This window comes from Pseudomonadota bacterium (genome assembly GCA_039815145.1).
In the GTDB taxonomy this organism is placed as follows: Bacteria; Pseudomonadota; Gammaproteobacteria; order Steroidobacterales; family JBCBZW01; genus JBCBZW01.
The window spans coordinates 1-57,671 of record JBCBZW010000009.1 but is presented as its reverse complement, the minus strand read 5'-3'; the positions used below and the strand labels follow the sequence as shown (position 1 = coordinate 57,671).

At 66.2% G+C, this 57,671-nt stretch carries 47 protein-coding genes and 1 pseudogene (1 of these 48 running past the window's edge); 22 read left to right on the top strand and 26 right to left on the bottom strand.

From position 1 onward, the window contains the following. Positions 1-2,402 carry the 5' portion of a DUF5060 domain-containing protein gene (locus AAF184_04555; GenBank protein MEO0421580.1) on the bottom strand. 142 nt of this gene lie to the left of the window's left edge, so only the first 2,402 of its 2,544 coding nucleotides appear in the window; its start codon is at positions 2,400-2,402; its stop codon lies off the left edge, out of view. A gap of 320 nt (positions 2,403-2,722) precedes the next feature. Here AAF184_04555 and AAF184_04550 point away from each other — a divergent pair, with 320 nt between their 5' ends. From AAF184_04550 to AAF184_04535, 4 genes are all read left to right on the top strand, one after another. Then, a complete protein-coding gene (locus AAF184_04550; protein MEO0421579.1) occupies positions 2,723-4,249 on the top strand; it encodes a proton-conducting transporter membrane subunit in 1,527 nt (508 codons plus the stop codon). An 11-nt stretch (positions 4,250-4,260) separates the two neighbouring features. Next, entirely contained in the window at positions 4,261-6,702 is a 2,442-nt protein-coding gene (locus tag AAF184_04545) for a DUF2309 domain-containing protein (protein ID MEO0421578.1), read from the top strand. A gap of 317 nt (positions 6,703-7,019) precedes the next feature. Then, positions 7,020-7,649, top strand: a complete 630-nt coding sequence (locus AAF184_04540) for a hypothetical protein (GenBank protein ID MEO0421577.1) — start codon at positions 7,020-7,022, stop codon at positions 7,647-7,649. Positions 7,650-7,766: 117 nt separating this feature from the next. Then, positions 7,767-8,549, top strand: coding sequence for a hypothetical protein (locus tag AAF184_04535; protein ID MEO0421576.1), 783 nt, complete (start codon positions 7,767-7,769; stop codon positions 8,547-8,549). Here AAF184_04535 and AAF184_04530 read toward each other — a convergent pair. From AAF184_04530 to AAF184_04515, 4 genes and pseudogenes are all read right to left on the bottom strand, one after another. After that, positions 8,543-8,686: pseudogene (locus AAF184_04530) on the bottom strand (HepT-like ribonuclease domain-containing protein). The gene AAF184_04535 and the pseudogene AAF184_04530 sit on opposite strands and share 7 nt — an antisense overlap. 18 nt (positions 8,687-8,704) lie before the next feature. Next, positions 8,705-8,866 (bottom strand): hypothetical protein, encoded by a 162-nt coding sequence (locus AAF184_04525; protein ID MEO0421575.1) that lies wholly within the window; start codon positions 8,864-8,866, stop codon positions 8,705-8,707. Beyond that, positions 8,863-9,261: a nucleotidyltransferase domain-containing protein gene (locus AAF184_04520; GenBank protein MEO0421574.1), complete on the bottom strand. Its 399-nt coding sequence runs from the start codon at positions 9,259-9,261 to the stop codon at positions 8,863-8,865. Before AAF184_04520 ends, AAF184_04525 begins: the two co-directional genes overlap by 4 nt. A 134-nt stretch (positions 9,262-9,395) precedes the next feature. Next, complete coding sequence (locus AAF184_04515; GenBank protein MEO0421573.1) at positions 9,396-9,938, bottom strand: DUF4255 domain-containing protein; 543 nt, start codon at positions 9,936-9,938, stop codon at positions 9,396-9,398. A 379-nt stretch (positions 9,939-10,317) separates the two neighbouring features. Here AAF184_04515 and AAF184_04510 point away from each other — a divergent pair, with 379 nt between their 5' ends. Further along, entirely contained in the window at positions 10,318-12,243 is a 1,926-nt protein-coding gene (locus tag AAF184_04510) for an ATP-binding cassette domain-containing protein (protein ID MEO0421572.1), read from the top strand. An 83-nt stretch (positions 12,244-12,326) separates the two neighbouring features. On the opposite strand, the gene AAF184_04505 is transcribed toward AAF184_04510, so the two are convergent. Continuing rightward, complete coding sequence (locus AAF184_04505) at positions 12,327-13,406, bottom strand: hypothetical protein (GenBank protein ID MEO0421571.1); 1,080 nt, start codon at positions 13,404-13,406, stop codon at positions 12,327-12,329. 284 nt (positions 13,407-13,690) lie between these two features. Here AAF184_04505 and AAF184_04500 point away from each other — a divergent pair, with 284 nt between their 5' ends. The 4 genes from AAF184_04500 to AAF184_04485 all read left to right on the top strand — a co-directional run bounded on the left by AAF184_04500 (position 13,691) and on the right by AAF184_04485 (position 18,042). Then, positions 13,691-14,494, top strand: a complete 804-nt coding sequence (locus AAF184_04500; GenBank protein ID MEO0421570.1) for an AraC family transcriptional regulator — start codon at positions 13,691-13,693, stop codon at positions 14,492-14,494. 64 nt (positions 14,495-14,558) lie between these two features. Next, the gene (locus AAF184_04495) at positions 14,559-16,106 is read left to right on the top strand and encodes a serine hydrolase domain-containing protein (protein MEO0421569.1); all 1,548 of its coding nucleotides are present in this window, start codon (positions 14,559-14,561) and stop codon (positions 16,104-16,106) included. A gap of 65 nt (positions 16,107-16,171) precedes the next feature. Beyond that, positions 16,172-17,494 (top strand): hypothetical protein, encoded by a 1,323-nt coding sequence (locus AAF184_04490; GenBank protein MEO0421568.1) that lies wholly within the window; start codon positions 16,172-16,174, stop codon positions 17,492-17,494. A 5-nt stretch (positions 17,495-17,499) separates the two neighbouring features. Next, positions 17,500-18,042: a hypothetical protein gene (locus tag AAF184_04485; protein ID MEO0421567.1), complete on the top strand. Its 543-nt coding sequence runs from the start codon at positions 17,500-17,502 to the stop codon at positions 18,040-18,042. Between the two features lie 4 nt (positions 18,043-18,046). Here AAF184_04485 and AAF184_04480 read toward each other — a convergent pair whose 3' ends face one another. Further along, positions 18,047-18,730, bottom strand: coding sequence for a cupin domain-containing protein (locus AAF184_04480; GenBank protein MEO0421566.1), 684 nt, complete (start codon positions 18,728-18,730; stop codon positions 18,047-18,049). Between the two features lie 30 nt (positions 18,731-18,760). After that, positions 18,761-19,381 carry a glutathione S-transferase gene (locus AAF184_04475; protein MEO0421565.1) on the bottom strand — a complete coding sequence of 207 codons (621 nt, stop codon included), beginning with the start codon at positions 19,379-19,381 and terminating at the stop codon, positions 18,761-18,763. A 142-nt stretch (positions 19,382-19,523) separates the two neighbouring features. On the opposite strand from AAF184_04475, the gene AAF184_04470 reads away from it, so the two are divergent. Next, complete coding sequence (locus AAF184_04470; GenBank protein ID MEO0421564.1) at positions 19,524-20,096, top strand: TetR/AcrR family transcriptional regulator; 573 nt, start codon at positions 19,524-19,526, stop codon at positions 20,094-20,096. Between the two features lie 70 nt (positions 20,097-20,166). Here the strand turns inward: AAF184_04470 and AAF184_04465 are convergent, their stop codons facing one another. After that, on the bottom strand, positions 20,167-21,126 hold the full coding sequence (locus tag AAF184_04465) for a hypothetical protein (GenBank protein MEO0421563.1): 960 nt from the start codon (positions 21,124-21,126) through the stop codon (positions 20,167-20,169). Positions 21,127-21,433: 307 nt separating this feature from the next. Here AAF184_04465 and AAF184_04460 point away from each other — a divergent pair, with 307 nt between their 5' ends. Both AAF184_04460 and AAF184_04455 read left to right on the top strand, forming a co-directional pair. Continuing rightward, complete coding sequence (locus AAF184_04460; GenBank protein ID MEO0421562.1) at positions 21,434-23,788, top strand: CotH kinase family protein; 2,355 nt, start codon at positions 21,434-21,436, stop codon at positions 23,786-23,788. Positions 23,789-23,881: 93 nt separating this feature from the next. Beyond that, positions 23,882-25,264, top strand: coding sequence for an alpha-amylase family glycosyl hydrolase (locus tag AAF184_04455; GenBank protein MEO0421561.1), 1,383 nt, complete (start codon positions 23,882-23,884; stop codon positions 25,262-25,264). Here the strand turns inward: AAF184_04455 and AAF184_04450 are convergent. From AAF184_04450 to AAF184_04440, 3 genes are read right to left on the bottom strand one after another with little or no spacing between them, the layout of a single operon-like run. Continuing rightward, positions 25,261-26,781: a PepSY-associated TM helix domain-containing protein gene (locus AAF184_04450; protein ID MEO0421560.1), complete on the bottom strand. Its 1,521-nt coding sequence runs from the start codon at positions 26,779-26,781 to the stop codon at positions 25,261-25,263. The genes AAF184_04455 and AAF184_04450 overlap by 4 nt on opposite strands. 13 nt (positions 26,782-26,794) lie before the next feature. Beyond that, entirely contained in the window at positions 26,795-27,376 is a 582-nt protein-coding gene (locus AAF184_04445; GenBank protein MEO0421559.1) for a hypothetical protein, read from the bottom strand. Further along, positions 27,376-29,508, bottom strand: coding sequence for a TonB-dependent receptor (locus tag AAF184_04440; protein MEO0421558.1), 2,133 nt, complete (start codon positions 29,506-29,508; stop codon positions 27,376-27,378). Before AAF184_04440 ends, AAF184_04445 begins: the two co-directional genes overlap by 1 nt. Before the next feature lie 172 nt (positions 29,509-29,680). On the opposite strand from AAF184_04440, the gene AAF184_04435 reads away from it, so the two are divergent. From AAF184_04435 to AAF184_04420, 4 genes are all read left to right on the top strand, one after another. Next, positions 29,681-30,754, top strand: coding sequence for a lyase (locus AAF184_04435; protein ID MEO0421557.1), 1,074 nt, complete (start codon positions 29,681-29,683; stop codon positions 30,752-30,754). Between the two features lie 2 nt (positions 30,755-30,756). Next, positions 30,757-31,188 carry an MAPEG family protein gene (locus AAF184_04430; GenBank protein ID MEO0421556.1) on the top strand — a complete coding sequence of 144 codons (432 nt, stop codon included), beginning with the start codon at positions 30,757-30,759 and terminating at the stop codon, positions 31,186-31,188. A gap of 33 nt (positions 31,189-31,221) precedes the next feature. Further along, positions 31,222-31,842, top strand: a complete 621-nt coding sequence (locus AAF184_04425; GenBank protein ID MEO0421555.1) for a trimeric intracellular cation channel family protein — start codon at positions 31,222-31,224, stop codon at positions 31,840-31,842. Positions 31,843-32,349: 507 nt separating this feature from the next. Further along, a complete protein-coding gene (locus tag AAF184_04420) occupies positions 32,350-33,648 on the top strand; it encodes a diguanylate cyclase (GenBank protein MEO0421554.1) in 1,299 nt (432 codons plus the stop codon). A gap of 342 nt (positions 33,649-33,990) precedes the next feature. On the opposite strand, the gene AAF184_04415 is transcribed toward AAF184_04420, so the two are convergent. Together AAF184_04415 and AAF184_04410 are read right to left on the bottom strand one after the other, a co-directional pair. Beyond that, positions 33,991-34,764: a TetR/AcrR family transcriptional regulator gene (locus AAF184_04415; protein ID MEO0421553.1), complete on the bottom strand. Its 774-nt coding sequence runs from the start codon at positions 34,762-34,764 to the stop codon at positions 33,991-33,993. Then, positions 34,761-37,250, bottom strand: a complete 2,490-nt coding sequence (locus tag AAF184_04410; protein MEO0421552.1) for an acyl-CoA dehydrogenase — start codon at positions 37,248-37,250, stop codon at positions 34,761-34,763. Before AAF184_04410 ends, AAF184_04415 begins: the two co-directional genes overlap by 4 nt. A 373-nt stretch (positions 37,251-37,623) precedes the next feature. On the opposite strand from AAF184_04410, the gene AAF184_04405 reads away from it, so the two are divergent. From AAF184_04405 to AAF184_04395, 3 genes are all read left to right on the top strand, one after another. Beyond that, positions 37,624-38,391 carry a hypothetical protein gene (locus AAF184_04405; GenBank protein ID MEO0421551.1) on the top strand — a complete coding sequence of 256 codons (768 nt, stop codon included), beginning with the start codon at positions 37,624-37,626 and terminating at the stop codon, positions 38,389-38,391. Positions 38,392-38,508: 117 nt separating this feature from the next. Further along, the gene (locus tag AAF184_04400) at positions 38,509-38,934 is read left to right on the top strand and encodes a CBS domain-containing protein (protein MEO0421550.1); all 426 of its coding nucleotides are present in this window, start codon (positions 38,509-38,511) and stop codon (positions 38,932-38,934) included. 8 nt (positions 38,935-38,942) lie between these two features. Continuing rightward, the gene (locus AAF184_04395) at positions 38,943-39,602 is read left to right on the top strand and encodes a YceH family protein (GenBank protein MEO0421549.1); all 660 of its coding nucleotides are present in this window, start codon (positions 38,943-38,945) and stop codon (positions 39,600-39,602) included. A 159-nt stretch (positions 39,603-39,761) separates the two neighbouring features. On the opposite strand, the gene AAF184_04390 is transcribed toward AAF184_04395, so the two are convergent. After that, positions 39,762-40,814 carry an NAD(P)/FAD-dependent oxidoreductase gene (locus AAF184_04390; protein ID MEO0421548.1) on the bottom strand — a complete coding sequence of 351 codons (1,053 nt, stop codon included), beginning with the start codon at positions 40,812-40,814 and terminating at the stop codon, positions 39,762-39,764. A 95-nt stretch (positions 40,815-40,909) separates the two neighbouring features. After that, positions 40,910-41,266: a hypothetical protein gene (locus tag AAF184_04385; GenBank protein MEO0421547.1), complete on the bottom strand. Its 357-nt coding sequence runs from the start codon at positions 41,264-41,266 to the stop codon at positions 40,910-40,912. A 163-nt stretch (positions 41,267-41,429) separates the two neighbouring features. Here AAF184_04385 and AAF184_04380 point away from each other — a divergent pair, with 163 nt between their 5' ends. Continuing rightward, a complete protein-coding gene (locus tag AAF184_04380; protein ID MEO0421546.1) occupies positions 41,430-42,671 on the top strand; it encodes an APC family permease in 1,242 nt (413 codons plus the stop codon). A 10-nt stretch (positions 42,672-42,681) separates the two neighbouring features. Here the strand turns inward: AAF184_04380 and AAF184_04375 are convergent, their stop codons facing one another. Both AAF184_04375 and AAF184_04370 read right to left on the bottom strand, forming a co-directional pair. Continuing rightward, complete coding sequence (locus tag AAF184_04375; GenBank protein MEO0421545.1) at positions 42,682-45,819, bottom strand: multidrug efflux RND transporter permease subunit; 3,138 nt, start codon at positions 45,817-45,819, stop codon at positions 42,682-42,684. After that, positions 45,816-47,042, bottom strand: coding sequence for an efflux RND transporter periplasmic adaptor subunit (locus tag AAF184_04370; protein MEO0421544.1), 1,227 nt, complete (start codon positions 47,040-47,042; stop codon positions 45,816-45,818). The genes AAF184_04375 and AAF184_04370 overlap by 4 nt, the downstream gene beginning before the upstream one ends. A gap of 54 nt (positions 47,043-47,096) precedes the next feature. Here AAF184_04370 and AAF184_04365 point away from each other — a divergent pair, with 54 nt between their 5' ends. Beyond that, positions 47,097-47,993 carry an N-acetylmuramoyl-L-alanine amidase gene (locus AAF184_04365; GenBank protein ID MEO0421543.1) on the top strand — a complete coding sequence of 299 codons (897 nt, stop codon included), beginning with the start codon at positions 47,097-47,099 and terminating at the stop codon, positions 47,991-47,993. On the opposite strand, the gene AAF184_04360 is transcribed toward AAF184_04365, so the two are convergent. The 6 genes from AAF184_04360 to AAF184_04335 form a co-directional block, all read right to left on the bottom strand. Further along, positions 47,986-49,467, bottom strand: coding sequence for an MFS transporter (locus tag AAF184_04360; protein ID MEO0421542.1), 1,482 nt, complete (start codon positions 49,465-49,467; stop codon positions 47,986-47,988). The genes AAF184_04365 and AAF184_04360 overlap by 8 nt on opposite strands. 116 nt (positions 49,468-49,583) lie before the next feature. Continuing rightward, positions 49,584-51,002 carry a pyridoxal-dependent decarboxylase gene (locus tag AAF184_04355; protein MEO0421541.1) on the bottom strand — a complete coding sequence of 473 codons (1,419 nt, stop codon included), beginning with the start codon at positions 51,000-51,002 and terminating at the stop codon, positions 49,584-49,586. A 16-nt stretch (positions 51,003-51,018) separates the two neighbouring features. Further along, positions 51,019-52,149, bottom strand: a complete 1,131-nt coding sequence (locus AAF184_04350) for a M48 family metallopeptidase (protein MEO0421540.1) — start codon at positions 52,147-52,149, stop codon at positions 51,019-51,021. After that, a complete protein-coding gene (locus AAF184_04345) occupies positions 52,149-52,952 on the bottom strand; it encodes a TIGR00266 family protein (GenBank protein MEO0421539.1) in 804 nt (267 codons plus the stop codon). The genes AAF184_04350 and AAF184_04345 overlap by 1 nt, the downstream gene beginning before the upstream one ends. A 34-nt stretch (positions 52,953-52,986) precedes the next feature. After that, a complete protein-coding gene (locus AAF184_04340) occupies positions 52,987-53,901 on the bottom strand; it encodes an alpha/beta fold hydrolase (GenBank protein ID MEO0421538.1) in 915 nt (304 codons plus the stop codon). Continuing rightward, positions 53,898-54,971, bottom strand: a complete 1,074-nt coding sequence (locus AAF184_04335) for an aminotransferase class I/II-fold pyridoxal phosphate-dependent enzyme (protein MEO0421537.1) — start codon at positions 54,969-54,971, stop codon at positions 53,898-53,900. Before AAF184_04335 ends, AAF184_04340 begins: the two co-directional genes overlap by 4 nt. A gap of 428 nt (positions 54,972-55,399) precedes the next feature. On the opposite strand from AAF184_04335, the gene AAF184_04330 reads away from it, so the two are divergent. Next, the gene (locus AAF184_04330; GenBank protein MEO0421536.1) at positions 55,400-56,602 is read left to right on the top strand and encodes an MFS transporter; all 1,203 of its coding nucleotides are present in this window, start codon (positions 55,400-55,402) and stop codon (positions 56,600-56,602) included. Between the two features lie 32 nt (positions 56,603-56,634). On the opposite strand, the gene bfr is transcribed toward AAF184_04330, so the two are convergent. Then, complete coding sequence (bfr, locus tag AAF184_04325) at positions 56,635-57,111, bottom strand: bacterioferritin (GenBank protein ID MEO0421535.1); 477 nt, start codon at positions 57,109-57,111, stop codon at positions 56,635-56,637. A gap of 214 nt (positions 57,112-57,325) precedes the next feature. After that, positions 57,326-57,559, bottom strand: a complete 234-nt coding sequence (locus AAF184_04320) for a (2Fe-2S)-binding protein (GenBank protein ID MEO0421534.1) — start codon at positions 57,557-57,559, stop codon at positions 57,326-57,328. Positions 57,560-57,671: the final 112 nt, after the last annotated feature.

Sequence of the window (57,671 nt, the reverse complement as noted above, 5' to 3'; positions counted from 1 at the left end):
AGACGCCGCTCGGACGCCAGGGCGAGGGTGACCTCACAGTTGCCCACGGTGATCGGCGTGTCGCCTTCGTTGCCCGCGGCGAAGATCAGGCTGACGCCGCCGGGCGAGCCATTGAGGGTCTCCCACTCGTTCACCACGCCGGCCTCACCGGGGGCCGTGGGCGACAAGGTGAACACGGGTGGGGGCGGTGCCTCGTCCACCACGTCGAGGGTGATCATCACGCTGCCGCCCACCTCGCCGCCAGCGCCTTCCCCAGCGTAGGCCGTGGCCGTGATCGTGAGCTCGCCGAGGGGCGGGGTCCAGGCGTTGAAGTCGCCGTTGCTGTCGCCAGCGAGGGCGTAGGGCGCGACGTTCTCCGTGGAGAACACGGCACCGTCGAGGAGGAAGCGAACGCTGCCGATCTCACCGTCCGTGCGCGCCACCACGTTGAGGTTGCGGGTGGGGAGCGTCGCGAGGTTGAGGGTAGCGCCGTCGGCCAGGGGGTCCTGGTCGGGGATCGGCTGATCCAAGTCCGCGTCGATCAAGGCGAGCTCCACCACGGCGAAGTCCGGCGGGGGCGGCGGCGGGGCGTCGTCGTCGCGCAGGATCAAGGCCACCCAGTCTTCCGAGGGGCGTGAGGGCGATGTGCCCAAGGCGGCCGGCGCGCCGCCGAGCAGGGTGAGTGGCTCACCTGCGAACTCGCCGGTGACGGGGTCGTACCAGCGACGCACGAAGCTGCCCGCCACGCCGCCTAAATCCAGAGAGCCTGCCGGATCGGCGTCGGGCAAATAGATCGCGTAGGCCTCGCCCACCTTGGCGAGCACCTCGCCACCGCCGAAGGCGCCGGCCTCGCCGCTCAGGAGCGCGTCGTTCGGGGCCATCTCCCAGAACGGCACCTGCTCCTCGAGGAAGCGCCGGGCGTACCACATGTAGTCGTACATCTCCGCGCGGGTGCGGAAGTCCTCCGTGCGCATGTCGCCGCCCAAGGGCAGGTCGTGGTAGCCGAAGTACCACTCGATGGCACCGCCGGAGAAGTACACGTCGTAGAGCACGCGCTTGCGCAGGTCCTCGGCATTCTCATCGTTGAGGCCCGAGCCGGCGGGGTTGTTCTCGTCCATGTCGAGGATCCACGGGCGGCCCACGGCGGCGGAGTTCTGGCGCCAGGTCTCCACGTGATCGCCCGCCTGATCCGGGGCGTACTGGATCGAGGTGGCATCGAAGCGGTCTTCGCCGACGATCTCATCGTAGTCACGAAAGTTGTTCGGTTTCGTGTGCACGGCGATGTGCTTGCCGGACCAATCGAGGGCGCGCAGGTAGTCGGCGAACTCGCGCAGCGCCGAGACGTTGTAGTCGTTCTCTTCGGAGAGGTTCCACTTGCCGGTCAGCAGGTAGGCGAAGCGGGCGATGAGCTCGCGATAATAGAGCTTGCGCTCCACGCCCAGGGTTCCGTCGTCCAGCCATTGCTCGTTTGGCGATTCGGTCTCCGCCAGCACGAAGTGCGGTGAGATGCCCTGCTCCTGGGCGTGATTGAGCACCAGGTTCCATTCGTAGAGCTTTCGGATGTCGTAGTGGGTCTTGTCGAAGCGATCGTCGGCGGGCCCCACGAAGGGGTAGGTCTCCTGACCGTCCCCGCCGAGATTCATCGGCAGGAAGTAGATGGAGTTCACCTTGGCACTCGCGAGGTAGTTCAGGGCGCCGATGATGCCCTCGCTGTCGACGCCGCTCTGCTCGTTGAAAAACTCGGGATCGCCGGGAGAGAAGTCCTGGCGGTGGGGTGCGTACTCGTGGAGGAAGCCCGAGTTGATGCCGCCCTGGTCTTCCGTGTTGTGAAAGCCGGCGTAGCCGAGGAAGTTCTCAGGGCTATCGACGCCACCCTTCAGCCAGTAGGGTCCGTCGCGAAACTTCGGGTAGTGCTCACCGACGTACTCCAATCGGCCCCAGGGCAGAAAGCCACTGGCATCGGGGTCGATGGGCGCGATGTCGACGCTGCCAGTCTCACCGTCGGGCCCGGTGGCCTCGCCTGCCTGGGGGTCGAGGGAGATGGCCACTTCCTCACCGCTTCGAAAGCGCGCCGTGTACTGCCAGGTGCCGGGCGCCTCCGGCGCGAAACGTACGCGCCAGACATCTCCCGTCGCACCACCGCTGCCGTCACCGGCGAAGAACCCGGGCACGGAGATCAGCTGACCGTCGGGTCCGGTCCACTCCACGGTCAGTCGGTAGTCGAGGAAGGGGTTTGGGGCGTCATCCCGCTCATTGGCTTCAGGGCCGACGAAGTCGACCGTAAGGGGGTGCCAGGTGATCAGCGAGCCACTGATCTGTGCGGCATGCGCGAGGCCCGTACCCAAGCTAAGGAGCACGAGCGCGACCCCACCTGCACAACGCATTAGGTGCGCGATACAGGCGGCAGATGGGAGCTGATTCATGAACGTTTCCAGGATGAAAGACCGGTATTGAGCATAATCAACGCGCGTCAGAATTCCTGATGTCCCTGGTCGACGACGACGCCGGCAGGCGTCACCGGGTGAATTCGCCGTCGGTCGGGTGCTCCGCACGGTTATCGCGAAAGCCAAGCCAGTAATCCGATTTGCGGCATCTGTTTCGATTCTATTTATTGGAATTCAGATGGCACTAAATTGATCTGGATCAATTGATGCGATGCGCTTTAATCCTCCGCGTTCCCAATCGCCTCGGAGGAAGCCCACCGTGCCGACGTACATGATCCCCCATCGTGGCACCAGCGTTGATGCTGCTTGCCGCCGCCGTCTCCTTCGCCAACCCCGGTCGCCGCCCGACCAACCGCGGGCCCTTGGTGGCGGAGATCCTGGCTCTGTTCGCCATGGCCAGCAGCCTCGGCGCCGGGCTGGTGCTGATCACCCAGGGCCCCGGCACCAGCCCCGCCCTGCTGGGCTTGAGTTCGCGCCTCGATGTGGTGAGCGTACTGATGCTGCTGTTGGTGAGCTTCGTCGGCTGGGTGGTGCTGCGCTACTCGCGCAACTACCTCGACGGCGAGTCGCGCCAGGGCGCGTTCACGGGCTGGATGTGCCTCACGCTCGCCGCCGTACTCCTCCTCGTGCAGGCGGGCAACCTAACGCAACTGTTCGTGGCCTGGGTGAGCACGAGCCTGACGCTGCATCGTCTGCTTCTGTTCTACCCCGATCGCGTGCCCGCCCAGCGCGCCGCCGCCAAGAAGTTCGTCGTCGCCCGACTCAGTGACGGTGCGCTACTCGGCGCTGTCGTGCTTCTTGCCAACGCCTTCGGCACCGGCGACATCGCCACCATCCTGAGTGCCGCGAGCACCGGCGAGAGCAGTGCGTCGCTCACCCTGGCGGCAGGCCTGATCGCCATCGCGGCCCTGCTCAAGTCGGCCCAGTTCCCCACCCACGGCTGGCTGACGGAGGTGATGGAGACGCCGACGCCGGTGTCGGCCCTGCTCCACGCGGGCTTGATCAACGCCGGGGGCTTCCTCCTCTTACGCTTCGCCGACGTGATGCTGCTGGCGCCCGGCATGCTCGCCGTGCTGGTGATCATCGGTGGCTTCACCGCGCTGTACGGCAGCTGCGTGATGCTGACCCAGCCGACCGTGAAGACTTCCCTCGCCTGGTCGACCGTGGCTCAGATGGGCTTCATGACCCTCCAGTGCGGTCTCGGCCTGTTCGCCCTGGCCTTGCTGCACATCGTTGCCCACTCGCTCTACAAGGCGCACGCGTTCCTCGCCGCTGGCGGCGCGGTCGAGCGGGTCGCGTCGATCCAGCGCCCGGGGCCGGTGGCTATCCCGCGCGCGGGCGCGGTGGTCCTGTCATTCATCGCGGCACTCACGATCTACTGCGCCATCGGCCTCGCCTTCGGCCTCGATCACAAGTCGGCCCAGGCCATCGTGCTCGGCGCCATTCTCGTGCTGGGCGTGGCCTACCTGCTGGCGCAGGGCTTTGCCGATGCAGCGCCGCGCGAGCTCACCCGTCGCACGGCGCTCTACTCGGTGGTGACCTCCGTCGCCTACTTCACCCTGCACAACGCCGCCGAGTGGCTCACCGCCGGCACGCTGCCGGCGCCGCCGACGCCGGACTCCCTTGAGTGGGCGCTGATGGTGCTGTCGGTGCTGAGCTTCGCTCTGGTGGCGGTGGGCCAAGCCACCTTCCCCCTGTGGGCCTACCACCCCGCCGCCGCGGGCTTGCGCGTACACCTCTCGAACGGCCTGTACGTAAACGCCCTGTTCGATCGCCTCGTCGGCGGTTGGTCCATCACCCGTCGCCCATCGCGCACCGCTGCCTGAGGAGGAAGATCATGAGCAACGTACAAGAGACGACTGTGCAGACCGGCCTGCTGGCCGCCGCCGACGCGGCTGTGCGCGCCGTGCCCCCCGTGTGGCCCCTGGCCTCCTCCGTCGCCGTCAACCCCTACCTGGGGCAGACCGGCGACACCCTGGCGCGGACCGGTGCCCGCCTGGCCCGCGTGGCCGGGTGCCCGATCACCATGCCGCGCAGCTGGTACCTCGAGCGTATCGCCGCCGGCACCATCACCGATGATCACCTAGCCGATGCCTTAGCCAAAGCGCCGGACCACCTGCGTCCGCAGGACGTGGAGGCCCTGAAAGCGGCCGCGGCCACCCCGGCTCCGGCGCCGAAGGCGTTGCCCACGGTGGCGGAACTCGCCGCTCAGGAGAGCGGCACCGACTGGCCACGCCTGATCGCCGAACGTGTCGGTCACTGGGCCGCGGGCTATTTCGATGCGGGCCAAGCCCTCTGGAGCGCCCCGCGCGGGCGCAACGCCTGGACCGCCTGGCGGGCCACCGCCACCCACGACCTCACGCCCGAGATCCACGGCCTTGCGGGCTTTGCCCAGCGCGTCGCCGAGGCGCCGGATAGCGCCAGCGAAGCCATCGCCCGCGCCGTCGACGGCCTGGGTCTCGACGCCGAGGCCCTCGACACCTACTTCCACCAGCTGCTGATGACCGTGAACGGCTGGGCCCAGGTGGCGCGCTATCACCTGTGGCAGGCGGAGCTGGCCGGCACCAGCGACGAGACCGCGATCGACCTGTTGGCGATCCGACTCACCTACGAGCTGGCACTCTACGAGCAACACCGTGAGGCTCTCACGGAACAGTGGTTGGTCACGCGTGCAGAGCACTCAACGCCGTTGGAAGCGGATGCTGAGCTATGGCTGGACGCCATTCTCCAGGAAGCAGCCGAGCGCGCCGCGCAGTGCGACATCGCCGGCAAGCTGAACCTGGGGCCGGTCGCCGCCGACGATGGCGATCGCACCCGCCCGGCCCTGCAGGCCGCCTTCTGCATCGATGTGCGCTCGGAGGTCTTCCGACGCGCCCTGGAGGGTCTGGACGCACGCATCGAGACCCTTGGCTTCGCCGGCTTCTTCGGCATCGCCACCTCGCACAAGCGCTTCGCCTCGGACACCGCGGAGCACCGCCTGCCGGTGCTCTTGAACGCGGGCGTGCACTCGGTGTCCGGCACCTGCGATCACGAGCCCAAGGCATTCGCTAGCCGCATCAAGGCCCGCGCCACGCGCGCCTGGGGTCGTTTCAAGTTGGCGGCGGTGTCGTCCTTCGCGTTCGTCGAGGCCTCCGGCCCGCTGTACATCGTGAAGCTGATCCGCGACTCCCTCGGCGGCAGCGCCCACGATGCGGCGCCCACGGATCCCGCCCCGCGTCTCGATCCCGACCTCCACCTGGAGCAGCGCATCGCCGCTGCGCGTACCGTACTCAGCGCGATGTCCCTCACGGACAACTTCGCTCGCGTGGTGGTGCTCGCCGGCCACGGCGCCAACGTGGTCAACAACCCCCACGCCAGCGCCCTGCACTGCGGCGCCTGTGGCGGCTACTCGGGTGAGGTCAACGCGCGGCTACTCGCAGGCCTGCTCAACGATGGCGACGTGCGCCAGGGCCTGCGCGACGGCGGTCTCGAGATCCCCGAAGACACCTGGTTCGTCGGTGCCCTGCACGACACCACCACCGACGCCGTCACCCTCTACGCCGACGATTCGCCGTCCACGGAGCACGCCGAGGACCTCGCGCAGGTGCGGACCTGGCTTCGCAGCGCCGGTCAGGTGACACGCGGCGAGCGTGCCCTGAGCCTGCCCCGCGCCGAGAGCGGCGACGAGGTCTCCGCGCGCAGCGGCGACTGGGCCGAGACCCGGCCCGAGTGGGCCCTCGCCGGCTGCCGCGCCTTCATCGCCGCCCCGCGCGGTCGCACGGCCGGCCACGACCTTGGCGGTCGCGCCTTCCTGCACAACTACGACTGGCAGCAGGACGAGGGCTTCGGCGTGCTGGAGCTCATCCTCACCGCCCCCGTGGTGGTGGCGAGTTGGATCAGCCTGCAGTACTACGGCTCGAGCGTGAGCCCCGAGGTGTTCGGCGGCGGTAACAAGCTGCTGCACAACGTGGTCGGCGGCATCGGCGTGGTCGAGGGCAACGGCGGCCTGCTGCGCGCGGGTCTGCCCTGGCAGTCGGTGCACGACGGCGAGGGCTACCAGCACGAACCGCTGCGCCTGTCCGTGATCGCCGAGGCCCCGCGCGAGGCGATCAGTGAGATCCTCGGCCGCCACGACGGCGTACGCGACCTCTTCGATAACGGTTGGCTGCACTTGTTCAGCATCGACGGCGATCGCCTGTGGCGCTACACGGGGGATCTGCAGTGGGCTGAGGAGCTCGAGGGCAGCGCGACCGGCGGCGCCTTCGACACCTCGCCACCCCTGTCAGCTGCCGCGAGCTAGCCCGGCAAGACGGCGCCGGGCTCCAATCGGGGCCTGGCCCATCCCCTCGGGCAGCGTCACCACTTATGAGATCCGCTATGCGGGGCACGCCCTCGGCGCGCGAGCGACAGCGGACACTCAATTCCCGAGCAAAACGTGGGGTGATCAACGGCGTGCGACCGACGCTGCCGCTTAGCACGAATCGCCCCCCCAATACTCGCCACCTGTGCCATCGTTCTATCAGAAAAAGCCGGTATCCTTCGCCCCTCGCTTTTACGAGCGACGCCTTCGATCCGCGGCGCTCGCGGTGACCACAGCCAACGGAGCGATCCAACCCTGTGAGCAATCAAGCGACAGAGTCTCTCGCCTTGTACTCGGCCCTGCTAGGGCAGTCTCCCGACGGTGAGCACATGGGCGCCACCGGCGATCTGGGTACCATCGACCTTACGGTGTTGATCGGTAGCGCCGTGGCCACGGTGCTCCTCCTGGTGAAGGTGCTATCGCTTGGGCTCGGCGATCTCGTCCTGGCCACGATCGTTCTGCTGGTCGCCGGCTACGTGGCCGCCGCCGCCGTGTCGGCAGCGCGCGACCCGGCGGGATCAGCTGACTACGTGGACGCCTTGGGTGTTCAGATCAGCGGCGACGAGGCGGTCCTCGCACAGCTCCTCGATGCGGACGCGACCCAACGCGCCGCCGCGCGTATCCGCTTGAGCCAGGAGGCCGAACGGCTGCGCAGCACCTTCGGCCTGCTCGTCGGCCCACTGCACCTGGTGGGCGTGATACCGCTCCTGCTGGCCTTGTACGTACTGCTCGACAAGGGCGCCGGCTTAGGGTGGCCGGCCCTGCTGGGGCTCGGCCTGCTGCTGATGGTCTACGGTGCCGCCTTCGTGGGGCAGCGGGCACTCGTGCGCCTGCATCGCGCGACGCATCTGTTGGACATCGCAGAAGTGATGGCGCGCAAGCGCTGAGACCGCGAGGGGCAGGCAATCGCTTACCGTCCGCTCGCTTCGCTCGGGCGCAGTTCCTACCCTGGCATCGTGGCTACTCGTATCATGGGAACGCAGTCGCCACCCTGAGCGCACACATTGCATCCCATCGACAGCTCCCTGGCGCGACGCTCCAACGTCGCACGTAAGGCCATCGCCTACTCGCTCCAGGGCGCTCGCACCGCGCGCCGCTTGGTTGCCCGCCCGCAGGACTTCGCCCACGCGCCACCGATCGTCGCCAACTCGATCCCGAAGAGTGGTACACACCTACTGCTGCAGATCGCCCGCGCGCTTCCGCGTACGCGCTACTACGGCAGCTTCCTCGCCTGGGCCTCGTCGCTGGACTTGCGCAAACGCCCCGAACGTTCGATCGCCTTCCACTTAGATCGCGTGGTCCCGGGTGAGGCCGTCGGCGCGCACCTGCATTTCAGCGAGGCCACCTCGGCGAAGCTGGAGTCGATCAACGCCCTGCACCTGATGATCGTGCGCGACCACGAGGCGATCATCCGCTCCGAAGCGCACTACTTGAGGCACATGAATCGCTTCCATCGCATGGCCCGGGAGTTTCGGGGGCTGGATGAGCGCGCGGCGCTAGACCGGGTGCGCGACGGATCGCCGCATCACCCGGAGCTGTACCCGTCATTCGAAGAGCGGATCCGACCGTACAAGGGGTGGCGCCAGGACCCCCGCGTAGTAATCGTGCGCTACGAAGATTTTGAGGATCCCGCTGCGCGAGAGCAGACCGTCGCGCGGATCGTGCAGGCCTGGGCGGGTCGCGCGAAAGGCGCAGGCAGCCTCGACCTCGATGCGTGCACCCGGCACGCGCTGGCGTCGATCGCCCCGGAGCGATCGCACACCTACACGGGTGGTCGTGATCAGTGATCGCCTAGACGTTCGCTAATAGCCACCGCGAAGTCGAGAAGGTCACTTAGACGATTGGTGAGCACGTCTCTGACGATCTCGAGATCCACCTCCGCGTAGCCGTGGACGAGCACGTTGCGAAATCCAGCCATCAGCGAAAGCTGGGTGGCGAGGGCCTACTCCAACCAACCACCCTTCGCCAGCAGCAAGGTGTGTTCTACGAATCGGCGCTCCCGAACGCTCGTCTCCAAGTCCTGCGGTCGGGCCTCACGCTGAAGATCAGCGACACAGCTGCGGATGAAGGCGAGGCGCTTGGCGATCAGGTCCCGGTCAGTCATGCACCTACCTCCCGCCGGTAGCGCTGGAGCGTCGGCAACAGATCGAAATACTCGTTACGCGTACGTACTTCGAACGCTATTCGCGCGCTGGCATCCCCCTCGTAGACGAGCACACCGTCTCGTAGCACGCGATGTATCAAGTCGACGGGGGCGCGATGCAGATCGATCACTTGCACTTCGCGAGACAGCAGGGCCGCGAGTTCCGCCTCTAAGCGACCCGGCGGCGCGGCGAGCTTGCCTTCCGGGGCACTTGCGAACCGCACCGCTACATCGACATCGCTATCGGCGCGCATTTCGTCCCGGCCTACGCTACCGAAAACCCAAGCGGCCACGATCCGCGCGTCGAAGCGCCGACAGGCCTCGGCTACGGTCGCAATGATGTCCGATCGGTTCATACGACAAGCGTAGCGCAGGCCGCTGGCGGGTGGCGAGCGCGGTAGGTCTGAGCGGGCGATGCAGCTGCGCTACCTGCAGACGGCGAATGACATCGCTAGAGACAAGAGTTCTACGGGTCTACCCGAGCCTGCGTTCACGGGCAATGGCCGTTGGTGTCGTCCGCGGCCTGCAGCACGTAGCGCACCTTGTACAGAATCGATGGCCTGTAGTGGCCACCGAGGCTCCCCCACAGCGTCCCAAGCTCCTCCAGCGACTGATTCTTGATATCCAGTACCAAGCGCTCGATCGGTGCTGGCAGGTCGGGCGAGGCTTGCTGGTCGAAGACCGGATGACATTGGAAGAAACTCAGCGCCTCTGATAGGTAACGCAAGCCTTGCACGTAGCTCTCGGTGTGAAAGTTGGCTGCGACCATCATGTAGAGGTTCAGTTGCAGGGGCGGCGCTGAGCTGAGCGATAGGCCGCCACCGGCGACGCGTACGGCGGGTGCCGTGCGCGCCGCTGCCTCCTGCTCCAAGTTGACCAGGAACACGGCCAACTTGTTGGCGACGTCCGGCGCGGCGGAGCCGTCCTGCTCGCACAAGTTGGAGACCACCACGAGGTCCTCGTCCGTGGCGAAGGCACTCCGTAGCTGCAGGTTCAGCCGTGCGGCGAGGTGTTCGATAGCGGCGTCTATCATGGGCGTGTTCGCGCCGCGCCAAGCAGCCGAAAGCGGGGCGCCTTCAGGCCTGTCGCGCGCGCCTCCTGTTGTGCCCGACGTGTTCGAAAAGAGACGAAAGGCAGGTGGCTGGTCCCTACCGTGCGGCCGGGGCTCGGCCCTGCGGACAAACGCCTAGGGCATCGACCAGCGCGCAAGGCATCCCCCAACGCGCCGACTCACCCAGACTGCGCCCTTTGGGCGGCGGTCGCAACACCAGGCGCGAAGACGTAGGCGCACCATCAACCCGCGGAGCAAGGGACCGATTGGGCGCACCGGACCTGCCAACGACGACCCACCCCACCCCTCCCAGGCCACCACCAGCGCTATACTCCCCCTCCACCCCCACCCGAGCACGCCCATGACGCTCGTCAGCGTCACCGACGTCCACCTCGAATTCGGCGACACCACCCTCTTCCGCGGCGCGTCCTTCCAGATCGACGACGAAGAGCGCGTGTGTCTCATCGGTCGCAACGGCGCCGGCAAGTCCACGCTGATGAAGCTGGTGCGCGGCACGATGCAGCCGGACAGCGGCGACGTCACCCGCCACCCGGACTGTCGCATCGCGACGCTGGAACAGGACCTGCCGGCCGCACACAACCTGACTGTGCACGACTTTGTGCTCCAGGGACTGGAGGGCCACCGAGCCCTCATCGAGGAGTTCGAGCGACGCTCCGCCGCCGCCGCCGAAGACGCCGAGTCACTCGGGGCGTTGGAAGCGCTCCAGCGCAACATCGAGGCCCACGGCGGCTGGCAGCCCGAGCAGCGCGTGGAGACCATCGCGTCCGAATTGGACCTCCCGATCGACCAGAACATGAACGCCCTGAGCGGCGGCTGGCGCCGCCGGGTCTCCCTGGCCAGGGCCCTGGTCGGCAACCCGGACCTGCTGCTCTTAGACGAGCCCACCAACCACCTCGACCTCTCCACCATCGAGTGGCTGGAAGACCGCATTCGCGGCTTCCGCGGCAGCGTCCTGTTCATCACCCACGACCGCGCCTTCCTGGAGCGCCTTGCCACCCGCATCGTCGAGATCGATCGCGGCTTGCTCAACTCATGGCCTGGCGGCTACCGCAACTTCCTGCGCCAGAAGGAGTCCGCCCTCGAAGCAGAGGCGAAAGAGAGCGAGCTGTTCGAGAAGCGCTTGGGCCAGGAAGAAGCCTGGATCCGCCAGGGCATCAAGGCCAGGCGCACACGCAACGAGGGGCGCGTGCGTGCGCTCAAGGCCATGCGCGAGGAGTACTCCCAGCGCCAGGCCTTCAAGCCGAAGGACAAGGTGCGCATCTCCGTGGAGCAGGCGGACCAGAGCGGGCGCAAGGTGATCACCGCCCGCAACGTGCACTACGCCTACGATGACCATCAGGTGATCGAAGGGCTCAACCTGCAGATCATGCGCGGCGACCGCATCGGCCTCGTCGGCAACAACGGCGTAGGCAAGAGCACCTTGCTCAAGCTCATGCTCGGCGAGATGCAGCCTCAGATGGGCACGGTAAAGCTCGGCACCAACCTCGAGGTGGGCTACTTCGATCAGCTGCGCCGCGACCTCGATGGCGAACGCACGGTGGCGGACATCGTGGGCGATGGCCGCGACTACATCCCCATCAACGGTAAGCAGCGCCACGTGATTGGCTACCTGCGCGGCTTCCTGTTCAGTGCCAAGCGCGCCCAGGAGAAGGTGAAGGTGCTGTCGGGCGGTGAGTGCAACCGCCTGATCCTCGCCCAGCTGTTCACCCGTCCTAGCAACCTGCTGGTGCTCGACGAGCCCACCAACGACCTCGACGTGGAGACCCTCGAGGTGCTCGAGGATCGCCTGGTCGAGTACACGGGCACACTCATCGTGGTGAGCCACGACCGCGAGTTCCTCGACAACGTGGTCACCAGCATCCTGGTCTTCGAGGAGGGCGGCGAGGTCGAGCGCTACGTGGGTGGCTACTCCGATTGGCTCAAGCACGGCCGCCGGCTCGCCGTACGCGATGATGTGAACGCGGACAAGCGTCGCGAACAGGTGGAGGCACAGCGGGCGCGGCCGCGACCCAATCAGAAGCTCAGCTACAAGCTGCAGCGCGAGCTGGACGCCTTGCCCGGGCAGATTGAAGCGCTGGAGACCAAGGTGGAGTCGCTGGAGTCCGACGTTGCCAGCGAGGGCTTCTACGATCAGCCCTTCGAGGAGAAGGTGAAGCCGGCCCTCGACGCGTTGGAAGCAGCGAAGGCTGAGCTCGATACGGCGATCGCGCGGTGGGATGAGCTCGAGACCATGCAGGCGGAGCTGCAGGGCGCGGGATCGGAGTAGCCACCCGCCCGTGGCGTGTGCCGTCGCGCGAGCCGGTCGTGGCCAGAGGTGGCGGCGACGAGGCCACCACCTCTGCGCCGTTGCTAGCGCTTGTTCACCCCCTTGCGGTCGTGGCTGCGTAAGCGGGCGAAGGCCTGGGCAGACTCGTGGGCATCGAACAGCTGCATGGCAGCGCCCTCACACTGCGCCACCGCTTCCTCCCGCAAGCCTCGACCCGACTCGTAGAGCGCGCGCTCAACGGCTGCGGTACACGTCTCGAGCTTGCGCTCAGCGAGGTCCGCTGCGTTCGCGAAGCGTGCGGCTAGCAGGGATTCCTCCCGGCTGACCCGCTCGCTCTGAGCGAACTCGAGGAGCTCACGCGAAGTGTGCTTAGCCGCCACCGTGTAGTCGCGGGCGTTGGCCAGGGGAATCAACAGGTCGGCGTACAGGGGTGCGCTCGGGAGCTCCAACACCTGCACGGTGCCGCGCACGTTCCAGCCCGCACTGAAGGTGGTGAGGGCACCGTGCTCCGCGCCTTCCTCGCCGTCGTCACAGTCGCCCACGATGTGTTCCTGACAGCCAGCATCGAAGGTCAGCTCGTCGGTGACCGGCTCGCAGAACTCCGGCACGATTTCGCACAGCGGGGGCGGCTCATCGGGGGGCTCGATGCCGTCCGGCACTTCGAAGGGGTGGAAGCCCGCTTCGAGGAACTCGATGTCGTCCCAATCGATGAACTGAATCACCAGCTTGACCGCGCCGGCAGGCGGCAGGGAGGTCGGGGTGGCAGGGGTGTGGAAGACGTAGCCATCCTCGCAGTTGTCCCCGTAGGGGCCGGTGAACTCCAACCACTCGTTGGGCACGTGGGGGAGATCGAGGCCGTTGTTGTTCAGGCCGGCCATGAAGTCGTTGCCTGCCACACCGCCTTCGTACCATCCCCACTCGTTCAGGTTGTTGCCCTTGACGCGGAAGCCGCAGGCGCCAGCCGGGAACGGCACAGGTTCACCGGAGGCGGTCCACTCGATGTCGCCAGCGAAGGGCCCGCTGACGAAGATCTCCACCGTGGGGTTGCCGAAGGCCATGGGGTCGATGTCGATGGCCAGGTTGCCGATGCCAGCATCGGCAACATTGCTGGCCAGGGTCAGGGCGAGCGCGGTCGCGCCGAGGCTGTTTCCAATCTTGTTCACTGTCTTCTCCATTCGTAATCGCTCGAGGTTGATGACTCGGCGCACTGATGCACCGAGGCGGGGACCTGCAGCGGTACGAACTCGGCACTCGCTGCGGTCACTCGAACCTGCGCTGGCGATCGACTGCGGAGGTCACGGTCAGGGGATTTTTTTTCGCGTGAGGGAACCGGCACGGAGATGTCGCTGCCTAACGGTTGCGTCGCCCCTACCGTCTGCTAGTGTGGCGCCTGCGGAAGGCGTGAAGACGCCCATCGCCCCCTCCTCGAGAAGCGAATCGGCTGCGCATGAACGACGTCCAACGCAAGCAAATGCTGTTTCAGGGCAAGGGCCTTTCGGCGAGCGTCTGCTACTACACGCCGCACTTGCGCATGGCGAAGCACTGCCACGAGCACCACCAGGTGTCTTGGCTACTCGTGGGGGAGATGCAGGAGTCCGGACGACGCGCAGCGCGCGACGTGTACCGCTTCTCCTGCGGCGTGAAGCCCGCGGGGTTCACCCACGCCAATCACTACGGGCCGTCGGGATCGCTGATCCTCGCCATCAACATCGATCCCGAGATGACGCAGGCGCTCGAGGCGCTACCTCTTTCCGACTGGTGCTGGCGCCTTCCCGAGGATGAGGTGGCGCGGCGGCGCTTCGCCGAGCTGATGCCGCTGCTCGCTGAGCCAACGGCTTGTCGCGAGCAGGTGGTGTGGGATCTGCTCGCCCTCTCCCAGGCGCATCGCGAGGATGCGCAGAGCGTGTCGACGCCGCCCGCATGGTTAGCGAACGTTCGCGATGCTTTGCGTGAGGGCGGTCCCGAGCTGGACATCGCCACCATCGCCCAGGAGACGGGCGTTCATCGCGTACACCTCTCCCGTAGCTTCTCACGCCACTTCGGCACCACCCCCAGCGCCTACCGCTCACGCAGCGCCATGGCCAAGGCGGTCACGGCCCTCGCCGCGGGTCACTCCCTGAGCAGCGCCGCCAGCGAGGCGGGCTTCGCGGATCAGGCGCACCTGCACCGGGTCGTGCGCCGCCAGACGGGGCTCACCCCCGGTGCCCTCAGCCGCCTGGCCCAGCGCGGCAAGGTTACGTCCGTACAATAGATCTCCCTCGCCTCGGGCCACCATCGCGGCGCCGTTACCCGAGCAGCCACATCGAGGGAATCCGATGCTGAAACACGTCATTTTCGTGCTCGCCGTGATCGGGCTGAGCGCCCGGGCGCTCGCCGCCTCTCCCCAGGAGGCCGCGGATCGACTGAACGCCTTCATCGATGACATCCCAGACCTGGGTCCCGGTTTTGCCGCTGTCGTCGTCACCGCCGATGAGGTGCCCCTGAACAAGGTGATGGGCGTGAGGCGCGCGTCGACGGGCGCGCCACTCACGATCGACACCCCTATCTACATCGCCTCCCAGACCAAGGCGTACATGGGACTGCTCGCGGCCGTGCTCGACCAACGCGGCGTGTTACCGCTCGACAGCACCCTGGCGGACTACTGGCCGGCGCTGACCCTACCCGACGGCTTGGCGGCGCAGGACTACACCCTGCGCCAGCTCCTGGTGCACGAGGTGCCGATCCGCGCGGACTTCATCGTCAACACGGAAGCCTACGTAACGCGCATCGACCCCAAGGACTATCCACGTCTGATCCGCGATTACGCCGAGCGCCGCGAAACAGGGTTCGACTACGACAATTTGGGCTACAACATTTACGGCGCCATCTTAGAGACCCACACAGGCAAGACCTGGCAGCAATGGCTGGACGAGGAGGTCTTCGCCCCCCTGAAGCTCACGCGGACCTCGGCGCGCACCTCGGATTTCAGCCTCGACGAGTTGGCCTTCAGCCACCAATGGCAGGGGGAGCAGGGCTGGCACGATGTGCGCCCCAAATACGACGGCATGATGCACTCCGCCGGCGGCATCGTGACGTCCACCGCGGACATGGCGCGCTTCCTCCAACTTCAGCTCACCGGCGGAGGCGATGAGTCCCCCTTCTCCCGTGAGGTGGTGACCCTGGCGCACACATCGTTCATCCAAACGGGCATGGAAGACCGCAAGAACGCCTACGAGCTCGTCTGCAGCGGCTACTCCCTGGGCTGGAATCTGTGCGACTTCGCAAGCCACGAGGTGTTCATCCACGGCGGCGGCTACACGGGCAACCGCACGATGATGGCGTTCTCCAAAGACCTGGGGGTGGGCGTGGCCGCCTTCTCCAACTCGGACAACCAAACGGGATGGTTCACCAGCCGCACCGTCACGATGTTCCTGCAGTTCCTCACGGATCACCCGGACACGGAAAGGATGCGTGCCCTGCGCGTCGAACGTTATCCGCAGCGCGTGGCCCGCCAGCTCACCTACCTGTCCGAGCGAGTCGCCAAGAGCGAGGGGGATCCGCAGTGGCAAGGATGGCAGTGGTCACCCAACGCGCAGACCTTGGGTGAGTACGCCGGTCGCTATCGCACGGGCGAGAAGTACCTGGAGTGGACCGTCGGGGTGCGCAGCCAGCTGATCGCCGACTGGGGAGATATCTCCATGCCCCTGGAACCCGCGGCGCCAGATCTTTTCGCTACCCGGTCGAGTCCGCTCGAGGCCTGGTCCCCGGTGCGCTTCTTGCGCGACGACGAGGGCGAGGTGATAGGACTTCAACGAGACGGTCACGAGTACCGCAAGGTGCGCGCTGCCTCGGCGGTCTCGAGCACTTTGCGCGAACACGACTAAGCCTACGGGTTGCACGGTACCGCGCAGGCGGTACCCTGCAAGGAGGTTTCCCAGGCGAGCGCGCGATGAACCTCCATCACCTACGATTGCTCCTGCTGGGCGTCCTCGCCCTTGGGCTGGGCGCCTGTTCGTCCGACGCCCAAACCCTGCGCGTCGACGACGGCTACCTCACGCCGGAGCAAGCCAAAGCCATCCAGGACGGCTGGCCCAAGGAAACCCGCCAGCAGCTGATCGACCACGTCTACAGCAACCGCTTCAACCGCCGTATCCGCCCCTGCGGTGAGGACCCGGCGCTCGCCGACGTGCCCGCGGCCAAACTCTCGGGCAAGGGCTTCAAGCTTCCCCGCCGCCATGGCGACGACCTCAGCTGCGCCCTCGTCGAGGCAGGGATCTACCTGCTCCGCGAGCGCGGGCGTTCTGGGACGGACTTCGTGACCCTGGTGGGCGTTGCCGACGGTGAGCAGGTGCTGGAGATCGAGGTGCAACGCGACGAGGACGGCGTGGTGCAGCAGGTGTACGGCCTGCACGCCCCAGAGATCGGCCGCTTGCTGCTACGCCCTCGCCCTGATGGCGCCCCGGGCATCGGCCGCTTTGGGAAGAAGGTGGAACGCGAGGTGTCCGCGAAGCAGAGCCTCGACGCCCTACGCGCCCTGCTCGGCGAGGCCGAGTTCGATCTCTCCCCCGTGGGCTTTGGCTTAGCCCCCGACGAGACCGATCCCAAGGACGAACCCGGCTGCGCCGAGACGGGCAAATGCCCCGTGTTGGCCTGCGGGCCCGCACCTTCGGACCAAGCGATCCTTCGCCAGGCTTTGTTCTCCGCGAAGGACAAGCAAGAGATCGTGTGCCCCACCCTCGCCCGTTGGCAGACGGAACGCCATCGCATCTCCTCGCCGTCCGATGCCGTGGTCCGACGCGCGCTGGTCATCGCCGCCATCTCGCGCGCGCCAGAATCGGATACACGACGCGACGGCACGCGCATCGTGACCGAGCACAGCAACTCCGGCACGCGCTTCGTGGCGTTCAGCGAACTGCTGCCGGGGGTAGTGACCACGCCCGTGCTCAGCCACACCGTGCGCAAGGTGCAGGTGATCGGGTGCGAAGGCGACAAGCGACGCCAACGCTGCAGCGCGAAGGTGGCGCTGGAAGTGTTCTCGCGCGCCGTGAACATGCCGAAGAACATGCCGCAAACGGCGCTGATCGAGTCGCTGGGCTTTCCATCGCGCAGCTTCGAGAAGACGCTGACCTTCGAATTCGATCGCCGCAACGCGCGGTGGGAGCTACGCGACGCTGACCGCGTCGCAGATGAGCTGTTCGATCTGCAGGATGCGCGTATCACCAAAACCGTTAGCGACTACCTGCTGGAGAAGCTGCGCGCGATGCCGCGCTAGGGCGCATGACTGGGAGCAGCCGCAAGCCACCACTCGGCGATGCCGAAGGCCCCGGCGCCTACGACCGTCAGGATTCGTCACCGCTGCGCGCGTGGGCCGATGAGCAGTACGCCGTGGCCATTGAGGACCCGGCAGCCCTTTCGCACACCGGCTACATCGAACTCGTGCCCGATCACCTGCGAGACAGAACCTGCTGGAACGGGGCTGCCCTGTACTACACCCCTCCCACCTTCGACCTGCTCTCCCCGCTACTCGACGCCCTCGACAGCTACACGCCCTATTCGTTTCTTCACTACGGTACGGCCGTGTTCGAGGCCTTCACCGCGCGGCTGGAGACGCTTGCGCAGAACCTACAGGACGCCGCCGACGACACCCAGGTGGACAACTACTGGTTCTCCCTCTCAGCGGCCAATGTAGATCAAGCCTTCGAAGCGGACTTCAACGGCACGCGGAAGCGACTGCTCGACCTCACGCAAACGTCTGCGCGCCGCCTGCGCGCGTGGCGCGCAAACTCGCCAGAGGACGGGCTCCACGTACTCGGCCTATGAGCGATCAGGCGCCGACCGCCGGCGCCTCGGCGAAGGGCAAATGACCGACCTTCGTCCACACGCGAGCCCCGTGCGCGCCCGCCACCGCTGACAACCGACGACCTATCGGTAGCCGTAGCCAGGAGTGCTGGCGCAAGCGATCGCGAGACTCGTCGAAGCCGCCCTCGAGAACGAGGAACTCCCCGCCGCCGGGCAGATCGAGAGTCACCTCCTGGCCCGGCGCCCACGTCTCCACCCGCACCGATTCGCGCGCATCCTCGAACAGGGGCATCACTGACACGCCCTGTCGATCCCGGGCCTCGACGCTCGCCATCTTGTTCATGTCGATCATCACGGGCGTGCGATCCGCGGGATCGAACTGCCAGAGCTTGACGAAGATCACACAGCCCGGCGCGGAGCCCGGGGTGTGACGGGAGGTCGGCGGATTGCGCACGTAGGCACCCGCAGGAAAATCCCCGTGTTCGTCCTGGAACACACCGTCCAGCACGATGAACTCCTCGCCACCCCCGTGCGCATGGGGGCTGAAGTGACTGCCGGGCGCGTAGCGCACGATGGTGGTGGCGCGGGCCACCTCATCGCCGATGCGATCGAGCATGCGACGGTCCACCCCCGCCATGGGCGAGGGCTGCCACGACAACTCGTCCGCGTGCAGCAGCACACGCTGGGAGAAATCGGCGTTGAGTTCCACGGGGACTTCCTCCTTCCCTGATGCCTTCGATCAGCCGGCGATGCTGGGACGCGACGCCACGCGATCACGCCAGGCACGCAGGTTGTTGAGCTCCTCCGGAATCTCCACCTTCGCGAAATCAGCGAAGGCGAGGCCCGCGAAGGCGGTGATGTCGGCCACGGTGAAGCTATCGCCGGCGAGGTACGGCTGGTCTTCCAGCACACCGTCGAGGTAGCGCATCGTGTCCTGCGCCACCTGCTTGCGCTTCTGGCCCCAGTCCTGATTCTGGTAGGTCTCGAGATCGGGACCCAAGCCCGGCGTGGCGTGGTGGAAGTAGGCACCCACCGCGTCCATCAGGCCGGCCTCGGCGCGCAGATTCATCATCTGGGTGACCGCGCGCTGCTTCGGCGTCTCGCCGAACAGCGATGGGCCATCGAAGTGACCGTCGATGTACTCCGTGATGGCGGTGCACTGGGAGATGCATGTGCCGCACTCGAGCTCGGCGTAGGGCACGGTGGCATCGGGGTTGCGGGCGCGGAAGGCGTCGGTGCGGTGCTCACCGTTCATGAGGTCCACCGGGACGAACTCCACCTGCTCCGTGGCGCCCTTCTCCGCAAGGGCGATGCGCACGCGGGCCGGGTTGGGGAAACCTTCTACATCGTAGATCTTCATGGGGGTACTCCTTGGGTGAATGCTATCTACCTACTAGATGGTAGAGAAGATGCCCAAGGGTTGCAAGCAGACCTGCGCGCCCCGACCTCGGTCCCTCCTAGCCCATTGATTCGATGAACACTCTCAGGAATCCTAGAGCCACATGGACACCAAGACTCAGCTCCTCGACGCCGCGGAGCGCGCGGCCCGCGAACGGGGCTACGACGGCTTCAGCTACGCCGATCTGGCGGCGAGCGTGGGCATCAAGAAGGCCAGCATCCACTACCACTTCCCCACCAAGGCGGATCTGGCGATGGCGCTGGTGACCCGCTATCGCGAGGCCAACCAGGCGTTCCGCGATGAGGTAGACGGGTCTGCCTTGGACCCCGGGGATAAGCTGAGCCGCTACGTGGCCCACTACCGCCAGGCGCTGGGCGAGGGCGGCATGCTGTGTTTGTGCGTGTCCCTCGCCTTGAGCCCCGACCGACTCAGCGAACAGGTGCGCGAGTCCCTGAACGCCTTTCACGGCGAGAGCATCGATTGGCTGGAGGCGGTGATCCAGGACGCGATCTCGCTGGGCAACCTGCCGGACGCGAGTGACCCGCGAGAAGAGGCGAGCGCCCTGCTGGCGCTGGTCGAGGGCGCGCAACTGCACGGCCGCGCGTCAGGAAGGGTGGAGGACTTCGATCGGGCGACCAACCTGTTCGTCGCCCGCCTGCGCGGTAAGGCGCACTAGCGTCCGTCCAAAAAAAGGTGGGCAACGCGCGACCCCGACCGGGGAAGGGCCACGCGCTACCCGTGGGGCCTTAGATGCCGCCGGCGCTCCCGCCGACCAACCAGAAGGTGAGCGCTTCCGCGAAGCCGCTCTCGTCGTCGGGGCGGTAGGCGGCGAGCTCCTGCATCGTGAAACAGTCCATGCCGAGCCGGGTGCCGATCTCGAATCGGCGACGGCACTGATTGCGCGGGAAATAACGGCTGTTCCGCTTGTGGATCGTGGGCGTGTGCACCAGCAGCTGCATCGCCTCCCCCTCGACCTGAGCCGGGATGTAGCGGGCCTCCACCAGACGCGCGAAGGCGCCATCCACGGGAAATTCTTCCGCCTCGATACCGTCCAGCACGCCCACGCCGTTGACCAGTCCGTCGTTGCCCACGCGCACGGAGGCGCCGAAGGCGAACGCCGTGGCGTTCTTGCACGCTCGGGCCTTGCCCGCGGCGCAGTACTCGCTAGCCACCAAACGGTCGTACCAGGTGCCCGTGTCGTCGATGATCTCCTGCGGAGCGTAGTAGGCATCGCCGTAGCGGGCGGTGTAGAGCCCTGCGTTCGGGTACACCCCCACGCCACAATCACCATCGGCGTCACAGCTCACCAGCGCGCGAACCGGCATCGACACCGCCACGCGCTCGCCGTCCACCTGCGCGGGGCGAAAGCGCGCGCGCTCCAGGCGGAGGAGAATCTCGTTGCGTAGCCAGGCGCGAAGGCGCTCGGAGCCGCCGTGCTGCGCACACTTGCGCGCACTCACCTCGCCGCCCCGACTCACCAGCACCTGGCAGACGATCTTCGAGGACTCATCGCGGGGGCGGAAGTCGTCTGGGAAGCGGAACTGCGACGACACGGGCACCTTGCCGTGCTCCGGCGATGCCGGCACCACGGCCTCTCCCGTCAAACGCGCCGGCACGATCTCGTCCGCATTGGCCACCGCACCGGTGATGCCGATCAGGGTCGCCAAGGCCACCAGGTAAACACGGCGGCTGGCGGGAGTGAACACTAGCGGCTTCCTACGCACTGTTCGTGCACCTCGAGCATGTCGTTGAGTTGTGTATTCTGAACCATGAGTGCTACAGAAGTTGCACACCGTATGAAGATGTTAGCGAAGGTATACGAAGAAATTATCGAAGTGCGATGAGTTCAGGCGTTAGACGCTCAGGAATCCCCAGTTCTTGGCCCCCGCCTGTCCGGACATTGGACGGCCGGGCGCACGTGTCGCGATTCCCCTACCGTGTCCGTACCTAATAGCGGCAGAATATCGGTACGCGAACAACAAGCAGGCCACACCAGCGATTCAAGGAAGAATTATGACAACACGGATACCCCCTCGGCGAGGTCAGTGCCCCCTGCTCCTTATGGGACTGATCGCTACGATCGCCAGCGCAGAGCCCCTGGTACTGAACGAATACAACGCGGTGTCGGGGTCAAACTTCCTGAACGGGGGCGACGAGTTCGTCGACGAGGACGGCAACACCTCGCCGCCCTTCGATCCCTTCTTCGGCCGCGTCCAGGGCAACGGCGGCGACTGGTTCGAACTGGTGGTGGTGGCCGAGGGCCTCGACATCCGCGGCTGGCAGCTCGAGATCTTCAGCGACGGTGTGGTGGAGCCGCGCCTGGTCTTCACGGACGCCTCTCTCTGGCAGAGCCTGGAAGCGGGCACGATCATCACCGTAGCCGAAGACGTGCCCGATGATCCCTCCTACGACCCCGCCAACGGCGACTGGTGGATCAACGTCAACGCGGCCAACCCCGAAGACGGCGGTACCGGTGAGTTCATCACCGCGGACAACTTCCCGGTCAACAACGATGATTGGCAGCTGACGATCTACGATGCTGAGGGTAACGTGGTGTTCGGCCCCGCCGGCGAAGGCATCGTCAGCGACGACGGCATCGCCTCGGACATCGGCGTCAACAGTCGCGAAGTGTTCGCCCTGCAGGCCAGCCCCGCCGCGGACATAGGCCGCGACGATCCCGGCTACAACGACAGCAACACCTCGAGCTTCGGCGCCCCCAACGGCGTCCTCGACCAGGTCGCCCAAGACTTCACCCCGCTGCGCACGGACCAGCCCTGGCCCGACCGCGACTTCGACGGCATCTCCGAAGACGGCAACCGCAACGGCATCGTCGGTGACGCCACCTGCATCGGCGGCGCCACCGCAAACTGCGACGACAACTGCGCCCTCGTCGCCAACCCGGGCCAGGCCGACACCGGCGGCATCGGCAACGCCCTCGCCGACGGCATCGGCAACGCCTGCCAGTGCGGCGATGTGAACAACGACGGCCAGGTGCTGCAGAACGACGGCCTGCGCGTGCGCGCCTTCGCCCTCGGCATCCTCCCGCAGCTGCCCTCACCCACGAAGTGCGACGTCAGCGGTGACGGCCTTTGCGACCTCTTCGATGCCGCGGTGATCCTGCGCGCCCAGACGGGCCAGCCCCCCGGCGTGACCCAAAGCTGCGAGGCCGCGGTGGGGCCCGAGGACGAGACCGATCTCCTCTACGCCGCGGACCGGGTGGTGGAGATCGACGTCACCATGGATCCGACCGACTTCCAGACCCTGCGCGAGCAGACCCGCGACATCAACGAGCTGATCGAAGACCCCGAGTGCGGCACGCGCCCCTGGCCGAGCCCCTTCACCTGGTTCCCCGCCGATATCACGGTCGACGGCGCACAGCAGATCAACCTCGTCGGCATTCGCAAGAAGGGCTTCCAGGGCTCGCTCTCCGAGGAGAAACCCGCCCTCAAGCTCGACCTGGGCCGCTTCATCGCTGGCAGTGACATCAACGGCGTCACCCGCCTCACGCTGAACAACGCGCGCCAGGACCCCTCGCTCGTCAAGCAGTGCCTGGCGTTCCAGATCTACCGCGACGCGGGCCTCGCCGCCTCGCGCTGCAACTTCGCCCAGGTGAGCGTGAACGGCGAGGAGCTCGGCATCTACGTCAACGTGGAGGAGGTGGACGAGACCTTCGTCGCGCGCAACTTCAACGATCCCCTCGGCAAGCTCTTCGAGGCGGAGATCAGCGACTTCTGGCCCGGCCCCTGGATCAACACCTGGGACCCGGACACGGAGACCGCCGAGGACGGCAACGAGGAGATCCTCGACCTGGCCAACGTGCTGGAGTTCACCCCCTACGAGACGTTGCTGCCGGAGCTGGAGGCGCGCGTCGACATCCCCTGGTTCGTCCGCTACTGGGCCATCGAAGCGCTCATCGCCCACAGCGACGGCTACGCCTTCAACATGAACAACAGCTTCTTCTACGTCTCCCCGATGGATAACCAGATGCGCTTCGGCCCCTGGGACATGGACTCGGACTTCTTCCCTGAAGGCCAGTCGATCTTCGCCATCCGCTCGGCCCTCGCCCGGCGCATGTACAACCTGCCGGACACCCAGGCCCTGTTCCTGGCCGAGGTGCAGGCGTTGGTCGACACGCTGTGGGATGCGGACGCGTACCTGGCGGAGATCGATCGCGTGGATGCGCTGCTGTCCCCGCGCCTACTGGCGTTGTTCGGTCAAGGTGCCGTGAACGAGATGCGCTTCTTCCAGGACACCTTGCGTAGCTGGCTCAGCAACCGGGAGGGCGATGTGCTCGCGGAGCTGGCCGCGCCGCCGGTGGACGTGCGCGACGTGAAGGTGCCCCACCTGTGTGAGCAGGACGTGCCCTGACCGCCACCGCCCTGTCAGGGGGGTGACGACAGGTCACCCCGCTGCCCCCGATTCGCTACCCTGGAGCCCTCGCTACCACTCGATGGGGCCCTAATGGACCGGATCACTCGACTGCTCGGCGCCGCTATCCTGCTGGCGCCGACCCTGGCCATCGCCGCCGCCGTGACGTTGCCGCCGCCGCAGCCCTACGTGAAGCTGCAACACCCCGCCTGGACCCGTTCGGCGAGCCTCTACCAGATCAACACGCGCCAGTTCTCCAAGGCAGGCACCTTTGCCGCCGTGCAGGCCCAGCTGCCACGGCTCAAGGCCCTCGGCGTGGACATCCTGTGGCTGATGCCCATCCACCCGATCGGCGAGGAGAAGCGCAAGGGCTCCCTCGGCAGCCCCTACGCGGTGAAGGACTACTACGCCGTCAACCCAGAGTTCGGCACCCTCGATGACCTGAAGGCCCTGGTCGATGCTGCCCACGCCCAGGGCATGTACGTGATCCTCGACTGGGTCGCCAACCACACGGCCTGGGACAATCCCATCCGCGAGCAGCACCCCGAGTGGTACGACCGCGACTACAAGGGCGACTACCGCCCCACGCCCTGGTGGGACTGGTCGGACATCATCGACCTCGACTACCGACAGGCGGGCGTACGCGAGTACATGGCGGACGCCATGAGCTACTGGGTGCGCGAGGTGGGCATCGACGGCTACCGCTGCGACGTGGCCGGCTTCGTCCCGCTGGACTTCTGGAAGCAGGTGCGCGCGCGCCTGGACGCCATCAAGCCCGTGTTCATGCTCGCCGAGTGGGAATCGCGGGACCTGCACGCCGAAGCCTTCGACGCCACCTACGCCTGGAGCTGGCACGAGGCCGTACACGACGTGATTCAGGGCCACGCCGGCCTCGACGCCCTCTTCGTCTACTACTCCTGGCGCGAGAGCGCCTACCCCGCCGATGCCTACCGTATGACCTACATCGCCAACCATGACAGCAATGCCTGGGAGGGCACGCAGTTCGAGAAGTTCGGCGACGGCCTCGAGGCCGCCATCGTGCTCTCGGTGGTCGGCGACGGCATGCCGCTCATCTACAACGGTCAGGAGGCGGGCAATCCGCGGCGCCTGGCCTTCTTCGAGAAGGACCCGATCACCTGGCGCGAGCACCCGATCGGTGACCTCTACGAGACCCTGTTCGATCTGAAGGAACGCAACACGACGCTGCACAACGGTGCCCACGGCGCCACCATGCTGCGGGTGTGGAACACCGCGCCTGAAGCCGTGTTCAGCTTCGTGCGGCAGAACGCCGAGGACAAGGTCTTTGTCGCCATCAACTTCAGCGACGAGCCGCAATCGGTGACCTTCTCGGATGCGCCCTTCGAAGGCCGCTACCTGGAGATCTTCACGGGCGAGGACGAGGTGATCGACGCGGACTTTCGGATGACCCTGCCGCCATGGGGTTACCGCGTCTACACCGGTATCGCTGACCGCTAACCTGCGGTCGGATTCGGCGCTCGATCCGGCGCGGCTGCGGCCGGGCGGGGCAATAGCGAGACGATCAACCCTGCGGTCACCAGCAGGAAGACTCCATCGAGCGCCCATCCCATCGGGTCTTCCATCGTGCCTCCCCAACGCAGCGCGTGAAGTCCGACGAGGGTAGCCAGCGTGCACGCACAACCGGCACGCAGTGCGCGCGATACGGCCCGCACGGAACCGGCAAACCACCCGCCCGCGACGAGCAAGCACAGCCCGCCAAGAAATAGCGACACCAAAGGTACGCTCGAGAGCGTCATGGCGAACAGCGCTATCGTCGCTAGCAGAAGCGGTACGCCCCAGACGAACGCCGTCCACACCCGGTGCCACGTGGGCACCGCACGGCCTCGATCGGCTCGGCGCGCCACCCAGATGGACACCCCTCCAGCCGTCACCACACAGAGGGCCAGGCCCATCACAAGGTAGGCGGACTTCACGGCGATGCCGGCGAACCACCCGAAGTGAACGGCGCCAAATGCACCGATGATGAGGTGGCCGACGCCTCGCGGTGGTGCTTCGAGGCGCTGCCCTCGACCGTCGAAGGTCAAGCGTTCATCGAGTTGCAGGTGCTCGGGCGAATCGGTGCGCACCTCGAGGGTCTGCCCCGCAGTGCCGGGCGAGAGCACACGCACGCGGGTGATCCGTGACTCGGGCTGCAAGGCTCGCAGCTGTTCCAACACGGCGCGCACCGGCGGAAGGTCTGCTCGCGTGGCGTCGGCAGCCACCACCGGGCCGGCGATCGCACTGCGTGCCTTGCCCGTGTCGCCGTCGAAGGCGGCGAGGGCCAGCAACCCCAGGATAATCGTCGACAATCCGAGAATGGCACCCGTCACGGTGACCGCAAGATGAAAGGGTAAACACCAGATACCTAGTCGATTGTGTAGATCAGCTTCCTGCAAGCGCTTCGAACCACCCCATCGCAAGGTGAAGGCATCTCGGAACAAACGAGGATGGGACAACACGCCCGAGAAGAGCGACGCCAGCAGGGCGATGCCTACCATACCGACCACCGTCAGGCCGATCGTACGCGGCAGGAAGAGGTAGAAGTGCAGCTCCTTCATGAAATCCAGGAACGGCGTTGCTACCTGCCGCTCACCCAGCCTGCCGTCACGGTCAGCCACCCAATGCTCGTCGATACCGCGCTCGAAGTCGCTGGCGCGCGCCTGCAAACGCGGGAAGGCCTGTGTTGGTAGCTCGACGGAGATACTCTGGGTAGCCTCCAGGGCCTCAGCCCGTGAGTACACCTCACTCACCAGGTCGGCGATCTGCTCATCGCTGATCTCCACGACGACCGGGCCCTCGGGCTGCTCCCAACGACTCAGCTCGCGTTCGAACACGAGGATCGTGCCGGAGAGAGCCACGAGGTAGATCAGCGCCGCAAGCGCCAGCCCCAGGGAGGAATGGCCTGCCAACATCGCCCCGACGAAACGGGCGGGCACCTTCGGCCAGAGATGATGTCGCCGCTCAGCGCTCTGCATGGCAGCCTCCCCCTTATACCAACGCGAGCGCCAGACTCACGCCACCAACGCAGGCCAAGGCAACGGTGAGCTGTAAGACGCGACCGGTCATGAACAACCAAGCCATACACCCGGCCCAAAGCACGGGAATGGCCAACCCCGCCAGTGCGATGCGATCCACTTCGCCGAGTGGCGCTCGGGTAGCGAACAGCATACTGATTCCGAGTGCGAGCAGTCCGGCGACGAAGAACGCCGCTAGCCACCGGACGGTTGCGCGCCAGGCTCGACGCGTTCGCGCTTGCGGGTCGATGCTGGCTTCGTCCGTTGACGAGTTGCGCCGCCCCTCACGGACGCGGCGCGCCCTCCCTGACCGGTGCTCGATACCCGTCAGGACGAGCGCTGGTGCCGCAACGCTCAGCGCCACCAATGCCACCGCGATGCCGAGCTCAGCACCGACCACCCAGCTGCTCGCCGCGGCGCAAGCGAACAGCAAGGCCCAAGCAGCCGACAGGCCCACTCGCCGGCCGACCCGCCCGCCCCACCGCTCACGCAACAGCCAGAGGCCACCGCCGAGTGACGCGGCACTGAGCAGACCCAGCAGTGGGGAAGCGCCCATCAGAAGTTGCTGTCGAAGCGAATGGCAACGATCCGCCGATCGCCGAGGCGCGCGAAGTTCGACGTCGCGTTGGCTAGCGCGAAGTAGTCCTCGTCGAGGAGATTTCGCGCGTAGATGCTGAGGCGGTAGTGATCCGCAAAGGCGTAGCCGATGCGCGCGTTGATCAACGTACGCTCTTCGACGAAATCCTGCGCGAAGTTGTTCTGATCGATCTGCGCTTCGGACTGATAGTTGACGTCGATGCCACCGAACACGCCCCGACCGCGGTCGTAGCTGACACCGGCGTTGAGGGTGAGCTCGGGTGCATAGGGGAAGTCGTTGCCATCGAAGCTATCGGGCGGCGGGGCGGCGTTCGGGAAATCGGTGAATTGCGTGTCGACGTAACCGATCGAACCGTACACGTCGAGGTGGCGGCTCACGGCGAACGCCACATCCGTCTCCACTCCCCACAGGCGGGACTCACCGGCGTTGATCGTGCGGCTGAACTGGGGCAAGTCCTCGAGCGGCACTTGCACCTGCTGGTCGGTCCAGTCCGCGTAGAACACGTTGGCGTTCCAGGTCATGCGGCCGTCCAACCAAACGGAGCGCCAGGCCAGTTCGTAGTTGATGAGGAACTCGGGATCAAAGTCCTCCACCTCGCCGGTGACGAAGTTGATCGCCGAGCCACCGGCGCGGTAGGCACGCTGCACGGTGAACGCCACATTGGCATCCTCCGACACGTGCCAACGTACACCCAGCTTCGGCAGCACGGCGCTGAAATCGGCGTCCGTGGTCTCCACGACATCGCCTTCGAGCGCCTCGAGGAACTCGAAGCCTGGGGGCAGTTCACCGAGGATGTCGGTGGTGGTCACCGTGGCGTTGTCCTGCTCCTCACGATCGAGGCGCACGCCGAACAGCAGGTCCCAGCGATCGCCCATGGACCATTGCCCGTCCATGAAGAAGGCCAGATTGGTGGCGTCGTTGTCCGTCTCCCCGACACGGGTCACGAGGTTGTCGAGGGGGATGTTCGGGTCGATCAGTGTGACGGGCACGGTGAACTCGTCCACGAAACCAACGCTCGTGTCCACGAAGTAGAAGCCCGCGACACCGCTCAGGCGATCGCCCGCGTACTTCAGTCGTAGCTCCTGGGCGAGGGCGACGTCCTCACCGGTGCGATCGAGGGCGGCGATGGGCGCCGGCGTGAGGTCGAAGTCCTCCGTACGCACGTAGTCGCTGTTCTGGTAGGAGGTGATCGACTGCAGGGCGAAACGCTCATTGATCTGCCAGTCGATGTTCAAGGACTGCAGCAGCGTCTGCGTGCCCTCGCGACCCGGCGTGTCGTAGGCCACTTCGCGGTCCCGGCCGTTCTCGAAGGGCACGCCATCCTCACCGGCGAAGTTCTCCGTGTACGAGGTGGTGCTGATGATGCGCAGAGTCGCCGTGGGGTCGAAGAGGAACTTCAGACGCCCCTCGGTAAGCTCCGTGGCATCGGCGGGGGCGTCCAAAAACGTGTTGTCGACAAAACCATCCGTCTCGCGATGATTGAAGGAGGCGCGGAACGCGAGCTTGTCTTCGATCAGCGCCGTGCCACCAGCAATCGCCCCCTGCAACAGACCGTTGTTGCCCGCTTCCAGGCGCGTGCGGACGTCCGTCTCGTAGCTTGGGTCGCGGGTGCGCACGTAGATGGCACCGGCGAGCGCATTGCGCCCGAAGTTGGTGGACTGAGGGCCGCGGTAGACCTCCACCTGGCCCAAATCCCAAGCGCTCAGGGGCCCGAAGAAGGTGGTGAAGTTACCGAGCGGGGCATCGTCCACGTAGACGGTCAGGGTCTGGCCTAAGCCGCTGCCGGCGATACCCCGCTGGTCGATGCCACGGATCGAGAACCCCAAGCCGCCGAAGGAAGAAGACACGTTCGGGATGCGGTCGACCACGTCGTAGAGATTGGCCAGCGGCTCGCGATCGATCACCTCGCCGGTGGCCACGGCAACGCTGGCGACCACGTCCTGCAGGCCGCGCTCGGTCTTCTCACCGATCACCAGCACCTCTTCCACCTCCTGCCCCAAGGCGAGAGGCGACGACAAGAGGACTAGCCCCGTGGCCCCCAGGACGACGCTGAATGGGCGGACGAGACGTCCCGGCGGAATGCTGTTCACGGAGACTCCTATCACGATCGGACACAGGACATGCCGTTCGGCTAGAGCCTAGTCAAACGCAATCGCTAACGCAAATCATTATCGTTACGTATTTGTGACTATCCGTACGATGGCCGCGCTTCGATACCATGGCGGCTTCACAAGTAGCGCCAGTTCCAGGAACGGAGCCCCGATGACTAGCACCTCCACGCCTCTCCCCTTCAAGACCCTCGCGGCAACCATCGTCGTTGGTCTGCTCTTCGCACCAGCGCTACAGGCGCAAAGCTCCCTGAACATCGAACTCACCGAGTGGCGCGTGCCCATCAGCATGGACAGCGACGGCACGCTGTTCGATACCTACCCCGGCGAAGGCCGCACCATGACCCGCCCCCGCGACCCCGCCCTCGATAGCCAGGGCAACGTGTGGTTTTGCGGTCAGGGGGGCAACTACATCGGCCGCCTCGTGCCGAGCACGGGCGAGTTCAAGCGCTACGCCCTCCCCGAACGCACCCATCCGCACAACCTGGTGATCGATAGCGAAGATCAGATCTGGTACGCCGGCAACCGCAACGGCCACATCGGCCGCTTGGACCCGGCCACCGGCGAGATCCAACAGTTCCCCATCGAGAACGACAAGATGGACCCGCACACGCTGGTGCTCGCGAACGGCGGCAAGACCCTCTGGTTCACCGCCCAGCACGCGAACTACGTCGGTCGCCTCGACACCAGCACGGGCGACTACGAGCTCGTGCAAACCCCGTACCCGCGCGCACGGCCCTACGGCATCATGCTCGACAGCAAGGAGCAGCCCTGGATCGCCCTGTTCGGCACCAACCGCATCGCCACGGTGGATCCCGCCACCATGAAGATGCGCACCTACGCCATCCCCGACGAGCGCGCCCGCCCGCGCCGCCTGGCCGTGACCTCCGACGATCGGGTCTGGTACGTAGATTACGCGCGCGGCTTCCTCGGCCGCCTCGACCCGACCACCGAGGAATTCACCGAGTGGGCCGCCCCCGGCGAGTCCCAAGCCATCCCCTACGCCATGACCGTGGACGATCAGGACCGCTTGTGGTTCGTCGAGTCCCCGAGCAATCGCAGCCACCTGGTGGGCTTCGACGCCAAGACCGAGCGCTTCATCGCCCGTGAGGCCATCGCCAGCGGCGGCCTGACCGCCCGCTACATGGTCCACCACCCAAGCTCCGACACGCTCTGGTTCGGCACCGATGCCAACACCATGGTCCGCGCCAGCTTACCCGGACGTTAGCCATGGAAGGACGGGAGATCCTGCAGCCACTGATCGTGCTGGCGGCGTGGACCATGGTGATGTGGCTGTGGATGTACGCGACGCGTATTCCGGCCATGAAGGCCGCTCGGGTGGAGCCGGATCGACTGGCCCAGGATCCTGAAGCATCCCTCGATCGATTTCTGCCGCCGCCCGTGCAGTGGAAGGCGCACAACTACAACCACCTCCACGAAGCGCCCACGGTGTTCTACGCGGTGGTCATCGCCCTGACCCTGCTGGGCCAAGGCGGTGAGGGCCTGAACCTGCTGCTGGCCTGGGCCTACGTCGGGCTGCGTGTGATGCACTCGCTGGTACAAGCCACGGTGAATCGCGTCCTCGTGCGCTTCGGTCTGTTCGTGCTGTCCTCGCTGGTGCTCATCGCGTTAATCGTGCGCACCGCCCTAGCCGCCTGGTGATCGCGACGTCGCGGCCGCGCGTGGGCTAGGGCGATGACACTCACCTTCATCCTGGAGATGCTCGGCACCGCGGCCTTCGCGGTGTCCGGCGCCCTGGCCGCCGCCCGCAAAGGCATGGACATTTTCGGCTTCCTGGTCCTCGCCCTGTTGCCAGCGGTAGCCGGTGGCACCTTGCGCGATTTGATCCTCGATCGCGTACCCGTGTTCTGGGTGGCGGACGTGCGCTACGTGAGCGTGGCGATGATCGCGGCCGTGATCGTGTACGTCACGTCTTACGAGCCCGGTGGGCGGCGCCAGGTGCTGATCTGGATGGACGCCATGGGCCTTGCCCTCTTCGCCGCCCTCGGCGCGCAGGTGAGCCTGCAGCACGGTGCCGGTGCCCTCGTGGCCGTCATGCTCGGCGTCACCACGGCCGTGGCCGGCGGCATGATCCGCGACGTCATCTGTAACGAGATCCCCCTGATCTTGCGCGGTGAGATCTACGCGACCGCCGCCTTCGTCGCCAGCGCGGTGCTGGTGCTGTGCGTTCGCCTGGGGTTGGGCGCTCAGGTGGCCCTCGCGCTAGCGGTGCTGTTTGGCTTCGGCGTTCGCGCTAGCGCAATCGCCTTTGGATGGTCACTGCCGCAAGCAAGACGCAGCAAAACACGCCTGTAGGCTGCCGCCAAGAGATCAGGTCGGGAGACCTCGCTCATCGTGGCGAGGCCTCCCTGGGAGATGCCGCTGCACCAGCATCTCCACTACCGCACACACACTCGGCGCCGCGACGTCCTGGATCAGGAGTGGGATCGCAACGCCCAGCCCTTTCTGCATGCGTCGTGCCAGGACTCTTACCCCTTTGGAATCAGAGCAATAGCGAGAAGCCCCGGCGATCCACGCGCACGCATGTAAGTTTCTTCGTCGATTACATAAGTGATCAGGTGTGTACTTGAGTTTATCGATGAGGCTGTCATGCCGTGAGAGATCGCACTCAAGCTCACGGACCCGGGACGTGTCGATCAACCATCCCCGCCGATCCTCGGGGCAGCCATCAGCGCAACGCAGAGCGCGCTGGTTCTCAATTCGTCATTGCACTCCGCCGCCACCAGAGCCATTCCCTTGAGACGATCGAATCAGTAAGGCAAAACAGGACGGTCAGATCTGCCCCTTAAAGACGATGCCCACGTGACATCAGACCCTACATCCCCCGCGAAGTCCCCTCGCGCCATCTATCGACGGATCACTCTCGCCTACCTGTTGGCGCTGGGCCTCACGGCTGCCGCCGCTAGCACGGTCTTCGCTAGCGTCCACGTCCTGATTATGTCGCAGGACGAAAGTGCACGCCTAATCAACGTCAGCGGTCGTCAGAGAATGCTCTCGCAGCAGATCACACTTCTCACGCGAGAAACCGTCAACGCGATCGGCTCGAGTGAGCGGACTCAATCGGAAACTCTCCTCCGTGAGGCCTTAGGAGAATTTCACACCAATCATCTGGTGCTGTCGCACGAGCACGGTCTGCCCGGGACACAGACTCAACACTCCGACGCCCTGCGTGACATCTACGAGGGTGAAAACTCACTCAACGCGTACATTGCTTGGTTCGAGGGTGAGATCGAGCAGCTGCTTGCCGCCTCTTTGGTCGATACAGCGACAGCTAGTCGCCTGGACGCCCTCTCCCGATTCGCCCGCACCACTCTGCTGACGAGGCTGAACGATGTCGTAGATCAACACGAGAGCGAGTCTCACGCCCGAGTGCGTACGATTCTGCTAGCAGACATCGCTATCTTCGCCCTCACCATGACCCTGTTGATCTGCGAGGCGCTCTTCATCTTCCGCCCCATGGCTCGCGATGTTGCTGAGCGCACACAGTTGCTGCAAACGACCCGTGATCAGCTCGATCACCAAGCCAACCACGATGAGCTTACGGGCCTACCCAACCGACGCTTTCTTCGGAGCGTAGCGAACGAGCAGTTTAGAGCCGGCAAGCCCCAGGCGGTCATGCAAATCGATCTTGACGGTTTCAAGCAAGTCAACGATGTGCTCGGCCATGCCGCTGGTGATGCGCTCTTGCGTGAAGTGGCATCACGCATGCAACGCTCCCTGCGTGAGTCTGACTGTGTAGCACGGGCAGGGGGTGATGAGTTCGTTGTCGTGCTCTCGCAGATGGAGCACGAGGACGATCACGCGTTGGTGGCGGAACGGCTAATCCAGCGTGTATCTGAGCCCATCACCGTCGCCGGGCGTGCGGTGGAGGTGGGGGCGAGTATCGGTATCGCGTTGGCCGGGAACCGCGATCTGCCGTTCTACGAGCTACTCGGTGAAGCGGACGTCGCCCTGTACGAAGCGAAGCACGGCGGCAAGGGAACTTGGCGAGTCTATCGACCGGAGGGCGTGCACGAGAGCACCTCATCACCCCAACTCGCCGAACCGCCGACCGACTCCGGGCACAGACAGCGATCAGCTGCGCTCGCGTCTTCGGCGTAGGAAGCTCTTGAGGCTCGAACCCGATACGCAGCGAATACGTCTGCGCGACCGCCGCCCTAGGTGAGCACTGTCGAAACACCGAGCAGGCCGCTCGGTTCAGGTCGGCGCTAGCATAGGTGTCGCCCTCGCCTGCGGCCGCGAGCTGCCCTTCAATGAGCTCCTGGGGGAGGCCGATGTGGCGCTTTATGGGGTGAAGCGACGGGGCAAGGCTACCTGGGAGGTCTACCGCGCCGAAGGCGTTTGTGGCGCCAAGTCTTCTCCGCCTGGCGCACACGTTGATGCGACGGAGAACTTGATCCTGGCGGTACCAGCCCAGCCGAGCTGAGCGCGCTGACGTCTCGCCTATCGCAGCAGGCGCCGCGCCACGTCCACCAGTCCGTCCGCGTAGCGATCCGCATCGATCTCGCGCGCACGCCACTTCCAGGGCTTCAGGTAACCGTCCTGGATCAGGGCCATCAGCGAGCTCGCCGCAAACTCCGGCAGGTCCGCCCGAAACTGCCCCTGCGCCTGGCCGCGCACGATGATGTCCTGCAGGTGATCGCAGATGCGCAACTCGATGTTCTTGGTCTCATCCTGCTGCGGTCGCGGCAGGCTGCGGGTCTCGAAGTAAAGGAAGCTGAACCAGGGCTGCAGCAGCTGGGTCGCGTAGACCTGCTGGCGCAGGGCCGTCTCCATCGCCTCCACCGGATCCTCTATCGCGGCCACCGCGTCGATCAGCTCCTGGCAGAGCGCTTCGACCAGGGCCTTGGCCATGAGCACGATGTCCTCCTTGCTGGAGAGACACGAGTAGAGGCCGCCCATGCTGATGCCCGTCTCCGAGGAGAGCTGGCGCAGGGACATGGCCTGGAAGCCGATCTGATTGGAGAGCTTGAAGGTGGCCGAGAAGATCTTCTCGAGGTTGCTAACGGCGAACTTCGCCTTCTTCGTGCGCAGCTGATCGCCGTGGCGGGCGAAGATCACCTCGTAGAGGGCGCGCCCCCGGTAGGGGAAGGCGCGCTTGAAGGAGGCGAAGTCCCCGGCCGGCAGCGGCCCATTCGCCGCGAGCAGGGGCGGGGAAGACGGCGAGCCCGTGGCGGGCTCGCCGTCGCCGACAGTCGATGGATCGGGCGTGCTCAACTGGCCTCAGCGAGCGACGCGCCGTCGCGACCGCCGGTGCCAGCGGTCAGATCGCGGGAGGCTTCGATCTCCTCCAGCGACGCGAAGTGATCCACGTGCACGATCTCCATCACCCGCTCCAGATGGCCACGCAGGCCCGACGCTTCCTCGGCGGTCAGAATGCCTGCCTCGGCGGCGGAGGTCACCATGTCGAGGGGCATGGCGCGCGGGATCTCGCCGTGCTTGGCGGCGCGGGTGACGCGACGCTTCAGCTCGGAGAACTTCGGCGCTTCCAGGAACACGGCGTTGACGAAGCCGAGCGGGTTGCCCGGCGTGACGTCGAGCACGGCGCCCTGGATCAGGGACTCACGGGTGGCCGTGGGCGTGGCGACGAGCTTGGCCACCCGACGCGACAGGCGATCGGACGGCGCACGGGTCTTCACGCCCCACGGGTGGGTGACCATGCGCAGGCCCATGGCGATGGGACGCACGGGGAAGTTCGCGAGCACCTCGTCGAAGGCCGTGAGGTAGCGATCGATCAGGTAATCGAGGGACCACTGCACGGACGGCAGCTCTTCCTCGGGACAGCCCGCATCCTCGTAGTCCTTGATCACCATCGACGCCAGGTAGAGGTTGCTCAACAGGTCGCCCAGGCGAGCCGACAGCATCTCCATGAACTTCAAGCGCCCCTGGAGCGTGAGCATCGCGACGTCCGCCGTCAGGGCGAAGTTGGCGCTCATGCGGTTGAGCTTGCCGTAGTACTCGCCCAGCGGACCCTCGTTCGGCGAGCCCTGCAGGCGACCGCCCGTGAGGCCCATGACCAGCGAGCGGGCCGCGTTGGTCAGGGTGAAGCCGACGTGGTCGAAGAACACCTTGTCGAAGGCGTCGAGGGTCTTGGCGCTGTCCTTCTGCCCCGCGAGCTGCATTTCCTGCAGCACGTAGGGATGGCTGCGGGTGGCGCCCTGGCCGAAGATCATGAGGTTGCGGGTCATGATGTTGGCCCCCTCCACCGTGATGGCGATGGGAATGCCGCCGAAGTAATCGGCTAGGTAGTTCTTCGGCCCGCGGATCACGGCCTTACCGCCATGGATGTCCATGGCATCGGTCAGGGCGATGCGGGCAAGCTCCGTGCAGTGGTACTTCAGGATGGCAGACGCCACGCTCGGCTTCTCGCCCTTGTCCAGGGAGACCGCCGTTTGCATGCGTGCCGCCCGCGCGATGCGCGAGAGGCCCGCGATGCGTGCCAGCGGCGCCTGCACGCCTTCGAACTTCGAGATGGGCAGGCCGAACTGCTCGCGCAGCGCCGCGTAAGCCGAAGTACCGGCGAGGGCGCGCTGGGCGATGCCGCTCGCGCCCGAGGGCAAGCTGATGCAGCGGCCCACGGAGAGGCAGTTGACCAGCATGGTCCAGCCCTTACCGGCCATCTCCGCCCCGCCGATGATCTGCGTGAGCGGGATGAACACGTCCTTACCGAAGATCGGGCCGTTGAAGAAGTTATCGCCGCAGGGCATGTGGCGACGGCCGATGTCCATGCCCTCGAGGTCGCGGGGCAGGAGGGCGCAGGTGATGCCGTAGTCCTTGGTGTCGCCGAGCAGGCCGTCTGGATCCTGCATGCGGAAGGCGAGGCCTACCAGCGTCGCGATCGGCGCCAGGGTGATGTAGCGCTTGGAGAAGTTCAGGCGCAGGCCGAGCACTTCCTCACCTTCCCACATGCCGCGACAGACCACGCCCGTGTCGGGCAGGGAGGTAGCGTCGGAGCCGGCCGTGGGGCCCGTGAGGGCGAAGCAAGGAATCTCCTCGCCGGTGGCGAGGCGCGGCAGGTAGTGGTTCTTCTGCTCTTCCGTGCCGTACTTCAGCAGCAGCTCGCCGGGGCCCAAGGAGTTGGGCACGGTGACGAGGTTGGCGACGGCGTTACCGCAGGCCTGCAGACGCGCGACCACCTCGGTCTGCGCGACAGCGGAGAGTTCGAGGCCGCCGTAGCGCTTAGGAATGATCATGCCGAAGAAGCGTTCGCGACGGAGCACGTCCATGATCGGCTCGGGCACTTCGCTCCAATCGCGGTTCAGCTTCCAGGGCTCGGAGAGGGCGCACACCTCCTTCACGGGGCCGTCCAGGAAGGCCTGCTCTTCGGGCGAGAACTCCGCCTTGCCGTACTTGAGCAGCTTGTCCCAATCGGGGCGACCGGAGAACAGCTCGCCGTCCCACCACACGGTGCCCGCGTCGATCGCTTCGCGCTCCGTGTCCGAGATGCCCGGCAGCGCCTTGCGGTACCAGCGGAACAGAGGCTTGGTGAGCAGCGCCTTGCGCAGGGGGCGCGCTGCTAGCACCGCCAGCGCCAACGCGACCGCGCCGTAAACCACCACGATGGGCGTGATGCCACCGGAAAACAGAGCAGCGCCCACGGTGAGGGCGGCCAAGGTGCCCGCCGCGACGGCGGTGGTGGCGCCGAGGGCGGCGAGCAGAACGCCAGCTCCCAGCAGCACGAGCAGGGCGATGAGGATCGTCATGCGTTGTTCTCCTCCGGGGCCGTTTCGGTCCCCGCTACAGAGCCGGCCCCGAAGCCGTGGCGGCCGGGGCACCCAAAAACGAGCGGACGCTCGCTTTCATTTGAGTCTACGGGAGCCACCCTCGCGGGTAAAGGAAATCCGCTCTTTTAGCTTCTATTCCATACATTTCAACGAGTTAAGGGAACATGGCGTTGCCCATAAGGCATGGCTCAGCAGCGGGGATGAACATCCCTTGTCTGCGGCAGCGCAACATGGGCCGCCTCGCACCGTCAGATCCTTCGACGTGATCGCGAATATCTGATCACGGGAGCGCTGCGATTGGCGCCGGTCGCGTGCCCCGCCACACCCCCTTACACAACCGGAGAACACGACCATGATGCTCAACGACACCATCAACCACCGGCTGCCACGCGCCGTGCCCACCGCCGCACTGCTCATCGTCGCCCTGGGCGCCACACCCTCAGCCTTCGCGGTGGGTGACGGCTCACCCTTCCTCGTGGACGAGAGCGCCGTGCCCGAAGCCCGCGCCAACATGCTCGAGGCCGACAGCCTCGACTTCACCTACCACGCCTGCACGCAGTTCCCGCAGGCTCGCCGCTACCAGGAGCGCGGCTACCTGTGGTTCTCCTCCTACCAGGACGACACCGCCGTGGTGCCCTCTCAGCTGAACGGCATCGACGTCAGCGACTACGCCATGTACATGACCTACGACTATCGAGGCCGCCAGGTGGGTAACGTCCAGGGCACGCCGAGTGGCAGCCGCTTGAACTACCTGGCCATCCCCAACGGCGCCGTCACCGAGATGATCCTCGATCCGCTGCAGGACACGGTGATCGAGATCGTGGACTGCACCGTGCGCATCAGCGGCGACACCGACGACCTCCTCGTGGGCGTCTCCACCGCGCTTTCCTACGGCGAGAAGAGCGAGACCGACGGCGTCGCCAACGGTGATGTCGAACTGCACTGGGCCAACTGGCTGTTCACTGACTTCGGCCGGGCGCTGTTCGGCAATCCGTCCGAATTCAACTTCCTCGTGATGAACGGCAACGTCACCCAGTTGAACGAATTCCTCGGCCAATTCCATGAACCCGAGGGCTCCGGCAACGTGTTCTGGACCGCGCAGGATCCGAAGGGCGACTGAGCACGAACGATCGCGGACGGTGCCGCAGCGCACCGTCCGCAGTTGCACCGCTCGCGCGCCCTTAGGTCTACAATCGAGGGCAGGTCCTTAAGCGAAGTAAGCCACGGGAGCGTGCCCATGCGATTGGTGAAACATCTGCTGGCAGACAAGGGAGACGAGATCGTCTCCGTGACGCCGGACAACACGGTGCTCGACGCCATCAAACTCATGGCGGAGAAGAGCATCGGCGCCCTCCTCGTGCTCGAGGACGGCAAGCTCGCCGGCATCGTGTCGGAGCGCGACTACGCCCGTAAGGTGATCCTCCTCGGCCGCGCCTCCGACGCGACCCCCGTCCGCGACATCATGACCGCCGACGTCATCACCGCGCGCAGCGATGACTCCGTGCGCAAGTGCATGAACACCATGACCGAGCACCGCTTCCGCCACCTGCCCGTGATGGATGACGAACTGCTCGGTGTGATCTCCATCGGCGACCTGGTGGCCGCGATCATCGCCGACCAACAAGAAGAGATCGCTCAACTCGAACAGTACATCAGCAGCTAACGATTCCCGTGATTCCTCAGTTCACCGACCAAGAAGCGCGGCTGATCGGCTGCCTGATCGAGAAGTCGATCACCACCCCCGACCAGTACCCGCTCACCCTCAACGCGCTGGTCAACGCGTGCAATCAGAAGTCCTCCCGTGAGCCCGTCATGTCCCTCACCCAGGGCGAGGTGGAGCATGCGGCGCGGGCCCTCGAAGATCGACACTTGCTCACGCGCCAGGAAAACCTGCGCAGCAACAGTCGCGTCGACAAGTACTCGCACCGCTTCTGCAACACGCGCTACAGCACCCTGCAGCTCGATGAAGGCGAGGTGGCCGTCATGTGCCTCCTGCTCCTGCGTGGCCCGCAAACGCCGGGGGAGCTGCGCACGCGCAGCGCGCGCTTGCACACCTTCGATGACAACGGCGCCGTGGTGAGCAGCCTCACGGGGCTGATCGAGCGTGATCCGGATCCGCTGGTGGTCAAGCTTCCGCGCCGGGCGGGACGCAAGGACGCGGAGTACATGCACCTGCTGTGCGGCCCGATCGATGTCGAGGCCTACGAAGCCCAAGCACCGGCGCCGGGCTCGAGCGGGGGCAGCGCCGCCTCACGGGCGGAGCTCGAAGAACGGGTGACCCGCTTGGAGGAAGACGTCGCGCGCCTGAAGGCCTTGATCGAGGAGCGCTAGTGCCCCGTCACGTTAGTCCGTTGAAGAATACGCACGGGGCTTTTTGTTCCTGAGTGCGGCGCGACGACGAGCGTGGCAGGCCCCACGGGGAGGAGGAGCAACGTGCTCAGGGGCAAAAAGCCCCGTGCGTATTCTTCGACGAACTAACGTGACAGGGCACTACCGCGCTTCCTTGACGCCGAGGCGCTCCTGCATCAGGGGGCTGGTCGTGGTGTACTGCAGACGAACCTTCTCATCAGGTGCCACGATCGCCTTGATCGCGAAGGCCGCGAGGGCCGCCTCGTGGAAGCCGCTCAAGATCAGCTTCTTCTTGCCCGGGTACTGGTTGATGTCGCCCACCGCGAAGATCCCCGGCGCGCTGGTCTGGAACTTCTCCGTGTCCACGGGGATGGTGTTGCGATGAAGGTTCAAACCCCAGTTGGCGATGGGCCCCAAGGCGGGACGTAAGCCCCAGAACACCAACACCTGATCGGCCGGCACCTCGTGCATCTCGCCCGCGAGGTCACGCACCTCCAAGCCCGTGAGCACACCGTCGCTCTCACGCAGGGCCGTGGCGGCGCCGATCAGCGAGCGCATATCACCGGCCTCGCAATGCGCCTGCATCTTGGCCACGGAGGCGGGCTGCGCCCGGTACTCCTCGCGACGGTGGATCAGGGTCATGCTCGCAGCCCGCTCGCGCAGCTCCAGGGTCCAGTCGAGGGCCGAATCGCCACCGCCCATGACCACCAAGTGCTTGCCCGCGTACTGATCGGGATTGCTGACCTTGTAATGGATCTGCTCACCTTCGTAGCGATCCGCCCCCTCCACGCGCAGCTTGCGCGGCTGGAAGGAGCCCACGCCGCCCGCGATGATCACGGTCTTGGCCATGAAGGTGGTGCCCGCGCTGGTGACGACGCGAAAGCCCTCGCCCTCCCCCAGGGGCTCCACCACCTGCACCTCCTGGCCGAGGTGGAAGGTGGGATCGAAGGGCGCGATCTGCTCCATCAGGCGATCGATCAGCTCCTGGGCGCCCACGATGGGCAGGGCCGGGATGTCGTAGATTGGCTTGTCCGGATAGAGCTCCGTGCACTGGCCGCCGGGCGCCCGCAGGGCATCCACCAGATGCGCCTTGAGGCCCAGAAGGCCGAGTTCGAACACCTGAAACAGGCCACAGGGGCCGGCGCCGACGATCAGCACGTCGGTCTCGATGGGCGTGGTGGTGGCGTCAGTCACGGTCGGAGCGTCCTAAGGGTCGGCGGCGGGCAGGGACCGGCAGGATAGTGCCTGACGATCTACCCTGCAATTCGCCGCACCGCCGCTCGCCGCGGCTAGACGTACATCCAGGAGAACATGCGCCGCAGCTCCTCCTCGCCCACGGGCTCGTTACCCGTTGTCAGGCGCAACGACCCGGCCGCGGGATCCGAGCACAGCACCACCGGACGCTCATTGCGAAGCATGTCGACGATACGGTCGTAGGCCGAGGTGGGCAGCGTCGCCAGGACCACCCCGGTGTCCTCCTGCACCGACGCTGGTACCTGCGACTTCGCATCGGCGCGAAAGGCGATCGCGGCGAGCAACTCGCGGCGTTCTCCGTAGAGGTAAAGGGTGGCGTCCGGCCCCGCCTCGGCACCGCCGAGCGATAGCCCGCACTCGTACTGTTTGATGTGATGGTTGGATGCACCCATGGGTCGACTCCTGCGCACTTGCGCGATGGGCGGTCGGCACCAGCCGGCGTCGCTCCGCGTTTGCACCGATCTCGACCGCCTCACACGACGCAGGCGTCGAGCACACCTCCATTGTATCGCTCCGGCCACAAGGCGCGGCTGGGGTAATCCACGATACGAACCGATGCTCCCGAGAGCGCATACTCGGGAGGTGGACAGCGCTCCCAAGCTGACGCGGCGCCTGACCCTGCCGATGCTCGTCCTGTTCGGGCTGGGCACGATGGTCGGTGCCGGCATCTACGTACTCGTGGGTGAAATCCTGGCGGTAAGCGGGGCCTTCGCGCCGTGGGCCTTCCTGCTCGCGGCGCTGGTGGCGGCGTGCACGGCGCTGAGCTACGGCCAGCTGGCTCGCCGCTTCCCCAAGAGCGCTGGCGAAGCGGTCTACGTGGAACAGGCCTTCGACCTGCCCGTCCTCACCCGCGCCACCGGCTGGGCCGTCGCCCTCACGGGACTGGTCTCCAGCGGTACCCTGGCCAAGGGATTCGCTGGGTACTTCTCGTTTTTCTTTCCCGGTACGCAAGCGCTGGCAGCGCCGGGCTTCATCATCGTCCTCGGCCTGATCGTCGCCTGGGGTATCGGGCACACCATCTGGGTGGCGATGATCATCACCGCGCTGTCCGTGCTCGGACTGCTGACGGTATTGGTGGTCTCGAGCCGCTACCTCTCGCATCTGCCGGAGCTGTTGCCCCTGCTCACGCCCAGCGCCGACGGGGCGTGGCTCGCCATCACCGCGGGCGCCTTCGTCGCCTTCTACGCGTTCATCGGCTTCGAGGACATGGTCAACGTCGCCGAGGAGACGCGCGAGCCCGAGCGCACGATGGTGCCCGCGATTCTCATCGCCCTCACCGGCGCCACGACGCTCTACCTGCTGGTCGCCCTGATGGCGGTGCTGGCCAACCAGGAACTGGCCCTCGCCGGCCATCCCGCGCCCCTCGCCGCCATGGTCGCTCACGCTGGCGCGCCGTGGCCGGCGATCATCGCCACCCTGTCGATGCTGAGCGTGAGCAACAGTGCGTTGGCCCAGCTGGTGATGGTGTCGCGGGTGGTCTACGGCATGGCCGACGGTGGCCATGCCCCCCGCTTGCTCGCCCGCATCCACCCGGTGCGCAAGACGCCGCTGCTGGCGACGGGCCTGACCGTGGCCCTGGTCGTCGCCCTCGCCGCCTGGTTCCCGCTGCTGGTGTTGGCTAAAGCCACGAGCCTGATCGTCTTGCTCGTCTTCACGATGGTCAACGTCGCCCTGATTCGCCTGCTCCTGCGCGAAGGTGCGCATGCGCGACGGCTGGCCCTACCCGCTCTGGGCGTGCTCCTGAGCGTAGGGCTGATCGCCATCAGCCTCCTGGGTGAAGTATCGGCCGGTCACTGACCTGCAGCGCTCACGGCGCGTCCGTGCCACCCGCCCCGACGAGACGTCGAACCACCACGTACAGCACCGGCGTCAGCACCAGGCCGATCACGGTCACCCCGATCATGCCGCTGAACACCGCCGTGCCGAGCACCTGGCGCATCTCCGCCCCCGCTCCGCTCGCCGTGACCAAGGGCACCACACCGAGGATGAACGCCGCCGAGGTCATGAGGATCGGTCGCAAGCGCAGGCGCGCCGCCTCGCACGCCGCCTGCAGCACCGACCGCCCCTCAGCCTCCTTCTGCCGCGCAAACTCGACGATCAGGATCGCGTTCTTGCTCGCCAGCCCCAACAGCACGACGAAACCAATCTGGGTGAGGATGTTGTTGTCCATTCCGCGCATGGTCACGCCGACCAGCGCGAACAGAATCGAGAGGGGCACGATGAGCACGATCGCAAAGGGCAGGGCCCAGCTTTCGTACTGCGCGGCGAGCACCAGCAGCACCAGGAGGATGCTGAGCGGAAACACCCAATTGCCCGCGTCACCCGCTAGCTTTTGCTGGAAGGCGATCTCGGTCCAGTCGTAGCTCAAGCCCCCTGGGAGCGCGTCCTCGGCCAAGGTCTCCAGCTTGGCGATCACCTCGCCGGAACTGTAGCCACGCGTGTTGTTGCCTTGAATCTCCGCCGCTGGATAGAGGTTGTGCCGCACCAATCGGTCCGCCCCACTGGTGAGCCTCACCTGCATCACCGAGCCCAAGGGCACCATGCGCCCCAGCTCGTTACGAGCGCGTAGCTTCATGATGTCCTCAGGGTCGAAGCGGTAGGGTGCGTCGGCCTGGGCCGTCACCCGGTACGCACGCCCGAACAGATTGAAGTCGTTGACGTAGCTGGACCCCAGGTAGATCTCCAAGGCCTCGAAGATGTTCGCGATGGGCACGCGCAGCTGTTCGGCGCGCACCCGATCGATATCGAGGTAGTACTGGGGCGTCGACAGGGAGTAGGTGCTGAACACCTGGTTCGCCTCCGGCGCCTGGTTGGCCGCACCGACCAGTTGCCAGGTGGCGTCCTCCAGCGTCTTCAGGCCCCGTCCCGTGCGATCCTGCACCATCATCTTGAAGCCGCCACCGTTACCGATACCGCGCACCGGCGGCGGCATGATCACGAACAGCTGCGCATCCTGAATCGGCGCCAACGCCGCGTACAACTCGCCCAGGAGGTTCTGCGCCGTCACGCCAGGCGCGCGCTCGGCGAAGGGCTCCATGGGCACGAAGATGGCGCCCGCATTCGAGGCGGCGCTGAAGGTGGCGCCGGAGAAGCCGACGAAGCTCACCGCGTGGGCCGCACCAGGGACTTCCAAGATGCGCTCGACGGCATCGTTGATCACCGCATCGGTTCGCTGCAGCGACGCGCCCTTCGGCAGCTCGACGGCCACGATGAGATAGCCCTGGTCCTGCTCGGGAATGAAGCCTGCAGGCGTACGCGCCAGCATGAAGAAGGTGCCCGCGAGCAACCCCAGAAACACCACGATCATCAGCACGGCCTGACGCGTGACCACACCGATGAGCCCTGCGTAGGTCTTCTCGAGGGCGTCGAACATGGCGTTGAAGACCTTGAAGACGGGGCCCAGGATCAGATCCCACAGGCCCCGTTTCTCGCCCTCCGCGCGATGCCTGAGCAGGATCGCCCCGAGGGCCGGACTCAAGGTGAGCGAGTTGAAGGCAGAGATGATGGTCGCCACGGCGATGGTCAAGGCGAACTGGCGGAAGAACTGTCCCGAGATGCCGCCGAGAAACGCGGTGGGCACGAATACCGCCGTTAGCACGAGGGCGATGGAGATCAGCGCAGCTCCCACCTCGTCCATGGTCAGCCGCGCCGCCTCCCGCGGCTCGAGCCCTGCCTCTAGGTTTCGCTCGATGTTCTCCACCACCACGATCGCATCGTCGACCACGATGCCGATGGCCAAGACCAGACCGAAGAGCGAGAGGTTGTTCAACGAGAAGCCGAAGACGGCCATCACGGCGAAGGTGCCGATCAAGGAGACGGGAATCGCCACGATGGGGATGATCGCCGCGCGCCAGGTCTGCAGGAACAGCACGATCACCAGAATCACCAAGGCTACGGCCTCGAAGATCGTGTGGTACACCGCCTCCACGGACTCCTCCACGAACTCCGTGGGGTTGTAGACGATCGTGTACTCGAGGCCCTCGGGGAACTGGTGCGACAGCTCCTCCATGGTCTCGATGATCTCATCGGCGGTCTCGATGGCGTTCGAGCCTGGCCGCTGAAAGATCGCGAGCGCCACCGCCGGCTTGTTGTCGAGGTAGCTGTTGGTGACGTAGTCCCGTGCGCCTAGTTCCACGCGGGCCACGTCGCCGAGGCGTGTGATGCGCCCGTCCTCTCCGGTCTTGACGATGACCGCACGAAACTCGTTGGCGTCGGCAAAGCGTCCCTGCGTGTTCACCGTGAACTGCTGTGCCGTCTGCAGGGGCATGGGCGGGGCGCGCAGGGCACCGCCGGCCACCTGCACGTTCTGGCCGCGCAGGGCCGCCAGCACATCGCCGGCGGTCATCTCGAGCGCCGCCAGCCGTTCAGGGTCCAACCACACGCGCATGCTGTACTCGCGTGCGCCGAACACCGTGAGGCGGCCGACGCCATCGATGCGATTGAGCACATCGCGGATCTGCAGGAAGGCGTAGTTGGAGATGTAGAGCTGATCGTAGCTCTCGTCGGGCGACAGCAGGTGTACCACCATCATCAGATCCGGCGAGCTCTTCTGGGTGACCACGCCCAGGCGCCGCACTTCTTCCGGCAAGCGCGCCTCAGCGATGGACACGCGGTTCTGCACCAACACCTGCGCCGTGTCGAGATCGGTCCCCAACTCGAACACGATGGTGAGACTCATCTGCCCATCGGTGGTGGAGGACGAGGTCATGTACAGCATGTTCTCGACGCCGTTGATCTCCTGCTCGAGGGGCGTGGCCACCGTGTCGGCGATGACTTCGGGCGTGACCCCTGGGTAGGAGGCGGTGACGACGATGGTCGGCGGCGCGATCTCCGGATACTGCGCCACCGGCAGCGCGCGGTAGGCGATGGTACCGACGATCAGCAGCAGGATGGAGAGGACCGCCGCAAAGCGCGGCCGGTCGATGAAGAAATGCCCGATCCTCACCGTGCCTCGCTCCCGACCCGACCGGCGACGGCCGGATCCAAGGGCGCGAGCTCCGTGTTCTCGACGGTCACCGGGCTGTTGCCCCGCACCCGCTGAACGCCATTGACGATCACGCGATCTTCGGGCGTGATCCCGCTGGCCACGATGCGCATATCACCTAGCGTTCGCCCTAGCTCGATGTAGCGCCGCTCCGGCAGCTCGTCCTCACTGAGGACGAAGACGAAGCGGCGCGACTGATCGGCGCCGATGGCGATCTCCGGCACCAGTAAGGCCTCGTAGGGGCCGCGACCGAGCAGTCGGATGCGCGCGAAGAGCCCGGGCGTGAGCAGCTGGTCGGCGTTGTCGAAGATGGCCCGCCCCTGAATCGTGCCCGTCGCCTGATCCACCTCGTTGTCGACGAAGTCCATGCGGCCCTCGTGGACGAAGCTCGCCTCATCCGCGAGCTTCAGTTGCACGGGGTTCGCCGTGGTGCGCGAACTCGGGCGCTTCCCCTCGCGAGCGAGGCGCGCGTACTTGAGGTAGGCGCTCTCGTCCGCCGTGAAGTAGAAATGCACGGGATCTAAGGAGACGATCGTCGTGAGCAAGGTGGCGCCGGAAGCTCCCCCGGTCACGAGGTTGCCCTCGGTCACCAGCTTGCGCCCGACGCGACCCGCGATCGGCGCGCGCACCGTGGTGAACTGCACGTCCAGGCGCGCCGACGCCACCGACGCCACGGCCGCTTCGAGCGCAGCGGTCGCCTGTTGGAACTCGGCGGAACGCGTGTCACGAAGCTCCGCAGAGCCCGCGTTGCTGCGCAGGAGGCGTTCCGCGCGATCGAGCTCGATCCGCGCCAGATCCAGGGCCGACTGAGCGCGTTTGCGCTCCGCCTCGGCAGCGTCCAACACCGCCTGATAGGGCCTGGGATCGACCACGAAGAGCGGATCGCCCTCCGCCACGAACTGCCCCTCATCGAACGCCGATGAGTCCAGATAGCCACTCACGCGGGCGCGCACCTCCACCCGATCGATCGCGGCCAGGCGCCCCGTGTACTCGTCCCAATCGACGATTTGCTCGACGAGCGGCGTGGCCACGGTGACCGCGGGCGGCGGTGGCGCCTCGCGGGAGCCGCCAGGGCCGCCCAACACATCTTCCAGGGAACACCCCGCCAGCAGCGAGCACGAGGTGATGACGAGCGCGGTGAACGAACGACGGCCGCAGGAGGCTAGCGTCGGTACAGATGGCATGGTGAGACCTCGATGAGTGCACGAGAGCAGCGAGGACACGCTACTCTCTACGTTATGACAGAGGCTACCAGTGCAAACGCGGGTTGGGTAAGTCGGGTCCAGGGCAGGGCGACCGCCTTCGTCGCCATCATCGCGATCGCCGCCACCTTAAGTGCTTGTGGCACGTCTACCTACGTCCTGCGCGAACAACCCTCGACTAATCAGGATGGCCGCGTGCGCCACCTGATCCTGCACTACACCAGCGAAGACACCGACGAATCGCTCCGCCTGCTGACGCAGCCGTCATCCAACCCTGTGAGCTCGCACTACCTGGTCGACCGCCCTGACGGTCGGCGCGGCAACGTTCGGGTCTACCGCCTGGTGCCGGAGTCTGCGCGCGCTTGGCACGCCGGGCGCAGCCATTGGTTGGGCGAGACGGCGTTGAACGCCAGTTCGATCGGGATCGAGATAGTGAACGAGTCGGCGTGCACCCCGCAGGAGACCCTCGAGGGCTGCGCCTTCACCCCGTACCCGCCGGAGCAGATCGACGCCGTGATCGCCCTGTGCCAGGAGATCCTGGCACGTCACCCGGATATCGAGCCCTGGCGCGTGCTCGCTCACTCCGATATCGCGCCCTCGCGCAGGGTGGATCCCGGCCCACAATTCCCCTGGCGGGCGCTCCACGAGGCCGGCGTCGGTGCCTGGTACGACGAGGACGCGGCCGAGCGTTGGCGCGGACGCTTCGAAGCCAATGCCCCGTCACTGCCAACACTCCAGCGCGCCCTCATCGCGTGGGGCTTCGATCTCGAGCCGACCGGAGCGCCGGACGATGCCACCCGCGACGCAGTGCGCGCCCTACAGCTACACTTCCGGCCGACCCGCCACGACGGACGCATCGACACGGACACCAGCGCCATCCTATTCGCCCTCCTCGAACGCTACCGACCCCAAACGCTGGACACCCTCAGGTAGGCGATCCCTCGCGTAAGGTGAGGGCGCTAACCACCGCTGCGCACCCCGCGGCGACGGCACACAAGGCCATGATCCAGCGGAAGGCCGCCGTGAACGCGTCCGTCACCGCTTGCGCCACCTGCACCCTCAGCGCAGCCGGTAGTGCTTCCGGCACGGGAAGGTCCGCCAACCGCCCCGCCTCGCCCAGCAGGTCGATGCGAACCGCGCCCGGCAGCGCGAGGTTTGCCAGTTGGGTGGCAAGACTGCCGCGGAACACGGTCACCGCCAACACCGTGGCGAGCGCTACCGCTAGCAAGCCCGCCAGGCGCGAGGCGGTGTTGTTGATGCCAGAGGCAACGCCCGCCGACTCGTCGTCCACCGCCGCCATCACCGCTGCCGTGAGCGGTGCGACACTCAACGCCATCCCCACGCCGAGCGCGGTCACCCCAGGCAACACGCCCCACACGAACCCACCCTCGGCACCGCTCGCGGCGAGCAAACCCAAGCCCACGCCGGCCAGGACAGGCCCCGCGACCAGCAAGGTTCGCGTGCCTAAGCGTCCCATCAGGCGCCCGGCGGCACCGGATCCGAAGCCGATGATCAAGGTGAACGGCAGCAAAGCCGCCCCCGCCTGAGTCGCGCTGTACCCCAGCCCCTGAATGAGCTGAAACGGCAGGAAGTACAGCGCCGCGCCGAGACCTGCGTAGAGCAAGGCAGTCACCAGATTGGCACCGACGAAGGCACGGTTGGCGAGCAAGGCCGGTGGCAGCATCGGCGCCGATGCTCGGCGCTGACGTCGCCAGAACGCCACCAGCAACATACCCCCGAGCCCAGCGGTGACCACCTCGACTGAGCCGCCGGCACCCTCAGCTGCGCGCGTCAGACTGAGCAGCGCCAGCCCGAGCCCAAGCACCAGCAGTGCTGCGCTCAGCCAGTCGATCGTTTGGTTGGAGGCGGGGCGTGCGGGCGGCACCCGCAGCAGGGTCACGGCGATCGCGGCGCAGGCGACGGGCACGACCACCAGGAACACCGATCGCCACCCGAGTTCATCCACCAGCACGCCACCGAGCACGGGGCCTGCGGCCGTGGTCAGCGCCGCCGCCCCAGCCCAGCGACCGATGGCTTCGGCACGGGCATCCACCGGGTAGTGCACACTGATCAGCGCCAGACTGTTGGGCACGAGCAAAGCACCGCCCAGGCCTTGCAGCGCGCGCGCAGCTAACAGGATCGAGAAGCTCGGCGCGAGCGCGCACAGGATCGCACCCACGCTGAAGAGGACCGTCCCGAGCACGAACACGCGTCGCAGCCCGAAGCGATCACCGGCGATTCCCCCGGGCAACATGCAGGCCCCTAGCAGTAGGAGATAGCCGTTGGACACCCACTGCAGGGCCATCGAGTCGACGCCGAACCAGGCCTGGATGCGGGGCAGCGCAAGGCCGACCACGGACCCTTCCACGAACGCGATACTGGAGCCGAGGATCGCGGCCAGTAGCACCCAACCACGGCGCTCACGAGGGCAGTCCTCACCCGCCGCCGCCGGCGAACAGGCGACCTGCGCGCGGACCGCCTCGCAGGGACGCGGGGAACCCTCGACCAACGACACGAGCTAGTTCAGCGCACTTGGGCTTGCAGGGACTCGGTCTGCGCGGCGCGCTCGAACACGGTGGTGACGGCACCGTCCAGGCGCTTGCGGATCTGCTCCAACCACGGCAGGTGCTCGGGCTTCATGGTGCAAAAGCGCAGGCACAGAATCGTCTCTTCGTCCTGCCAGTCCGTCACCGCCTCGGCGCGAAGGGCGAGGGCCCGCGGCACGCGCACCACCGCGAGGTGCAGGTCGCAGGCCGCCGCTTCGTCGAAGATCTCCTGGGCCAGCGTGGAACTCTCCGCGGCCGTCGGCGACTTGACCGCCACCACTAGCAGATCCAGCTCGGGCGCGAAGATCGGCGCCAGACGCGGATGCTGTTGGCAATGCTTGTACAAGCGTCGAGCGGCGGACAGACAGGCCTCCAACCCGCACGCGAAGTCGCCCTCGCGCTCCAACGGCATGGCGCGCATGGTGGTCCAGAGGGCAACGGCGGCAGCGCCGGCCCGGGAGCACTCCAGGGAGATTTCGCCGAGGTGTAGTTCGTCGGAACTGAAATAGGTGTAGGGCGAGTCGTGGCGGTAGTGGCGCCCCACCGTAGGATCACGAAACAGCACACAGCCACAGCCGTAAGGTTGCAGACCGTGCTTGTGCGGATCGATCACCACCGAGTCGACCGCGCGGATCGCATCGAAGGCGGCTCGCGCGTAGGCGCTGATGCCGTCGGCGAGCGTGAAGTAGCCCCCGTAGGCGGCGTCGACGTGGATCCGGAAGCCGTAGCGCTCGCGCAGCGCCAGCACGGCTGGCAAGGGATCTATGGCGCCGGCCGCAGTGGTACCGAGCGTCACCACCACCGTATCGATGGTCTGCGAGGCGGCCTCCAGGGCGCGCTCGAGCGACGGAATCGACATGCGTCCCGCAGCGTCCACATCGATCTTCACGAAGGGGCGATCGAGCACGCTGCTCAGGCGCTCGTGCGTGTAATGCGCTTGCGCCGACGCCGCGACCGCGCCCGCGACGCCATGACGGCTTCGCGATTCCTCGCGAGCGACCCAGAGGGCCTCGAAGTTCGCCATCGTGCCGCCACCGCAGAGGTGGCCAAGATGCTCATCCCAACCGAACATATTTGCTAGGCCCGCCACCGCCTCGCGCTCCATGCGCGAACTGGCGCGCCCCCCATCGAGGGCGTGATTGTTCGGATTGAGGCACATGGCGAGCGCGTAGGCATTGCGCGCCAGCGGGTGGGGTGGCTTGAGCATCTGCCCTACGTAGAGCGGATGATGGTAGGGATAATTGTCCTGCAGCCGTTCCGCCGCTTCGAGCAGCGCGTCCTGCTCGTATTTGGCGAGGCCCGTAGACGCTACGCTCGGTAAGTGGACAAATCCTTCTGCCAGCAGTTCCTTCGCGCGGGCGAGGAAATCCGGTTGCTCAGGCGTTGCTCTTTCCACTCGTCCCCCTGTGCGGTCACGGCGCGCGCTCCGGTGGCCAGACATCGATTCCGTCGAAGGGGCGCAACGCCGTGCGATCCACCTCGTCGAGCCGAGCGCGAAGCGCTAGCGCGCGTTGCTCGCTGGCCGGATGGGTGGACAAGAACTCGGCCTGCCCAGCGCCCTTCTCCCGCGCCAGTGTGTCGAAGAAGCTGGCCATCCCGTCCGGATCGACGCCGACACTCACGAGGCGATCGAACCCCGTTAGATCCGCCTGGCGTTCCGCGTCCCGCGAGAACTTGAGGCCGATCAACCGCTGGCCCGCCTCGCCGGCCAACGTGGCACTGGTGTCCCCGGTGATCAGCGTGACCACGAGGGCCAGCCCCGCCTCCTTCACAACGCCGCGCAAGCCGTGGCGGAGCTCCACGTGCTGGATCTCGTGGGCCAGCACGCCGGCCGCTTCCTCAACGTTTGCCGCAGCGTCCAGGAGGCCATCGTTCACCACGATCACCCCCCCTGGCAAGGCATAGGCGTTGATCTGCGAATCGTTTGCGATGTACAGCGTGTAGTCATAAGCGGCGTCGTGCGCGAGCAGGCGATCGAGCACACCCGTGATCACACGATGACGATTTCCTGTGCGTCGCAAATTGGGATCGGCATCGAAGTCCTCGATGTAACGGCGGGCGAGCGCAAGCTCCTGAGAAATAGGGATTCGGTCGACGATGACGCCGGCCAGCTTGTCGATGTGCAACACGAACGCCATTAGCAGGACCAGCGGCAGGGCGATGAACAGGCCCACGGTGGTGAGCCCCGCCCGCCGCTTCAGGGCCTGGCGCTGATCGTAGCGACGAACCTCATCTTGGTCGGCCCGGAGGCTCTGCGGCAGCGCATGCAATACGTGTTTTGCGCAATCCGGGTCCAGCACGTGGCAGGCGTAGGCGGGGTGATCCGGGTGCTCGAGATCGCGCCAGGCGAGCTCCAGGCCCCGCTCATCGAAGCCCACTCGGCGCAGGGTGAGCAGGTTCGCCTCGATGCGCCTGGTGGCCCCGCCTTCGGCCCGACGCAAGAGGATGCCATCGCCCGCCACCGCCACCGTCGCCGCCTCGCCTGCGGGCGGCAGGTCCGGGCCGAACAGCAGGCAGGAGACGGCGGACGAGGCGTCGTCCATCAGAAGTTGTCGCCGTCGAGCAGGCCTCCGATGCCGCCGAGGATCGAGCCCTCACCCTTGGTAGCGCCACCGGTCTGCGGCGCGTAGGCCAGCATGCGGCCGGCGAGGCGAGAGATCGGCAGGGACTGCAGCCACACGGTGCCGGGCCCGCGCAGGGTGGCGAAGAACAGACCCTCACCGCCGAAGACCGCCGACTTCAGCTTGCCCACGTACTCGATATCGAAGGAGACGCTCGGCTGATACGCCACCACGCAGCCCGTATCACAACGCAGCACCTCGCCGGGGCCGAGTTCGCGCTTGGCCAGGGTGCCGCCGGCGTGGACGAAGGCCATGCCGTCGCCGTCCAGGCGCTGCATGATGAAGCCTTCACCGCCGAACAGGGCCGTGCCGATCTTGCGCTGGAAGGCGATACCTAGGGAGACCCCGCGTGCCGCACACAGAAAGGCATCCTTCTGACAGATGAAGGTGCCGCCCATCTGCCCCAGATCGATCGGGATGATCTTGCCCGGATAGGGAGCGGCAAAGCCCACTTTGCGCTTCATGCTGGATTCGTTGTGGTAGATGGTCGTGAACAGCGACTCGCCGGTGATCAGGCGCTTGCCCGCCCCCATCAGCTTGTCCATCAGCCCACCGCTCTGCGACTGCTGGGAGCCGTCGCCAAACACCGTGTCCATCTGCACACCGTCTTCCATCATCATCATGGCGCCGGCCTCGCCGATGGCAGCCTCGCCGGGATCGAGCTCGATCTCCACGAACTGCATGTCGTCGCCGAAGATTTCGAAATCGATAACATCCATTGACATGGGCATTTCCCCTTTAGCTAACGAGAATAAAAGGTCAGGCGCTGGCTTGAGCCTGGAGCGCCTTGGACTGCTGTAGTTGTTGGACTACGTATCGGATCACGTGTGAGTTGCGCGCCACCTGGCGATGGCCGAGCCCGGTGGTGGTGTAGAGCTCGGCGTGGCCGAGGGCGCTCGCCAGGGCTTCCCCATCGGCGTAGGGCACCTCTTCATCACGGGTATCGTGCACCACCAGTAGTGACTGAGATGCGCCGGCGAGGGCTTTGGCCGCATCGAAGCACTCGAGGGCCACGCCCGTACGCTCTTCGATCAAGCTCACCACGTCCTCGAACAGGGCCGGACGCAGGGAGAGGATCTGCGCGTAGCGGTGGGTGAGTGACTGCACACTGAGGGGCGCCGCGATCAGCACCAAACGCTCCGCCTGCAAGGGGGCGTCCAGGCCGACGGCACCCACGGCCAGGGCCGCGCACAGGCCGCCGAAGGAATGCCCGATCACGGCGGCCACGGGCTCGCGCGAGGCCAGCATCTGCATGGCACGTGAGTAGTCGATCGCGGTGAGCTCGCCGCCCTCGGATTCGCCGTGCGCCGGCGCGTCGACGCCGACCACATCGTAGCCCGCCGCGTGCAGCGGTCCGATCCAGTCGGCGAGGCGCCCGACGCAGGACTCCCACCCGTGGGCCAGCATGACCAGCGGCCGCACCTGCGCTGGATCGGCATCGGGTGAAGACCAGCGATAGGTCACCACCGCGTTCTCCTCCCGCCCGGGCAGACGCATGGTCCTACGCTCGGCGCTCGCCAAGAGCGGGCCGTGGCGCGGCGCCGGGGGACTGCGCTTGGTCGGCGAGCAAAAGATCCTTAGCGCCTGGCGTCGCGCCCGGTTGGGCGCCACCCGATGCAGGCTGTTGAGCCAGAGACTGACGATACTGATCAGCAGCGCGCGCGGCAGCTTCATCCGCGCCAGCTCCCGAGCACCTCGTGAATGCGGCGGAATACGTCTTCGAGCATCTCCCGGTCGGGCAACAGGGTGATGCGCAGGTGATCGCGTTGGGGGAAATTGAAGCTCGAGCCCGGCACCACCAGCACGTGCTGCTGCTCCAGTAGCTCCATGGCGAAGGCCTCGTCGTCGAAGCTCGGCACCACATCGTCGCGCACGCGAAGGAAGGCGTAGATGGCCCCGGCCGGCGCTTGAATATCCAACGCATCGCTGGCGGACACAGCCTCGATCACCGCCTGGCGACTCTCGTACAAACGCCCGCCGGGCGCGGTGAGCTGGTGAATGCTCTGGTGTCCCCCTAAGGCGGTTTGCACGGCCCACTGCCCCGGCACGTTGCTGCACAGGCGCAAGCTCGCCAAGGTCTCCATCGCCTCCAGGTAGTGTGCGGCACCGTCGCGGTTGCCGCTGAGGGCCACCCAACCAACGCGATAGCCACACGCCCGATACACCTTCGACAGGCCGCTGTAGGTGGCGCACAGCGTGTCGCGCACCAGGGTGGCCATCGGCACGAACTGCGCATCGCCGTAGACGATCTGGTCGTACACCTCGTCACACATCAGCACGAGATGGTGACGCTCGGCCAGGGCCGCCAGCTGCTCGAGGGTCTCGCGCGAGTACACCGCGCCGCTGGGGTTGTTGGGGTTGATCACCACCATGGCGCGCGTACGCGGCGTGATCAACGCCTCGAGTTCGCTCGCGTCGGGCTCGAAGCCTCGCTCCGGCCGACAGGGGTAGTGCACGGCACGGCCACCGTTGAGGTTCACTGCCGCGGTCCACAGGGGATAGTCGGGGCTCGGCACCAGCACCTCATCGCCGCTGTTGAGCATGGCGCGCAGGGTGAGGTCGATCAGCTCGCTGACGCCGTTGCCCATGAAGACATCGTCCGCAGTGACATCCATCACGCCGCGATTCTGGTGCTGCAAGACCACTGCCTCGCGGGCAGGGAAGATGCCGCGCGAGGGGCAGTAGGGCTCTGCGGAGGCGAGGTTCTCCACCACCGCACGGCGCATGGTCTCCGGGGTGCGCAAGCCGAACTGGCCGGGGTTGCCGATGTTCAGGGCCAGGATCTCGTAGCCCTGGCGCTCGAGTTCGCTGGCCCGTCGCGCCAGACGACCGCGGATCTCCTAGCGTACGTTGGCGAGGACCGCTGAGCTGTGCACAGCTGGCGCGCGGGCGGAGGGGTGGGAGGTCGATTGCATTTGGATCGTGTCGATAGGTGTGCTGTTGGGCGCTAGTGCCCTGAGTTGGAAGTTCGTTGAAGACGATTCACGCGCCCTCGCGGTGCTGGCAAGGCGGAACGACGAGCCATAGCACCGCTATGGCGAGGAGTTCCAACGCCGCCAGCGCCGTGAGGCCGCCGAATATTCTTCAACGAACTTCCAACTCATGGCGCTAGTATGCGCGAGAGCGCGATGACCTGCGTGACCAACCCCCAAGTTCCTACCGCCAGACACCCATGTCAGCACTGTTCTTCGCAAGCCTCGGCCATGCCCTGATGCACATGCTCACGGCCATGTTCTTCGTGGTCGTGCTAGCCCTCGAATCCGCCTGGACCCTGCCCTACGCCCAACTACTGCCGCTATGGACCGCGGGTGCCCTGGCCGTCGGCGTGTGCGCGCTGCCGGCGGGGTGGCTGGCCGATCGTTGGAGCGCCCCCGGGATGTTGGTGGTGATGTTCTTCGGTATGGGAGCGGCCTGCCTGCTCTGCGCGAGTGCCGCCGACGGTCGGGTCATGGGCGTGGGCTTGACCCTGCTCGGGGCCTTCGCGGCGATCTACCACCCCGTCGGCATTCCGTGGCTAGTGCGCGCGGCGCGATCGGAGCGGCGCGGCCTGATCCTCGGCGCCAACGGCGTGTTCGGCGCCCTCGGCGTGGCGGCGAGCGGTGGCGTCGTCGCAGTGCTCGTCGAGCGCTGGGGCTGGCAAGCCGCCTTCATCGTGCCCGGGGCGATCAGCCTGGCCGCTGGCATCGCCATGGGTGCGATGCTCCTGGGCGGCAAGTTGCCGGAGCAGACCGCGCAACGCCAAGCGTCGCCTGCAGATCGATCGAGCACGGACGAGGGGACGTCATGGCTGCCCCTGGCGGCGCTGCTGATCGCGATGTTCGCCCTTGGTTTCATCTACCAGGCGAGTCAGGCGGTGTTCCCGAAGGTCTTCGCCGAACGGGTGACCGGCCCGAACGCGTCCGCAACGGCTGCGGGCTGGTGGATCACCGTCGTCTACGGGGTGGCGGGGATCATGCAGCTGGCGGGAGGATGGCTCGCCGATCGCGTGCCCCTGCGCCCCCTGTACGCCTCCGCAGCCCTCCTGCAGCTGCCGCTCTTGCTGCTGCTGGCCTCGCTGATGGGGATGCCGTTGGTGGTGGCCGCGACGGCGGCGGTGGTGGTCTCCGCCGGCGCCATGCCGGCCGAGAACATGTTGCTGGCCCGGCACGCACCACCGGCCCGGCACGGGCTGTTCTTCGGGCTGAAGTTCGTGCTCGCCTTCGGCAGCGCGCCGTTGGCCGTGGCCGTGGCGGCAGCGGTGGTGCGCTGGCAGGGATCGCCCGCGCCGCTATTCTTCGGCCTCGCCCTGCTCGCGCTGCTGGCGACCCTCGCCGCCTTCACCCTGCCCGCGGCGCGGACGCCGCGAGCAGCGCCGACGCCCGCCCCTGCGGCCTGACCCTCGAGGTCGGACACGGCGCGCGGGGAGCTCTAGTCGGCCTCGCCAATCTGGGTCTGGTTGAAGTTCTCGATGCCCACCTTGTCAATCAGGCCGAGCTGCGTTTCGAGCCAGTCGACGTGCTCCTCTTCCGCATCGAGGATGTGCTGGAACAGATCGCGCGTAACGTAGTCCTGGCAGTCCTCGCAGTGCTTGACGCCCTGGCGCAGGGCCGGGAGGGCGTCGTATTCGAGGGCGAGGTCACACTCCAGGATCTCTTTGGTGTTCTCACCGATCCGCAGCCTGCCCAGATCCTGCAGATTGGGGAGGCCTTCGAGAAACAGGATGCGGGCGATCAACTTGTCCGCATGCTTCATCTCGTCGATGGACTCTTCGTACTCTTTCTTACCGATCGCCTTCAGGCCCCAGTCGTCGAACATCCGGGAATGCAGGAAGTACTGGTTGATCGCCGTCAGCTCGTTCTTCAGGACTTCGTTCAGTAGTGCGATAACGCCGGCTTGCGCCTTCATCAGAACTCTTCTCCGTTGCGGATAAAAACAATTCTTATTTAGAAAACAGATAGTTACGGGTTGCTAGGAGGCGATTCTGGAGGCCCGAGCGTCGCTTTGGCAAGCGACACGGATGGCGTGCATGGGCACGCGCGCAGGCGCTCGGGCGCTGGCCGCGCCTAAGTGGCTGGGAAGGAAAGAAAGACTGGTGGAAGTGAGGCGCTGGGACCGAGGGTCAGGCGCCGGCGGAGAGGCCCGACGTCACCTTTCGGCCGGTGCGGGCCGAGCCCGCGCCCGGTACGCGGTCGCTGCCCTGGCCTTCGAGGATGGCCTCGGCGGCGCAAGAGAAGGTGCCACAGCAGCTGGCGACGCCCAACTCCTCACGCAACGCGTCCAGAGAGTCGGCGCCCGCGGCAGCGGCTTCGCGAATCTCGCGATCAGTAACGCCATTGCAGATGCAGATGTACATGGGGCTATCAAAACTTAAATGCGAATCATTGTCAATGACGTTCCCGACAATCCTCAGCATTTGACGCCCCCCTAAAGCTCCCGGCCCGCAGGCCGACATAAGGGGCATAGGT

What these genes read in the sequence shown, in the direction of transcription:
- AAF184_04330 (MEO0421536.1), top strand. Translation starts at nt 55,400, where the DNA reads ATGTCAGCACTGTTCTTCGCAAGCCTCGGCCATGCCCTGATGCACATG.
- AAF184_04350 (MEO0421540.1), bottom strand. Translation starts at nt 52,149, where the DNA reads ATGGACGACGCCTCGTCCGCCGTCTCCTGCCTGCTGTTCGGCCCGGAC.
- AAF184_04425 (MEO0421555.1), top strand. Translation starts at nt 31,222, where the DNA reads ATGACACTCACCTTCATCCTGGAGATGCTCGGCACCGCGGCCTTCGCG.
- AAF184_04495 (MEO0421569.1), top strand. Translation starts at nt 14,559, where the DNA reads ATGCTGAAACACGTCATTTTCGTGCTCGCCGTGATCGGGCTGAGCGCC.
- AAF184_04400 (MEO0421550.1), top strand. Translation starts at nt 38,509, where the DNA reads ATGCGATTGGTGAAACATCTGCTGGCAGACAAGGGAGACGAGATCGTC.
- AAF184_04380 (MEO0421546.1), top strand. Translation starts at nt 41,430, where the DNA reads ATGCTCCCGAGAGCGCATACTCGGGAGGTGGACAGCGCTCCCAAGCTG.
- AAF184_04340 (MEO0421538.1), bottom strand. Translation starts at nt 53,901, where the DNA reads ATGAAGCTGCCGCGCGCGCTGCTGATCAGTATCGTCAGTCTCTGGCTC.
- AAF184_04490 (MEO0421568.1), top strand. Translation starts at nt 16,172, where the DNA reads ATGAACCTCCATCACCTACGATTGCTCCTGCTGGGCGTCCTCGCCCTT.
- AAF184_04515 (MEO0421573.1), bottom strand. Translation starts at nt 9,938, where the DNA reads ATGATAGACGCCGCTATCGAACACCTCGCCGCACGGCTGAACCTGCAG.
- AAF184_04520 (MEO0421574.1), bottom strand. Translation starts at nt 9,261, where the DNA reads ATGAACCGATCGGACATCATTGCGACCGTAGCCGAGGCCTGTCGGCGC.
- AAF184_04470 (MEO0421564.1), top strand. Translation starts at nt 19,524, where the DNA reads ATGGACACCAAGACTCAGCTCCTCGACGCCGCGGAGCGCGCGGCCCGC.
- AAF184_04500 (MEO0421570.1), top strand. Translation starts at nt 13,691, where the DNA reads ATGAACGACGTCCAACGCAAGCAAATGCTGTTTCAGGGCAAGGGCCTT.
- AAF184_04510 (MEO0421572.1), top strand. Translation starts at nt 10,318, where the DNA reads ATGACGCTCGTCAGCGTCACCGACGTCCACCTCGAATTCGGCGACACC.
- AAF184_04525 (MEO0421575.1), bottom strand. Translation starts at nt 8,866, where the DNA reads ATGACTGACCGGGACCTGATCGCCAAGCGCCTCGCCTTCATCCGCAGC.
- AAF184_04370 (MEO0421544.1), bottom strand. Translation starts at nt 47,042, where the DNA reads ATGCCATCTGTACCGACGCTAGCCTCCTGCGGCCGTCGTTCGTTCACC.
- AAF184_04345 (MEO0421539.1), bottom strand. Translation starts at nt 52,952, where the DNA reads ATGTCAATGGATGTTATCGATTTCGAAATCTTCGGCGACGACATGCAG.
- AAF184_04410 (MEO0421552.1), bottom strand. Translation starts at nt 37,250, where the DNA reads ATGACGATCCTCATCGCCCTGCTCGTGCTGCTGGGAGCTGGCGTTCTG.
- AAF184_04460 (MEO0421562.1), top strand. Translation starts at nt 21,434, where the DNA reads ATGACAACACGGATACCCCCTCGGCGAGGTCAGTGCCCCCTGCTCCTT.
- AAF184_04435 (MEO0421557.1), top strand. Translation starts at nt 29,681, where the DNA reads ATGACTAGCACCTCCACGCCTCTCCCCTTCAAGACCCTCGCGGCAACC.
- AAF184_04545 (MEO0421578.1), top strand. Translation starts at nt 4,261, where the DNA reads ATGAGCAACGTACAAGAGACGACTGTGCAGACCGGCCTGCTGGCCGCC.
- AAF184_04475 (MEO0421565.1), bottom strand. Translation starts at nt 19,381, where the DNA reads ATGAAGATCTACGATGTAGAAGGTTTCCCCAACCCGGCCCGCGTGCGC.
- AAF184_04430 (MEO0421556.1), top strand. Translation starts at nt 30,757, where the DNA reads ATGGAAGGACGGGAGATCCTGCAGCCACTGATCGTGCTGGCGGCGTGG.
- bfr (MEO0421535.1), bottom strand. Translation starts at nt 57,111, where the DNA reads ATGAAGGCGCAAGCCGGCGTTATCGCACTACTGAACGAAGTCCTGAAG.
- AAF184_04485 (MEO0421567.1), top strand. Translation starts at nt 17,500, where the DNA reads ATGACTGGGAGCAGCCGCAAGCCACCACTCGGCGATGCCGAAGGCCCC.
- AAF184_04320 (MEO0421534.1), bottom strand. Translation starts at nt 57,559, where the DNA reads ATGTACATCTGCATCTGCAATGGCGTTACTGATCGCGAGATTCGCGAA.
- AAF184_04450 (MEO0421560.1), bottom strand. Translation starts at nt 26,781, where the DNA reads ATGCAGAGCGCTGAGCGGCGACATCATCTCTGGCCGAAGGTGCCCGCC.
- AAF184_04445 (MEO0421559.1), bottom strand. Translation starts at nt 27,376, where the DNA reads ATGGGCGCTTCCCCACTGCTGGGTCTGCTCAGTGCCGCGTCACTCGGC.
- AAF184_04365 (MEO0421543.1), top strand. Translation starts at nt 47,097, where the DNA reads ATGACAGAGGCTACCAGTGCAAACGCGGGTTGGGTAAGTCGGGTCCAG.
- AAF184_04550 (MEO0421579.1), top strand. Translation starts at nt 2,723, where the DNA reads ATGCTGCTTGCCGCCGCCGTCTCCTTCGCCAACCCCGGTCGCCGCCCG.
- AAF184_04385 (MEO0421547.1), bottom strand. Translation starts at nt 41,266, where the DNA reads ATGGGTGCATCCAACCATCACATCAAACAGTACGAGTGCGGGCTATCG.
- AAF184_04455 (MEO0421561.1), top strand. Translation starts at nt 23,882, where the DNA reads ATGGACCGGATCACTCGACTGCTCGGCGCCGCTATCCTGCTGGCGCCG.
- AAF184_04405 (MEO0421551.1), top strand. Translation starts at nt 37,624, where the DNA reads ATGATGCTCAACGACACCATCAACCACCGGCTGCCACGCGCCGTGCCC.